Raw genomic sequence first — 57443 nt, 5'->3', positions numbered from 1 at the left:
AGGAGCGCATCGCCCGTTCGGCCTGGCAGGCGCGGGACGAGGTCGAGCAGGCGCTGCGCGACAGCGAGGCGCGGTTCCGGGCGGTCTTCACCGGCGCCGCGATCGGTATCGGCATCGCCGGGGTGGACGGTCGGATCATCGACGTCAACACGGCGTTCGCCGACATGCTCGGTTACTCGGCGCAGGAGCTGTGCCAGATGAACGTGGCGGCGCTGTTCCACGCCGACGACGCCGCCGGCATGTGGGAGCTGTACCAGGAGCTGATCGAGGGCAAGCAGGACTCGGCCCGGGTCCAGAAGCGCTACCACCGCAAGGACGGCAGCGTCGTCTGGACGGATCTGGCCGTCTCCCTGATCCGGTACGACGACGGCCGGCCCCGGTTCACCGTCGCCATGGTCGAGGACATCACCGAGCGGTACGAACTCCAGCAGCGGCTGCGCTTCCAGGCGCTGCACGATCCGTTGACCGGACTACCCAACCGGACGTTGTTCTTCGAGACGTTGGGCCGGGTCCTCGACTCGGCCGGGCCGGGCCAGCGGGTCGGGGTGTGCTTCCTCGACCTGGACGGCTTCAAGGCGATCAACGACGGCCTCGGCCACGACCTCGGCGACCGGCTGTTGGTGACGATCGGCAAGCGCCTCGCCGAGTGCGTGGCCGACCGCGGCCACCTGGTCGCCAGGATGGGCGGCGACGAGTTCGTCATCCTGGTCGACGGCGGTGGCGACGTCGAGGACGCGGTGGTCGTGGCGGAGGCCGCGTTGGCCGCCGTCGCCGCGCCGGTGCACGTCGGCGACCAGCAGTTGGCGGTCTCCGCCAGCGTCGGGATCGTGGACTGCCCGGCCGCGGAGACCACCGCCTCGGATCTGATGAAGGCCGCCGACACGACGCTCTACTGGGCCAAGGCGGCGGGCCGGGGGCGGTGGGCGGTGTACGACCCGGAGCGCAGCGCCCGAGACCTCGCCCGGTCGGCGCTGGTCGCCGGGCTGCCGGCCGCGCTCGACCGGGGTGAGTTCGTGCTGCACTACCAGCCGATCGTGTCGCTGCTGGAGGGCACGATGCTCGCCGTCGAGGCGCTCGTCCGCTGGGAACACCCGGAGCTGGGCCTCATCGGACCGGACCGCTTCATCGGCCTCGCCGAGGAGACCGGTCTGATCGTCCGGCTGGGCGAGTGGGTACTGCGGCAGGCCTGCCGTGACGCCGAACGCTGGTGGCGGGAGTTCCCCGAGGCCCGGCTGGTGGTGAGCGTCAACCTGGCCGCCCGGCAGGCCGACGACCCGGCGATCGTCGCGACGGTGGCCGACGCGTTGGCCACCAGCGGCCTGCCGGCCGAGCTGCTGCAACTGGAACTGACCGAGAGCGCCGTGATGGGCAGCGCGGGCGAGCCGCTACGCAGCCTGCACCGGCTCGCGGCACTGGGCATCCGGCTGGCGGTCGACGACTTCGGCACCGGCTACTCCAACCTCGCCTACCTGCGCCGGCTGCCGATCCACTGTCTGAAGTTGGCCGGCCCGTTCGTCGAGGGCATCCGCGCCGACGGGACCGACGAGGCGGCGGACCACCGCGACGAGCGGATCGTCGACGCGTTGGTCAGGTTGGCGCACGCGTTGGAGTTGTGGGTGACGGCCGAGGCGGTGGAGACCGGGGTGCAGGCGGAGCGACTACGGGCGCTGCGCTGCGACACCGGGCAGGGGCGGTACTTCGGTGCGCCGGCTCCGGCGCAGGACATCACGACTCGCCTCCGGCAGGGTACGACGTGAGGCGCGCGTCCTGGCCGGTGACGGACGGCCGAGGCGTGAGCGGCGGACCGCTCCGGTCCGGGTGGTGCCGACGGAAGGCGACGGCGTGAGCGTGGACGACTCGCAGACGGTGGTGACGGTGGTGGCCGCGCTGGCCATCCTGGCCGGACTGGCCGGTGTGGTGGTGCCCGGCCTGCCGGCGCTGCCGCTGTGCTGGGGTGGCGTACTGGTCTGGGCGATCTTCGGCGGCGCCGGAGCGGGTGGCTGGGCGGTGTTCGCCGCCGCCACGCTCGTCGCGGTCGGCGGCATCGTCGTCAAGTACCTCTGGCCCGGGCGGAACCTCAAGCGCACCGGTGTGCCGACGTCGTCCCTGCTGGCCGGGGGCGTGCTCGGGCTGGTGGGATTCTTCGTGATCCCCGTGGTCGGTCTGCTGCTGGGCTTCGTGTTGGGGGTCTGGGCGGCGGAGCGGCTGCGGCTGGGCAGCAACAAGCTCGCCTGGCCGTCCACCGTGCAGGCACTCAAGGCGGCCGGGCTCTCCATGCTGGTGGAGTTCCTGGCCGGCCTGACCATCGGCGCACTCTGGGTCGGCGGCCTCCTGCTGGCGTGATCCGCGGAGGTGGGTCGCTACGCCACTGCGGCAGGGACCAGAGCGGACCGGCTCGGCGCGGGGCGCCCGGCCAGCAGGCCGAGCACCCCGGTGGGCCCGCAGCTTCTAGTAGTAGTCGTGGGCAATGTACCGACGAGTGGTCGACGACGCCCCGTCCTGCACCCACACGCTCACCTGGACGGTGTCGCTGAGCTTCGGGGTGGGGTAGGCGTGGGCGTCGGCGCTGCACGTGTTGAAGGAGCCGTTGGCGTCCTCGGCCCTGGCGATGACCTGGTTCGTGGTGAGGTTCCGCATCTCCGCCCGCGCTCGGAACCCGTCCTTCGCGTCGTCGCAGACCGACAAGGCCCAGCCGTTGTAGACCTCCAGGTAGGCCGTCGCGGAACTGTTCGTGGTCTCGACGACGATCTCGTACAGGGCGGTGGTCCGATCGGCACTGGTCGTGGCCGCCTGGGCCGCGGTCGCGCCGACGGGCAGCAGCATGAGCGTGGCCAGAGCCATCGTTGAGATCCTTCGCAGCACTGGGGTCCTCCCGGTCGTGTGCCGGCCGGAATCAGGTCGGCCGGATGACTCCACGATGGGGACGAGGGATCAACCGCAGCAACGGTGAACGCTGTTCGGGACGGTGCCGAACGAACCGTTCGGCCCGAACGCGGCGGCGCGGGGCACCGTCGTCGGATACGGCGGGAGGCCGTACGAGAGAGAGGCGGTGCCCCGCGCCACCGTGTGCCGGGCGTTGTGCCGAGCGCCCGGCGGAGCCCGTCGCGATCGGGCCTGGCCACGGGTAACAGCATGCGGTCGTACGACGTGTGGCGGCAACGGGATTAGCGGGACGGTACCCGCGACGTATTGACCGCCCCTGATCATCGGGACGACACTTTGCGCACTCGTTGACCGAACCACCTCAGGGAGGTGCGCAGTGGCCACGACGCCCGTTCCGACCGCGGAGCAACCGATGGACGACGACGCTCGGCGACTCGCCGAACTCGGCTACAAGCAGGAGCTGCGCCGCAAGTGGAGCGGCTTCTCCAACTTCGCCATCTCCTTCTCGATCATCTCGATCCTGGCCGGCTGCTTCACCACGTTCGGCCAGGCGTGGAACAACGGCGGGCCGGTCGCCATCTCCTGGGGTTGGCCGCTGATCTCACTGTTCATCCTGATCATCGGCTTCTGCATGGCCGAGCTGGTCTCGGCGTACCCGACGGCGGGCGGCATCTACTGGTGGGCGGCGACCATGGGTCGCCCGGTGCACGGCTGGTTCACCGGCTGGTTGAACCTGATCGGCCTGGTCGCGGTCACCGCGTCGGTCGACTACGGCTGCGCGACCTTCCTCAACCTCACCCTGTCGGCGCTCTTCGACGGCTGGGCGGGGACGCTGCGGCAGGCGTTCGTGCTCTTCGTGATCATCCTGGCGCTGCACGGCCTCATCAACATCTACGGGCACCGGATCATCGACGTACTCCAGAACGTCTCGGTCTGGTGGCACGTGGCCGGCGCGGCCGTCGTGGTGGCCATCCTGGTGTTCGTCCCGGACAACCACCAGAGCTTCCAGTTCGTGTTCACCGAGCGGTTCAACAACTCCGGGTTCGGCGACGGGGACACCGGCGGGTCGACGTTCTGGTTCTACGTGCTGCCGCTGGGTTTCCTGCTCACCCAGTACACGATCACCGGCTTCGACGCCTGCGCGCACGTCTCCGAGGAGACCCGGGGAGCCTCGCAGGCCGCCGCCCGTGGGCTCTGGCAGTCGATCTTCTACTCGGCCGTCGGTGGCTGGATCCTGCTGCTGGCGTTCCTGTTCGCGGCCACCGACGTCGAGGCGGTCAACGCCGCCGGCGGCTTCTCCGGTGCCATCTTCGAGTCGGCGCTGACGCCGGTCTTCTTCAAGGTCGTCATCATCATCTCCACCATCGGGCAGTTCTTCTGCGGCATGAGCTGCGTGACGTCGATGAGCCGGATGGCGTACGCGTTCAGCCGCGACCGGGCCGTGCCGGGCTGGCGGCTCTGGTCGAAGGTCGACCGCAACGGCACGCCGGTGAACGCGATCATCGGCGCCACGATCGCCGGACTGGTGCTCACGCTGCCAGCGCTCTACGAGAGCTCGGCCGGCATCCCCGTCGCCTTCTACGCGGTGGTCTCGGTGGCGGTGCTCGGGCTCTACCTGTCCTTCCTCATCCCGATCGCCCTGCGGCTGCGTCTCGGTGACCGGTTCAGCCCGGGGCCGTGGACGCTGGGCCGCAAGTACAAACTGCTCGGCTGGATCGCGGTCATCGAGATCGCCGTCATCGCGGTCTACTTCGTGCTGCCGATCGTGCCCGCCGGGGTGCCCGGCAACGACGAGTTCACCTGGTCGGCCGTGAACTACGCGCCGCTCGCCGTCGGCGGGGTGCTACTGGTCGTCGCCGTGTGGTGGTACGCGTCCGCCCGCAGGTGGTTCACCGGACCGGTCCGTACCGTCGAGGAACGTGCGTCGGTGGCCGGCCCGGCGCCCGCCGACGGCCCGGCCTGATCCGCGCCCGGCGGGATGGTCCTCGCGGCCGTCCCGCCGGGTTTGCCGCCTCCACCGCCGGGGGCATTGACGGTGATCCGGTTTGCCAGTAGACCTTGGTGATGGAGGCCCGCTCATGAGGAATGCGCCGCTCACGCTGGAACAACTGCGGGTCGCCGTCGACGACGGTGAGATCGACACGGTGGTGCTGGCCCTCGTCGACATGCAGGGCCGGTTGCAGGGCAAGCGGTTCCACGCGCCCTTCTTCCTCGACCAGGTGGTCGAGGGCGGCAGCGAGGGCTGCAACTACCTGCTGGCGGTGGACGTCGACATGAACACCGTCGACGGGTACGCGATGTCGAGCTGGGAGCGCGGCTACGGCGACTTCGCCATGGTGCCGGACTTCGCCACGCTGCGCCGGGTGCCCTGGCAACCGGGCTCGGCGATGCTGCTGGCCGACCTCGCCTGGCTGGACGGCTCCGGTGACGTGGTCGCCTCACCCCGGCAGATCCTGCGCCGGCAGCTCGACCGGCTGGCCGAGCACGGGCTGACCGCGTACGCCGGCACCGAGCTGGAGTTCGTCCTGTTCCGCGACTCGTACGAGGACGCCTGGCAGCGCGGCTACCGCGACCTCACGCCGGCGAACCAGTACAACGTGGACTACTCCCTGCTCGGTACCGCCCGGGTGGAGCCGCTGCTGCGCCGGATCCGCACCGAGATGGCCGGCGCCGGGCTCACGCCGGAGAGCGCCAAGGGCGAGTGCAACCTCGGCCAGCACGAGATCGCCTTCCGGTACGACGAGGCGGTGGCCTGCGCCGACCACCACGTGATCTACAAGAACGGCGCGAAGGAGATCGCCGCCCAGGAGGGCATGTCGATCACCTTCATGGCCAAGCCGAACGAGCGGGAGGGCAACTCCTGCCACATCCACTTCTCGCTGCGCGACGCGTCGGGCTCGTCGGCGATGCTCGGCGACGGCCCGGCGCACCTGTCGCCGACCGGCCAGCGGGTGCTCGCCGGGCTGCTCGCCACCATGCGGGAGTTCAGCCTGCTCTTCGCCCCGAACATCAACTCCTACAAGCGCTACCAGCCGGGCTCGTTCGCCCCGACGGCGCTGCGCTGGGGTGTGGACAACCGCACCTGCGCGCTGCGGGTGGTCGGGCACGGGCAGGGCATGCGGGTGGAGAACCGGGTGCCCGGAGCCGACGTCAACCCGTACCTGGCGATCGCCGGGCTGGTCGCGGGCGCGCTGCACGGCATCGAGCGGGAGTTGGAGTTGGGCGCGGAGTGCACCGGCAACGCGTACGACGACCCGGACGCCGAGCGCGTCCCCACCACGTTGCGGGACGCCCTAACCCTGTGGGAGGGCTCGACGGTGGCCCGCGAGGGCTTCGGCGAAGAGGTGGTGGCCCACTACGCCAACCAGGCAAGGGTCGAGCTGAAAGCCTTCGACGCGGCGGTAACGGACTGGGAGCTGACCCGTGGCTTCGAACGGCTGTAAGCGCGGGTCGCCCTCCGCCGCGATCTTGCACATTCTGTCGTTGGTCTGGGATGACTCGCGGCTTATGTCGGCACAGAAACTGCAAGATCGCGGGGATTGGGCGAGGGGTGGGGCGCGTGAGCGTGATTGTTGACCCGGCTTCGGGGGAGGGGTTTCGGGAGGTCTCTGGGGCCTCGGAGGCGGACGTCGACGCGGCTATCTCGCGTGCCGCTGCCGCGTTCGAGACGTGGCGTGCGGTCGGGCCGGGGGACCGGGGGCGGTTGCTGCGCCGGTTCGCCGCGGTTGTCGACGCGCATCTGGACGAGCTGGCCCTGCTGGAGGTCCGCAACTCCGGGCACACCATCGGCAACGCCCGCTGGGAGGCCGGCAACGTCCGTGACGTGCTGGACTACTACGCGGGCGCGCCGGAGCGGTTGACCGGCCGGCAGATCCCCGTACCCGGTGGCCTGGACGTCACCTTCCACGAGCCGCTCGGTGTGGTCGGTGTGATCGTGCCGTGGAACTTCCCGATGCCGATCGCCGCCTGGGGGTTCGCCCCGGCGCTCGCCGCCGGCAACACAGTGGTGCTCAAGCCCGCCGAGCTGACCCCGCTCACCGCGCTGCGCCTGGCCGAGCTGGCCCGCGAGGCCGGCCTGCCCGACGGCGTGTTCACCGTGCTGCCGGGTCAGGGCTCGGTGGTGGGAGAGCGGTTCGTCAGCCACCCGGCCGTCCGCAAGATCTGCTTTACCGGCTCCACCGAGGTGGGCACGCGCATCATGGCCGGCTGCGCCGCCCAGGTGAAGCGCCTCACCCTGGAGTTGGGCGGCAAGAGCGCCAACATCGTGTTCGCCGACGCCGACCTGGAAACCGCCGCCGCGACCGCGCCCGGCGCGGTCTTCGACAACGCCGGCCAGGACTGCTGCGCGCGGTCGCGCATCCTGGTCCAACGCCCGGTGTACGACAGGTTCCTGGAACTGCTCGAACCAGCGGTACGTGCGGTGCGGGTCGAGGACCCGTCCCGCGAGACCGCGGAGATGGGCCCGTTGATCTCGGCGGCCCAGCGGGACCGGGTCGCCGGTTACGTGACCGGCGCGACTGTCGCCTTCGCCGGCTCGTGCCCCGACGGCGCCGGTTTCTGGCACGCGCCCACCGTGCTGCTGGCCGATTCGCCCGCCGACCGGCACTGGCGGGAGGAGATCTTCGGACCGGTGGTCTCGGTGCTGCCGTTCGACGACGAGGCCGACGCGGTCCGGCTCGCCAACGACACCGAGTACGGCCTCTCCGGCTCCATCTGGACCCGGGACGTGGGGCGCGCGCTGCGGATGGCCCGGGCGGTCGACTCGGGCAACCTCAGTGTCAACTCGCACTCCTCGGTGCGCTACTGGACCCCGTTCGGCGGGATGAAGCGCTCCGGACTCGGCCGCGAGCTGGGCCCGGACGCGCTGCACTCCTTCACCGACGTCAAGAACGTGTTCATCGCGACGAAGGAGTGAGGCCAGTGCAGGGTCGGTTGCAGGACCGGGTGGCCGTGGTCACCGGCGCGGGCAGCGGCATCGGGTTGGCCACCGTCCGGCGGTTCGCCGCCGAGGGGGCGCGGGTGGTCTGCGTCGACATCGACGCGGCGGCGGGCGAGAAGGCCGCCCAGGAGTGCGGCGGCGAGTTCGTCCGCGCCGACGTCGCCGACGAGGCGGCGGTACGTGACCTTTTCGACGGGGTGGCCGAGCGGCACGGGCGGGTCGACATCGCGTTCAACAACGCCGGCATCTCACCGCCGGACGACGACTCCATCCTGGACACCGGCCTGGACGCGTGGGAGCGGGTGCTGCGGGTCAACACCACGAGCGTCTACCTGTGCTGCAAGTACGCGATCCCGCACATGCGGCGGCAGGGCAAGGGGTCGATCATCAACACGGCCTCGTTCGTCGCGTTGATGGGAGCGGCGACGTCGCAGATCGCGTACACCGCGAGCAAGGGCGGCGTGCTGGCGATGACCCGCGAGTTGGGCGTGCAGTTCGCCCGCGAGGGCATCCGGGTCAACGCGCTCTGTCCCGGCCCGGTGGCCACGCCGCTGCTGCTGGAGTTGTTCGCCGCCGATCCGGAGCGGGCCGCCCGCCGGCTGGTGCACGTGCCGATGGGTCGGTTCGGTGAGCCGGAGGAGATCGCCGCCGCGGTGGCCTTCCTGGCCAGCGACGACGCGTCCTTCATGACCGCCGCGCAGTTCGTGGTCGACGGCGGGATCACCGGCGCGTACGTCACTCCGCTATGAGAAGGCCCCTGATCGGGGTCAGCGCGTACGTCGAGCCCGTCGACTGGGCCGTCTGGCGTGGTGTGCGGGCGGTCCTGGTGCCTGCGGCGTACGTGCGTGCGGTGACCGCCGCCGGAGGCCGGGCGGTGGTGCTGCCCCCGGACGACTGCGACGCCGACGTGCTGGCGGTCCTCGACGGGCTGCTGTTGGCCGGGGGCGCGGACGTGGGCCCGGTTCGGTACGGCCAGCAGCCGCACCCGCGGACCGAGGACCGGCCGGACCGGGACGCCGGCGAGCTGACCCTCCTGACGGCGGCCCTCGCCGCCCACCTGCCCGTGCTGGGCGTCTGCCGGGGAATGCAGTTGCTCGCCGTCGCGTACGGCGGCACCCTCCACCAGCACCTGCCCGACGTGCTGGGCTCCGAGGCGCACCGCCCGGCGCCGGGGGTCTACGGCACGCATCCGGTGCGGTTCGCGCCGGGCAGCCTGGCGGCGCGCACCATGGCCGGGGCGGAGCAGGTCAACTCGTACCACCATCAGGCGGTCGCCACCCCGGGCCGGCTCGCGGTGACCGGCTGGGCGGGCGACGGCGTGATCGAGGCGGTGGAGGACCCGGGTCGTCCGTTCGTGCTCGGGGTGCAGTGGCATCCGGAGAACGAGCCGGACCCGCGCCCGATCACCGCGCTGGTCCGGGCCGCCGGGCCGTCCGGCCCGTCGGTGGGTGACCGCGACGAGGGGGTACGCGCGACCGGGTCGACGGCCGTGTGACGCAGGTCGCCCCCATCGTGTGGTCCGACCGGTGGGAGGATCAGCGCATGGGCAAGGTCTATCCGGAGATCGACGATCGTCTGCGGGAGTTCATCGCGGCCCAGCCGGTCTTCTTCGTCGCCACCGCGCCCTCCGGTCCCGAGGGGCACGTCAATGTCTCACCGAAGGGCATGGCGGGCACGCTCGTGGTCCTCGGCCCGCAGCGGGTGGCCTACCTCGACTACCACGGCAGCGGTGCGGAGACCATCGCCCACCTGCGGGACAACGGCCGCATCACGGTGATGTTCTGCGCGTTCGACGGGCCGCCGAAGATCGTGCGTCTGCACGGCAGGGGCCACAGCGTGGCGGTGACCGAGGCGACCTTCGCCGACCGGCTCGCCGAGTTTCCCGCGCCACCCGACGTGCACGCCGTGCGGGCTGTCATCACCGTCGACGTGCAGCGGGTCAGCGACTCCTGCGGCTACGCGGTGCCCCTGATGGACTACCGTGCGGAACGCGATCTGTTACTCGCCTCACACTCCCGCCGCACGGCCGACGATCTGGTGACCTACCGGGCCACCAAGAACTCCGCGAGCATCGACGGATTGCCGGTCTTCTAAGTGCTCAGGGCCGTTGTGCGCCCCCCTGGATGGACCGCGTCCGCCCCCGTGCTGCCGGGTCGCCGAGCACCGGAGTGCACGTAAACAGCGTCCGACGGTCGTCATGCGTTACGTTGCTGGTCCGCCGGGGTACAAGTCGGGGCACGGCCCTTGAAGATCAACGGCTGCGGGGTACGGCCGAAGCGGGGAGGCTGCATGAGCTCGGCCCAGGGGGGCGCGGACGCGGGGCATTCCTTCGCGGCCGGCCAGCAGGTCCCCGCGCTGCTCTCCGCCGCCTTCGCGAACGGCGGCGAGCTGGGCGAACGGCTCCGCGCCTTCGACTGGTCCACCGCACCACTGGGTGGCCCGTCCCGCTGGCCGGTGGCGCTGGCCAGCGCGGTCGGCATGATGCTCTCCTCCAGCGCGCAGATCGTCATGTTCTGGGGCGAGGACCATCTCGCCTTCTACAACGACGCGTACCGGCCGACCATCGGCAGCAAGCACCCGCAGGTGCTCGGTCAGCCGGCCCGACACAACTGGGCCGAGACGTGGGACGTCCTCGGTCCGCTACTCGAAGATGTCCGCAGCACGGGGCTCTCCTACCGTGGCGCCGACCACCCCTTCCTGTTGGACCGTTCCGGCTTCGTCGAGCAGACCTACTTCGACGTCTCGTACGACCCGATCCGCGGCGCCGACGGCTCGGTCAGCGGCGTGTACTGCATCGTCAACGAGACCACCGGTCGGGTGGTCGGTGAACGCCGACTGCGGGCGTTGTCGGAGTTGGGCGCCGAGCTGGCCGACGTGAACAGCGCGGGGGAGCTGGGCCGGACCGCCGCCGACGTGCTCGGCCGGCACTCCGCCGACGTGCCCTTCGCGCTGACCTACCTGGCCGACGGCACGGGTGAGTTCCGGCTGACCGGGGCCAGTGGCGTCGACCCGGCGGCGGTCGCGGTCACGCCGGACAGGCTCGCCTCCCTGGTCGCCGAGGGCGTTGCCGCCACCATGCAGGTGCGCGACCTCCTCGTGCGGCGACCGACCGATGCGGCCGACGTGGCACTGGTGTTGCCCGTCAAGGCGACCAACGAGACGGTCGGCGCGCTCGTCGTCGGCGTGGCCCGGCTGCTGCCGCTCGGCGACGAGTACCGCGACTTCCTCGACCTGGTGGCCGCGCAGGTCTCCCGGGCGGTCGGCACCCAGCGGGCGTACGAGCAGGAGCGCGCCCGGGCCGCCGAGTTGGCCGCGCTCGACCGCGCGAAGACCAACTTCTTCGCCAACGTCAGCCACGAGTTCCGTACGCCGTTGACCCTGGTGCTCGGCCCGCTTGAGGAACTGCTGGCCGACCCGGAACTGCCCGCCGCGCACAACGAGCGGCTCGTGATGATGCACCGCAACGCGTTGCGGCTGCTCAAGCTGGTCAACACCGTGCTCGACTTCTCCCGGCTGGAATCCGGCCGGCTCACCGCTCGCTACCAGCCGACCGATCTGGCGGGTTACACCGCCCGGCTGGCCAGCACCTTCCGTTCGGCCATCGAGCGCGCCGGCCTGCGCCTGGTCGTGGACTGCCCGCCGCTGCCCGCGCCGGTCTTCGTCGACCGGGACATGTGGGAGAAGATCGTCCTCAACCTGGTGTCGAACGCCGTGAAGTTCACCTTCGACGGCGAGATCCGCGTGCGGGTCCGGGCCGACGACGGCGTGGCCCGCCTGGATGTCGTCGACACCGGCGTCGGGATCGTCCCGGCCGAGCTGCCGCACGTCTTCGAACGTTTCCACCGGGTGCCCGGCGCGCGCTCCCGTACCCACGAGGGCACCGGCATCGGGTTGGCGTTGGTCCGTGAGCTGGTCGAGATGCACGGCGGTGAGGTCGGGCTGACCAGCCAGGTCGACGAGGGCAGCACCTTCACGGTGACCGTTCCGTTGGGGTCGGCGCACCTGCCCGCCGACCGGGTGACCCCGTTCGCCCCCCTGCCGACGGGTGAGCCCGAGCAGGCGCGGCTCTTCGTGGCGGAGACGGCCCTGTGGGCCGACGAGGGCACTCTCGGAGAGGTCGTGCACCAGGCGGCTGCCACCGCCCCCGCCGGCCGCATCCTGGTCGTCGACGACAACGTCGACCTGCGCGAGCACGTCACCCGGTTGCTCTCGCAGACCTGGGCGGTGGTCACCGCGAGTGACGGGCTGGAGGCGCTGACGCTGGCCCGTGCCGGTGGGTTCGACCTGGTGCTCAGCGATGTGATGATGCCCCGGTTGGACGGGTTCGGTCTGGTCGGCGCGCTGCGCGCGGACCCTCGTACCCGCGATGTGCCGATCGTGCTGCTCTCCGCCCGCGCCGGCTCCGCGGAGGCGGTCGCCGGCCTCGCCGCCGGTGCCGACGACTACCTGACCAAGCCGTTCTCCGGACAGGAGCTGATCGCCCGGGTCCGGTCCAACGTCGAGCTGGGCCAGCTGCGCGGGCAGATCATCCGTCGCCTCCGGGCCCTGGCCGACGCGGCGGTGGCGGTCAACACGGCACGCTCGACCGGCGACGTGCTCCAGGTCGCCGCCCGGCACGCGCTCAGCCTCGCCGAGGCGGCCCGGGTCGTGGTGAGCGCGGCGGGCTCCCGGTTCGAGGCCGATGCCGGCGGTGACACCCCCACCGAGCCGACGTTCGTGGCCCCGTTGACCGGGACCGGCCGCGAGCAGCTCGGCGAGCTGCGGGTCTGGCGAGTCGCCGACGACGACGCGCAGGCAGACGATGCCGCGCTCACCCAGCTGGCCCGACTGGTCGGTGTCCGACTGGAGAACACCCAGCTCTACGAGGCCGAACACCGCATCGCCACCACGTTGCAGCACAGTCTGCTGCCGAGGTCGCTGCCGCAACTGCCGGGCGCGGTCGTCGCGAGCCGTTACCTGCCGGGCAGCGCCGACGTCGAGGTCGGTGGGGACTGGTACGACGCGCTCGTGCTCGACGGCGACACCCTGGTGCTGGTCATCGGCGACGTGGTCGGCAAGGGCGTCCAGGCCGCCGCGGCGATGGGGCAGCTGCGTAACGCGCTGCGGGCGTACCTGCTGGAGGGCTTCGACCCGGGCGAGTCGCTGAGCCGCCTCAACCGGCTGGTCGGGTCCACCGAGGAGTCGTCGTTCGCGACGGTGCTCTGCCTGCTGTTCAATCCTCGTTCCGGTCGGCTGCGCTACGCCAGCGCCGGCCACCCGTCCCCCCTGCTGATCCGAGGAGACGACGTGGCGTTCCTGCACGACCGCGCGCTCGGCCCGCCCGTCGGCGCGATCCCCGGCGTCACCTACCGGACCGTGGAGGGGGAGCTGTCCCCGGGGAGCCGGCTGCTGCTCTACACCGACGGGTTGATCGAGGACCGCCAGCTCGGCATCGACGCCGCGCTGGCCCAGCTACGTGTCGACGCGGCCGTTCCTGGCGAGCACGTGGCGGATCTGATCGACGCGGTGGTCGAGCGGGTCGCCGGGCGGCCGCGCCGCGACGACGTGGCGGTGCTCGCCGTGGAGGCGGCGGAGCTGAACCGGTTCGTGTTGCGGCTGCCGGCCGACCCGACGCGGCTGAGCGTGCTCCGCAAGCGTCTGGAGGACTTCCTCGTCGCGCACGACGTCGGCGAGACGGACCTGTTCGACCTGACTGTGGCGGTCTCCGAGGCCGCCGCGAACGCCATCGAGCATCCCGTCCACCCCGCCGAGGCGGTGATCACCGTGAAGGTCGCCATCGAGGACCGGACGGTGATCGCCACCGTGCGCGACACCGGACAGTGGCGGGAGTCCACCGACTCCGGTTTCCGGGGGCGCGGACTGTCGCTGATCAAGGCACTGGGTGACCTGATGGTGCGGCGTACCGACGAGGGCACCGAGGTGACGCTGCGGCGGCAGTTGCAGGGCTGACCCCGCGAGCCCGCAGGTCAGACCGGGTCGAGCCAGGTCTGGTCGCCCAGGCCGGAGATCTCCAGCACGCGGCGTACCTGCCGGGACGGCAGCACGGCGAGCGCGCCGGAGAACTGCTGGGTGAGCCGGACCAGGGCGTGGATGGCTGCCGAGTCGAAGAACGTCACCGCGCGCAGGTCGAGGGTCATCCGGCTGGCGGGCTCGCGCAGGGCGGTCTGCAGCATCGTGTCGGCAGTCGCCATGTCGACCTCACCGGTCACCACCACGTGGAGGTGCTCCCCGTCGATCTCCGCGCGAGCGGAGAAGACGGGTGGTGCTCCCCCTTGATCCACGCAGACACCATGGCACAGCCGACCTGGCAGGGCAACAACCGCTCCCGCCCGGCCGTGGCACGGGTCACCGACCGCTGCGGCGATAGGCTTGCGGCATGACCGTCCGTGCGCCGCTGACCCCAGGAACGCTCTCCCCGACGCGACCGGTGCCCACTCATATTCCCCGCCCGGAGTACGTGGGTAAGAAGGGCCCCCGGCCGTGGCGCGGCTCGCACGTGCAGACGCCGGAGACCATCGAGAAGATGCGGATCGCCAGCCGGCTCGCCGCCCAGGCGACGCAGCTCGCCGGCGAGCACTGCAAGCCCGGCGTCACCACCGACGAGATCGACCGCGTGGTGCACGAGTTCCTCTGCGACCACGACGCGTACCCGTCGACGCTCGGCTACCGGGGCTACCCCAAGTCCTGCTGCACCAGCCTCAACGAGGTCATCTGCCACGGCATCCCGGACTCCACCGTCCTGAGCGACGGCGACATCATCAACGTCGACGTGACCGCGTACATCGGCGGGGTGCACGGTGACACGGACGCCACCTTCTGCGTCGGCGAGGTCAGCGAGGAGGCCCGGCTGCTCGTCGAACGCACCCACGAGGCGATGATGCGTGGCATCCGCGCGGTGGCCCCGGGTCGCCAGATCAACGTGGTCGGTCGCGTCATCGAGTCGTACGCCAAACGGTTCGGCTACGGCGTGGTCCGCGACTTCACCGGCCACGGGATCGGCGAGACCTTCCACAGCGGTCTCTACGTGCCGCACTACGACAGCCCTCGCCCGACGGACATCATGGAACCGGGGATGACCTTCACCATCGAGCCGATGATCACCCTCGGCACCTACCAGTACGACATGTGGGACGACGGCTGGACGGTGGTCACCAAGGACCGCAGGTGGACCGCCCAGTTCGAGCACACCATCGTCGTCACCGACGACGGCCACGAGATCCTGACGCTGCCGTGACCGACACCCCCGCCGCGCTGCGCGAGGCCCACCACGCGGACGTCTCCGGCGGCTGGCTGCGTCCGGCCGTCTTCGGCGCGATGGACGGCCTGGTCACCAACATCGCCCTCATCGCCGGCGTCGGTGGCGGTGGCGTCTCGCCGCACAGCATCGTGCTCACCGGCACCGCGGGCCTGGTGGCCGGTGCGATCTCGATGGGACTCGGCGAGTACACCAGCGTGCGCTCGGCAAACGAGCAGGTCGCCGCCGAGGTCGCCAAGGAGCGACGCGAGCTGGAACGGCACCCCGAGGCCGAGGCGCGCGAGCTGGCCGACGCCTGGGTGGCGCGAGGCCTGCCCCGCGACCTCGCCACGCAGGTCGCCGAGGCGGTACGGCGCGACCCGGAGGAGGCGCTGCGGGTACACGTCCGCGAGGAGTTGGGCGTCGATCCCGACGACCAGCCCAGCCCGTGGGCGGCGGCGATCTCCTCGTTCGTGTTCTTCTCGGTGGGGGCGCTGGTCCCACTGCTGCCGTACCTGCTCGGTGCCACCGAACTCTGGCTGGCGCTCGCCGTCGGCGGGCTCGGGCTGTTCGCCGCCGGTGCGGTGGTGGCCCGGTTCACCAGCCGACCCTGGTGGACCAGCGGCCTACGTCAACTCGTGCTGGGCGCCGCCGCGGCCGCGGCCACCTACCTCGTCGGCTCCCTGATCGGGGTGCAGGGCGGGCTGTGACGCCCGCTCACCCGCCGAGCAGTTCGTCGATCGTGCCGTCGACCGGGCGGCCACGCGCCGCCAGGTCGTCGGCCTGCCGCGCCAGCACCACACCGACCTCGGTCATGTCCGCGCCGGCCAGGCCCGTGCGCCGCGCTGCCCCGGTACCAGGCCTGCCGCGCCGCTGTGCTGAACTCCGCCGGCCGGGCACGGGCGAGTCGGCTCAGGTGCTCGTCCCGCAACGTCCGCAGCCAGCCCGCCGGATCGCCTCGGCGACCCGCTCCGCCACCGACCACCGCCGGTCGTCACCGCCCCGGTCGACATCGGACCGCTCGCTGCTCGCGCTCACGGGTCACACCTCTGTGCGCTCAGGTCACACCTCCCCTTCGGGGTTGGCGTCAGCCTAGCCAGGCGACGACGGGCCGGCCGGGCCGCCGCGCCCGGTCGGGACCAGCCGGAAGATGCGGATCTCGCGGCAGCCGGCCCGCTCGACGTACGTGCGGTACGCCGGCCACTGCGCGACGAGCAGGTCCCACAGGCGATCCCGTTCGGCTCCGGTGGCCGGCTCGGCCCGCACCGGCAGGCGGCGACCCTTGACGTCCACCTCGGCGGCCGGGTCGGCGAGCAGGTTCATGGCCCAACCGGGCTGGTGGGTCTGCCCCCAGTTGGAGCCGATCACCACGTACGCGTCGCCGTCGGGCACGTAGAGCAGGGGGTTGCTGCGCGGCTTGCCGGACCGTCGGCCGGTCGTGGTGATCACCAGCGACGGGAGCAGGCCGAGGGCCACCACCCGTCCTCGGGTGAGCCGGCCGACGATCCGGTCGGCGGGGACCAGCAGGCGGGCGGCGGTGCCGAACCAGCGGTGGTGGCCGAGCCGACGGGTGAGGGTAGCGAGCGCTGACACGCGGATCAGTCTGCCGGCTGACCCGCCCCGACGGCACCCCCGGACGGTCCAGTTCCGGCCCCAGGACCCCACGGCCCGGGGCTGCTCGGTTCAGTCCAGGCGGCGTTCGATCGGCAGCCCCGCCCGCGTGAACAGGCCCGCGCCGAGCATCGCCACCACCGGCACCAGCACCAGGACGCCCAGCGCCGGCCACGGCACCAGGTACGGGTACGGCTCCAGCGCCGGCCAGGCCGTGGCGTACTCCCGGTTCGCCGAGAACAGCACGATCGCGGCGGTGCCGAGACCGGCCACGATGCCGAGCACCGAACCGAGACCCGCGATCACCCCGGCCTGGCAGATCGCCAGCAGTCGTCGTACGGCGGGGGCCGCTCCGACCGCTGCGAGCGTGGAAAGCTCGGCGCGGCCCTCGGCGGCGGCGAGCGCCGTGGCGATCCCGGCCGCGCCCATCGTGATCACCCCGGCCGCGGCGGCGAGCAGCAACAGCAGAGGTGAGTCGTCGCGGGGGGCGGCACCCTCCTCCACCTGGAGGGAGAACGTTCCGAAGGCCCGCAGGTCGGCGGTGAACCGGTCCTGGCGAGGTTGGTTGGGCGGCGTCGAGGTGTCGACCACCCAACCGTTCGAGACCGGCTTCAGGGCGAGTTGTCGGGCCGCCGACGGGGACAGCAGGAGGCGAGGCTGGCCGCTCGGCGGTGCCAGGGCGTACCCGGGCAGGTCCCGTCGCCTGGTGGTCGCCTCGTCCCGGCCGGCCCGTAGCTCGTTCACCTGCACGGTCACCAGGCCGTCGTGCAGGTAGCGCGGATCGGTCACCACCACGCCCCCGGCGTGCAGCACGGCGGTGGCGGCGGTGGTCGCCGCCGGGTCGGCGCCGGTGAGGAGCGGCAGCGCGCTGCCGTCGTCCACGAGCGTCTGCACGTAGCTCCCGAAGTAGTCCGCCGCGCGGTCCCGGCAGCGCGGGTCCGTCAGCGCCTGCCGGCGTTGGCTCGCGGACAGGTTGTCCCCGGGCAGGAAGGGGCAGGCACGATCGGGCGGGAGTTCCGGTACGACGGAGCAGTAGCTGGCCGGGCCGTCGGCCGACGGGCAGGCCGTGGCCTGCACCAGGGCGACGGCACTGGCACCGAGGTGTTCCCGGGCGGCGGCGCTGACCTGCTCCAACGTCGGTTCCGGTCGCAGGGCCGGGTCATTGCGGTTGACCAGGACGTGACCGGTGGGCAGCAGCGGCTGATAGGTACGGGCGTCGCGGACCGCGTCGCTGGCCACGTAGCCGCCGAGGGCGACGCTGCCGGCCACCGCCGCCATCACGGCGCAGATCGCCGGCGCCGCGGCGGCCCGGTTACGGCTCGCGTCGCGCAGCGCGATCCGAGGCGCCGGCGGCAGCACCCGGCCGAGCCGGGCGAGCCCGCCGATCAGGGTGGGTGTGCAACAGACCAGGCCCAGCTCACCGAGGATCAGACCGGCCAGGATCACCGCGGGGGACGTCCGGGTGGCCCCGAATGCCGCGAGCGCCGCCCCGCCGACAACCAGCACCAGTCCGCTGACGAGCGCGCGGGCCCGGGGCGGGGGAGGGGTCCGTCGACCGGCGAGCCCGGCCATGACGTCCTGCCGGGCCGCCGTCCAGGCCGGCGCCAACGCCGCCAGCACCCCGGCCAGCACCGCGACCCCGCCGAGCACGACCAGGGCCAGCGGCCAGCAGCGGTACGCGCCGAAGCGTGCTCCGAACACGTACTGCTCCATGACGGGACGTCCGGCGAACGCCGCTCCGACACCGAGCAGCAGGCCGGCCACGGCGCCCAGCACGCCCAGCACCACCCCGTCGGCGAGTACGACCCGACGCAGGTGGGCCGCGTCCCCACCGGCCACCGCGACCAGCGCCAGGTCCCGGCGTCTACGGCGTACCCCCACCGCGAACGCCGGCCCGACCAGGAGCACCACCTCCAGCAACCCCAGCCCGGCGATCAGCACCATCGTGCTCAGGTCGCTGGTGTCGGCGGGCCCGACGTACCCGATGAAGCTCCGGGAGGACGTCGTCGAAGCCGGCACGTGGCGAGGCGCCACCACGACTCCGCGTTCGTTGAGGCGGGCGACCATCGCCGCGTCGACGGTGCCCGGCACGTCGATCAGCCAGCGACTGTCCGGCTGCGCATCGGCCCGGCCGACGGCCGCCGGGTGCAGCGCGATCACCGGGCCGAGGTCGTCGGGGAACTCGACCACACCGACCACCGTGTACGTCCGGCTCCGGTCGGCGGTCGGCACCGCCTCGCCGAGGCGTCCGTCGAGCCGGCGCAGCGCTGTCGGACTCAGCGCGACCTCTCCGGCTTGCTGCGGCGCCCGCCCCGAGCGGAACCGCACCAGGCCGCGGGCCAGCGGGTCGGTGAGGTCGAGGATCCATACCTGGAGGGTCTCGTCGCCGCGCGGACCCCGCACCGTCACCGGGCTGCCGGCACGTATCTCGGTGACCCGGCTGCCGGGGCCGAGCAACGCGGTCACCTCGTCGGCGGTGGTCGGACGGCCCAGCACCGACCGGCCGTCGTCACGGGGATGCCAGGTGTCCCCCCACTCGTCCTGCACGACCGGGGTGTCGGCGAACCAGCGCAGCTCGGCGTCGGCGACGCCCAGTCGGCGGTCGAGCTGTTCCTGCGGTGTCAGCTCGGCCATGTCGTAGCTCGCCGCCAGGAAGGCCAGCACCAGCACCGGAAGCGCGATCATCGCCAGCACCAGGGCGGTACGCCGCCGCGCCCGCCGCGACTCTCGGCGGGCGATCCGCAGCGCCGCCCGCCACGAGCCGGTCAGCTCGGCGAGCCGTCGCCGTCGTCCGGGTTCGAGCGGTGTCGGCGGGCTGGCCGGCGCGTCGACGCGGCCGCGGGTCACCGGCGTCCGGCGCAGGGTCAACGGTCGCTACCGGAGAGAAGTTGCTCGGCGCTGCCCAGCGGCGCCGTCGTGTCGACCAGCACGCCGTCGCGCAGGAACACCACCCGGTCGGCCCAGCCGGCGTGCCGCGCCTCGTGGGTGACCAGGATGCCGGCGGCGCCCGCGTCGACACGGCGGCGCAGGAGGTGCAGCACCGCCTCACCGGTCTGCGAGTCGAGCGCCCCGGTGGGTTCGTCGGCGAGCACCAGCCGTCGCTCGCCGACGAGCGCGCGGGCGATTGCCACCCGCTGCTGCTGCCCACCGGAGAGCTGGTCGGGGAAGCGGTCCCCCAGCGCCGGCAGACCCACCTCGGTCAGCGCGGCCAGGGCGGCCGTCCTGGCCCGCCGGCCGCCGACGCCGTCGAGCTCCAGTGGAAGCGCCACGTTCTCCAGCGCGCTCAGGCTGCCCAGCAGGTTGAGGTGCTGGAAGATGTAGCCGATGCGGCGTCGGCGTAGCTGGGCCAGCCCACGGCGGTCCAGCGCGCCGAGCGGCTGCCCCTCCACCCGGACGTCCCCGCGGGTCGGGCGGTCGAGGCCGCCGGCGAGGGCCAGCAGCGTCGACTTTCCGGAGCCGGACGGGCCCATCACGGCGACCAGCTCGCCGGGCCGGACGACCAGGCTGACACCGCGCAGCGCGTGTACCGCCGCCGGGCCGACCCCGTGGGTGCGGTGGACGGCGCGTAGCTCGAGCACCGCGTCGTCCGATCCGCTCACCGTCGCGCCTCCTCGTCGGCCCACCGTGCGGCGTCGGACGCCGCACCGGTGGTCGGTCGGGCTGGTTGCGGCGGTTGGCCGCCGGGCTGGTGCCGCACCAGACTGCTCTCGCAATGGTCCAGCCAACGCACCTCGGCCTCGGCCTGGAACACCATCGAGTCCAGGACCAGCCGCCACGGCAGGTCCTCCGGTCGGTTGCTGCCGTACTTCAACCGGGTCAACTCCTGCAACGCGCGCATCGTCGCGCTGCGCTGGCCCTGCACCACCGAGCGGACGTCCACGCCGGGGGTGGTCAACGCCAGGGCCAGTTTGATCGCCAGCTCGTCACGCGGGCGGTCGGTGCGGCTGATCGGCGTGGCGAACCACAGCGCGAGGTCCGCCCGGCCGGCGTCGGTGATCTCGTACGGGCGCTGCCCGGCCTCGCTCTCCGGCAACGGGCGCACCAGACCGTCCCGTTCCAGCCGGGCCAGCGTGGTGTAGACCTGCCCGATGTTCAGCGGCCAGGTCGAGCCGGTCGACTCCTCGAATGCGGCGCGCAGCTGGTAGCCGTACATCTGGCCGCGTTCGAGGAGGGCGAGCAGCCCGTGACGGATGGACATGGCAACGGAGTATGCATACCTGGTATGGGCTCCGCAACCGGGGCGGATCGGTTCAGGTCGGGCGACCGGGAAAAGCGACGGTCGGTGGGGTCACCCCGGCGGTCCTGCGCCACCGGGTGGCCCGCACGGCGTACTCGACGAGCGCCGCCAGCGCCCGGTCACGGTCGGCACCGGTGGTGGACGCCAACGCGGCCCGCCAGTGCGCCGCGGTGCGCTCCTCCACCTCGACCGCCAGCCGTAACGCGCTCGCCCGGTCGGTGACGGGGAACGGCAGCGCGTACCCGGCCCGACCCGGTGGCACGGTGCCCCCCGACGTGCTCAGCTGAACCACCAGCGCGTCGCGCCGGCGTCGATGGGCGGCCTCGGCCTGGAGGGCGGCGTCACGTGCGGCGCCGGTGAGTCGGACGCCGATCCGCCCGTAGGCGTAGATGGCCGCGTACTCGGCGGAGAGGGCGGCGGCGAGAGCCTCCTCGGCGGTGGACTGCCTCACTTCAGTGCCTCCTGGTGGGTGGCCCGCGCCGCGGCGATCGACCCGAGCAGCGCTGCCCGCTCGGCGGGCGCCGCCGCACAGGCGGCGGTGGCGGACTGCTGGGCGGCCTTCTCCCGCGCCCGCAGCGCGGCGAGCGCGGCGGCGGGCGCGCTCGGCGCGGTGGCGCTCGGGTCGACGGCGGGTGCGGATCCGAGGGTGACGCCGACGATCCGGGCGAGCTCGGTGGCGTGCGCGGTGTGCGTGTCGGCGATGGGATTGAGTCGGTCGGCCAGGTCCGGGTGGGCCAGGGCGCTCGCCCGGTACGCCGCGGCGAGGCCCAGCGACTCGTCCACCATCGGCCGCAGCGGGTCCGGCGGCGGCTCCGGCTCGTCCTCACGGTCGAAAAGATCACAGCCTGTCAGCGGCGCTGCCGCGCCGCCGAGCGCCAGGAGCATTCCGGCGCGCAGGATCTTTCGCCGAGAATGTCCGGATACTTGGTCGCCCGATGTCCTTCTGCCGATCCCCACCGGGCAAGTCAACACCATCGGGGCCGGTGTGGGGGCCACGGGCGTCGGTGCGCCGCCCGGTCCACCGCCCGGCAGGCGCGTTACGCTCTGCGCAGCCACCGGCGCGTCCGCTCCGGTGGCGTGCCGGCATGGCGGGACAACCGTCCCTCATCGACCAGGGAAAGGGTGCGCAGATGACGCAGCGTGGCCGTGCCACCAGGTCGACGGGTCGACCCCGCGACGAGGCTGGCCCCCGCGGTCCACGTGGCGGCGGTGATCTCGCGGCCCGGCGTACCCGGTTGCGGGCCGTGATCGAGCCGGTGGTCAACGGCGTGGGCTACGACCTGGAGGACCTGTCGGTCTCCCGGGCGGGTCGCCGACACGTGGTGCGGGTGCTCGTGGACGCGGACGGTGGGATCGACCTGGACGCCGTCGCGGACGTCTCCCGCGCGGTCTCCAAGGCGCTGGACGCGGCCGAGGAGGCCGACGGCGACATCGTGGCCGGGGAATACCAGCTCGAGGTCAGCTCGCCCGGCGTGGACCGGCCGCTCACCCTGCCCCGGCACTGGCGGCGCAACGTGGGCCGACTGGTCAAGGTCACCGTCCGGGGCGCGGCCGCGCTGCGCGGCCAGCGCGGCGAGCAGCCCTCCGGGGACCGCCAGCTGACCGGCCGGGTGGTCGGGGCCGACGACGAGGGCGTGCGGCTGGAGACCGACGGCGGCGAGGCCCGGTGGGCGTACGACCAGCTGGGCCCGGGACGGGTACAGGTCGAGTTCACCCGCCTCGCCGAGCTGGGCGAGCCGGACGAGCTCGACGACGCGGACGAGACCGACGAGTACGACGATGCAGACGATATCGACGACGATGATGATGTGGAGGACGAGGAGAGGTGAACATCGACCTCGCGGCGCTGCGCGCACTCGAGCGCGAGCGGGAGATCCCGTTCGACACGATCCTCGCGGCGATCGAGACCGCGTTGCTGACCGCCTACCGGCACACCGACGGCGCAGAGCCGCACGCCCGGGTGGAGATCGACCGTAAGTCCGGCGCGGCCCTTGTGTACGCGCAGGAGATGGACGACGACGGCTCGCTGGTGCGGGAGTGGGACGACACCCCGCACGACTTCGGTCGGATCGCCGCCATGACCGCCAAGCAGGTGATCCTCCAGCGCCTGCGGGAGGCCACCGACGAGGTGCACTTCGGCGAGTACGTGGGCCGCGAGGGTGACCTGGTCACCGGCGTGGTGCAGGCGCACGAGACCCGTATCGAGAAGGGCATCGTCAGCGTCGACCTGGGCAAGCTCGAGGGTGTGCTGCCGCAGTCCGAGCAGGTGCCCGGCGAGCGGTACGCGCACGGCGAGCGGGTCCGCTGCGTCGTGGTGCACGTGGCCAAGGGCATGCGCGGGCCGCAGATCACCCTGTCCCGGTCGCACCCGGCGCTGGTCAAGAAGCTGTTCGCGCTGGAGGTCCCGGAGATCGCCGACGGCACCGTCGAGATCGGCGCGATCGCCCGTGAGGCAGGTCACCGTACGAAGATCGCCGTCCGTTCCACCACGCCCGGTGTGAACGCCAAGGGCGCCTGTATCGGCCCGATGGGTCAGCGGGTGCGTGCCGTGATGAGCGAGCTACACGGTGAGAAGATCGACATCATCGACTGGTCGGACGACCCCGCCACCTTCGTCGGGAACGCGTTGTCCCCGGCCAGGGCGCTGCGGGTCGAGGTCGTGGACCTGGCCGGACGGGCTGCCCGGGTGACCGTTCCGGACTTCCAGCTTTCGCTCGCCATCGGCCGTGAGGGGCAGAATGCCCGCCTTGCTGCCCGCTTGACCGGTTGGCGGATCGATATTCGGTCCGATGCGGAGCAGACAGCTCCGGCCGCGCGCGGGGCCGTGGATCAGGTACGGGAGCCGGGCGGCGCGATCTCGGGCAGCTAGGGGTAGACTTCTTCCAGTGGTACGACGCACTCAGCCGGAGCGCACCTGTGTGGGTTGTCGGCAACGTGCGCCGGCCAGCGAATTGCTGCGGGTCGTCGCGATCGGAAACGAGGCTGGTCACAGCCTCCGGCCTGATCCGCGCCGCAGGCTGCCGGGTCGGGGAGCGAACATGCACCCGGATCCGGCCTGCTTCGCGCTGGCGGTGCGGCGCCGCGCCTTCGGGCGAGCGCTGCGCATCACCGAGGTCCTCGACCACGGTGTGCTGGCAGAGCACGTCGATGCGCCAACCACTACGTCCGGTCAGCCCGACCGGGCGAGGGTCGCTAGCAGGGTAGGACGACCGACATGAGCACACGATGAAGTCCCTGAAATGACCAGGCTTCAAGTGCACGAGTGAGGTCGCTGCGGGTGCTGCCCGCACGACCTCGGAGTGAGGAGTGCAGTGGCAGGCAAGGCCCGCGTACACGAGCTTGCAAAAGAGCTCGGGGTCGAGAGTAAGACCGTTCTCGCCAAGCTCAAGGAGATGGGCGAGTTCGTCAAGTCCGCGTCCAGCACGGTCGAGGCGCCCGTCGCCCGACGGCTGAGGAACGCATTCGTCGCGTCCGCCGGTGCTTCGGCGCCGGCAGCCCCGTCGGCGCCCGCGCCGACGCCGGCTTCGACGCCGACCCCGACGCCGTCTCCGACCCCGGGCGCGCCCCGGGTCTCGGCCAAGCCGATGCCGCCTCGGCGGCCGGCCGCGCCGGTACCCGGTCCGAAGCCCAAGGGTCCGGTGCCCGGTGCGCCGCAGTCGGCGGCCCCGGTCGCCAAGCCGGCGAGTGCCCACGACATCGAGGTGGCGGCCGCGGAGGCGCGTGCCGCCGCGCTGAAGGCTGAGCAGGAGGCCGCGGTCAAGGCCGCGCAGGCCGCCCGCCAGCAGCAGCGTGACAACCCCGTCCGCCGGGAGCCTCCGGCCGACGGCAACCGGCCCGGTCCTCGGCCGGGTCCCGCGGCGATGCCGCCCCGTCCCGGTTCACCGGCAGCTCGTCCGAACACGCCGGCTCCCGGTCCGGGTGCCCGCCCCGGCGGTCGTCCGCCGGCGCGCGGTGCCGGCAACAACCCGTTCGGCATCCAGGGCGGCCAGCAGCAGCAGCGGCCGCCGGCCGCCGGTGCGGGTGGCCCCCGGCCGAACAGCCCGGCGGGTATGCCGCCGCGGCCGAGCCCGAACTCCATGCCGCCGCGGCCCAGCCCGGCGTCCATGCCGAGTCAGCGTCCGGCCGCCGGTCGTCCCGGCCCCGGTGGCGCGGGTCGCCCCGGTGGCGGCGCGGGCCGTCCCGGTGGCGGTGGCGGCGGGTTCCGTGGCGGTCCCGGCGGTGGCGGTGGCGGCGGCGGTGGTTACCGCGGCGGCCCCGGTGGCGGCGCGGGTGCCGGCGGTGGCGGTGGCTACCGTGGCGGTCCCGGCGGCGGTGGCGGTGCTCCCGGTGGCGGTTTCCGTCCGGGTGGTCCGGCCGGTGGCGGCGGTCGTCCGGGTGCGGGCGGTCGTGGCCGTGGCGGCGGCGCCGCGGGTGCCTTCGGGCGTCCGGGTGGTCGTCCGACGCGCGGTCGCAAGTCCAAGAAGCAGCGCAGACAGGAGTTCGACAACCTGTCGGCTCCGACCATGAGCTCGGGTGCTCCCCGGGGTCAGGGTCAGGTCGTCCGGCTCTCCCGTGGCGCCTCGCTGTCGGACTTCGCCGACAAGATCAACGCCAACCCGGGTTCGCTGGTCCAGGAGATGTTCAACCTGGGCGAGATGGTCACCGCGACCCAGTCCTGTTCTGACGACACCCTGCACCTGCTGGGTGAGCACCTGGGCTTCGACATCCAGATCGTCAGCCCGGAGGACGAGGACCGCGAGCTGCTCGCGCAGTTCAACATCGACCTCGACGCGGAGGTGGCCGAGGAGCGTCTGGTCAGCCGTGCGCCGGTGGTGACCGTCATGGGTCACGTCGACCACGGTAAGACCAAGCTGCTCGACGCCATCCGCAAGGCGAACGTCGTGGCCGGCGAGGCGGGTGGCATCACCCAGCACATCGGTGCCTACCAGGTCCACGTCCCGCACGAGGGCGAGGACCGGGCGGTCACGTTCATCGACACCCCGGGTCACGAGGCGTTCACCGCCATGCGTGCCCGTGGTGCCCAGGTCACGGACATCGTGATCCTGGTCGTCGCGGCCGACGACGGCGTGATGCCGCAGACCATCGAGGCGTTGAACCACGCCAAGGCGGCCGACGTGCCGATCGTGGTCGCGGTCAACAAGGTCGACAAGCCGGACGCCAACCCGGACAAGGTCCGCCAGCAGCTGACCGAGTACGGACTGGTCGCCGAGGAGTACGGCGGCGACACCATGTTCGTCAACGTGGCCGCCAAGCCGGGCATCGGCATCGAGGAACTGCTCGAGGCCGTCCTGCTGACCGCCGACGCGTCGCTGGAGCTGACCGCTCCGATCGACGGGCCGGCGCAGGGTGTGGCCATCGAGGCGCACCTGGACAAGGGCCGCGGTGCGGTGGCGACGGTGCTGGTGCAGAAGGGCACCCTGCGGGCGGGCGACTCGATCGTCGCCGGTGGGGCGCACGGCCGGGTCCGGGCCATGCTCGACGAGAACGGCAACCAGCTCTCCGAGGCTGGTCCGGCGCGTCCGGTCATGGTTCTGGGTCTGACCGCGCCGCCCGGTGCGGGTGACACGTTCCTCGCCGCGGCGGACGACCGTACGGTGCGGCAGATCGCCGAGCAGCGGCAGGCACGGCGGCGGGCGGCGTCCTTCGCCAACTCCCGTGGCCGGGCCACTCTTGAGACGCTCATGGAGCAGCTCAAGGAGGGCGAGAAGACCTCGCTCAACCTCATCCTCAAGGGCGATGTCTCCGGTTCGGTGGAGGCCCTCGAGGACGCGCTGTTCAACCTCGACATCCCCGAGGAGGTCCAGCTCAAGGTCCTCGACCGGGGCGTCGGTGCGATCACGGAGAGCAACGTCATGCTCGCCAGTGCGTCGTCCGAGCCGGTCACGATCATCGGCTTCAACGTGCGGGCCTCGAACAAGGTCCGCGAGATGGCCGACCGCGAGGGCGTGGAGATCCGGTACTACACGGTCATCTACCAGGCCATCGAGGAGATCGAGGCAGCGCTCAAGGGCCTGCTCAAGCCGGAGTACGAGGAGGCCGAGCTGGGCTCCGCGGAGATCCGCGACGTGTTCCGCTCGTCCAAGATCGGCAACATCTCCGGTTGCATCGTCCGGTCGGGCATCATCCGACGCAACGCGAAGGCTCGACTGCTTCGGGACGGGACGGTCGTGGCGGACAACCTCACGATCACCTCGCTCAAGCGGTTCAAGGACGACGCCACCGAGGTCCGCGAGGGCTTCGAGTGCGGTCTGACCCTGGGTGGTTACAACAACGTCCAGGTCGGCGACGTCATCGAGACCTTCGAGATGCGGGAGAAGGTTCGCGCCTGATCCGGCAGTGACACGCTGATCAAGGGGTTTACGCCGTCCGGCGTAAACCCCTTGATCATGCGGGGCGGGTTGGCGGTATCGTCCCAGGCGATGTTCACCGGAACCGCGGTCTTCGACCTGCTGCTGCCGGGCGACTCCCGGTCGCTCAAAGCCAAGAGATCATATGTACGGCCGATCGTGGCGGCGCTGCGCCGCTTCGAGGTCTCGGCCGCCGAGGTGGGTGCGCTCGACCTGCACGGTCGAGCGGAGATAGCGGTGGCCGTGGTCGCCGCAGAGGCGGCGCACGTCCGCGAGGTGCTCGACTCGTGTGAGCACCTGGTGGCCGCGCGCCCCGAGGTCGAGTTGCTGTCGGTTCGACGCCGGTTGTACGGCGTGGACGACGACTGACCCACGGGCCGGCGGTGCCCGGCGACCGGTGCCGCCACGAAGGTAGTGTTCGAGATGTTGGCCGGTCGGCCGGCGGCCCGCGGGTCGCCGGGCCGGCCGGGAGCGGGACGCCGTGGAGGTGGCGAGATGTCTGATCCGGCCAAGGTACGCCGGCACGCGGAACGGGTGCGTGAGCTGGTCGCTTCGGTGGTGCGGAGCCAGATCAAGGACCCGCGCCTGGGCATGATCACCATTACCGACGCCCGGATCACCGCTGACCTGCGCGACGCGACGGTCTTCTACACGGTGCTGGGTGACGCGGTGGCCCAGGCGGACACCGCAGCCGCCCTGGAGAGCGCCAAGGGGCTGCTGCGCAGCACGGTCGGTAAGGCGCTCGGGCTGCGGCACTCGCCGACGCTGACGTTCGTCCTCGACGACGTGCAGGACCAGGTCAAGCACATTGACGACCTGCTCGCCGCCGCCCGCAACGCCGACGCGGAGGTGCAGCGGCTCGCCGCCCGGGCGGAGTACGCGGGCGAGGCGCAGCCGTACCGGGTCGACGACGAGACCGACGAGACGGATGAGGCCGACGGTGCCGCCGACGTCACGGACACCCCCCGGGGTGGGGCAGCGCGGTGACGGGTGCCGCCGGTGCCCAACTCGCCGCGACGGTCGACGTCGGCCCGGCCGAGGCGGACTGGGCGGCGGCCGAGGCGCTGATCCGCGCCCTTCCGTCGGCCGGCCGGGTGTTGTTGATCTGTCACGTCAACCCGGACGGTGACGCGCTGGGCAGCATGCTCGGCTTCGGTCTGGGTCTGCGTCAGCTCGGCGTGCACCGGTTGCAGGCGACCTTTCCCGGGCCGCCGGAGGTCCCCGAACCGTTCCGAGGTCTGCCCGGGTCGGAGCTGCTGATCCCGGCTGCCGCCGCCGATCCGGCACCGGATCTGGTGATCTGCTTCGACGCGGCGAGCGAGTCGCGCCTCGGCGAGCTGGCCGACCGCCTGTCGACGGCCGGTGCCGCCTTGGTGCTCGACCACCACGCCTCGAATTCGGGCTTCGGCACGGTCAACCTGGTCGACCCGAAGGCCGCGGCCACGTCGGTGGTCGCCGATCGGCTGTTGGCGCGGCTGGGCGTGACTGTGGATCGGGCCATCGCCGAGTGCCTGTACGTGGCGCTGACCACGGACACCGGCTCGTTCCGATTCGAGGCGACCACTCCGGCCGTACACCAGTTGGCGGCCCGGCTGCTCGCCACCGGCATCTCGCCCGGTGACATCTCCCGGCGGGTCTTCGACACCAGGCCCTTCGGCGCGGTCCGCCTCTTCGGAGAGGTGCTCGGCCGCGCCCGTCTGGAGCCGGCCGCCGCGGCCGGTCGAGGGCTGGTCTGGACCTTCGCCACTCTCGACGACCTGGCCCGCCACGACCAGCGGCCGTACGTGTTGGAGGCGCTCATCGACTCGGTGCGGTGCACCGCCGAGGCGGACGTGAGCTGCGTGTTGAAGCAGACCGCACCCGATGAGTGGGCGGTGTCGATGCGCAGCAAGGGCGCGGTGAACGTCAGCCGTGTGGCGGTCGCGTTGGGTGGCGGTGGCCACACGTTCGCGGCCGGGTTCACCGGCCGGGGGAGCGCCGAGCAGGTCGTGGACGCGATCCGCGGCGAGCTGGGCGCGGCGCTGATCGCTGGCGTCGCCTGACCGTGCGCGGCCCGTCCCGCTCGGGTGGCGGTGTCGATCGGGGCTGCCCGTGGGGCGGCAAGTTCAGGGTCAGCTCCGGGGAGTGTTGGTCTTCCCACGCTGCGTGAGACCGGGAAGAATTGCGGGATGGAGCAGCCGCACGACCTCACCGTGGAGGCCCCCCGAGCCTGGGACCGGCCCGCCGTCTCCGTTCCGGTTCTCCTCTGCCTGTCCCTCGTCGGCGGTCGGTTCGCGTCGTTCTCCACCGAGGCGAATCTCTACACGCTCGGCACCGGCGGGGTGTTGATCTGGCTCGGTCTGAGCAACCGGGTGCCCCGGCGTCCGGCGCCGCCCCGGCTGGGCGCTCAGGCGGCCTGGTGGGCTCTCCCGGTGGTGATCTTCGGGGTCTTCGAGGGCGCGACGTTCGTGCTGGCGGTGGGCGACGACTTTCCTACCTTCTCGCGGCTCGCCGACCCTCTGTTGGAAGATCATCTGACCCGCTCGGCGGCCTGGTTCGCCTGGTTGGCCGCATTCTGGGGGTTGGTGCGGCGATGATGCGGGCCCTTGCGATCGGCGGTTTCCTGACCGCGCTGGCCCTCTTCGTCCTGGTCGAGTGGCTGGCCCGGCGGGAGGACTCCCGGGTTCCCACGCTGGGCGACGTGTGCGCGTACGTCATGCGCTACGAGGTCGGGCCGGTACCGGTGGGCAGGATCGGTCTGTTCGGTTTCTGGTGGTGGCTGGGCTGGCACTTCCTGGCCCGTTGAAGCGGGCTGCGAAGCGTCCACATGGCGGGAACCGTGGGCAGCATATGGACCTGAACGATAACTTGGGAGACGGCCCGCACCGCGTTGTGGTGCAGGTCGTGGGCGGTGGTGCCACACCTCGCGCTGCCTCCCTCCAGGGTCGGACCGACCCGGGCTCCAGCTGCCCGATCGGCTGCTCCGGTAACCCCGGACCGTCGTGGGGCGCTCAGCACGACCGCCCGTGAGGGCCGCCGCGCGCCGGTGGCTCGCACCCTGGAAGGAGCGCCACCATGCCGAACAAGCCCAAGCCCGAGACCACCGACGACGCCCGCGAGCAGGCCCGCCGCGCACTGCAGACGTCAATGGACACCCGCCAGTAACCGCCCCCTCTCTCCCCCTCCCCCCGGCCCAAGCAAACCAAAACACCCCACACCCCACCCGGTCTGCCGATCTTGCACTTGCTGTGGTGCCAAAGCCAGCGCAAAGTCGCATTTCGCCAACAGAAAGTGCAAGATCGACGAGATTGGGCGCTGCTGCTGGTTCGGCGCTTGGGGGTAAGCGTTCCGCAGGGTTGCGGTCCTTACTGCGCTCGTGCCACGATCGGCGGCGATGAGCCAGACCCCCACCGTCGACCGATCCGCCTCACCACGCCGGATCGCGAGTCTCGCCCTCCCGGCGCTCGTGGTGCTCGCCGCCGAGCCGCTCTACGTGCTCGTCGACACCGCCGTCGTCGGGCACCTCGGTCGGGTGCCCCTCGCCGCGCTCGCCGTCGGCGGCACGGTGATGACGCTCACCGCCTGGCTCGGGACAGTCGTCGCGTACGGCACCACGGGGCGCTCGGCCCGTCGCTTCGGCGCTGGCGACCGGGCGGCGGCGGTGGCCGAGGGAGTGCAGTCGTCCTGGCTGGCGCTCGGCGTCGGGCTGCTGGTCGCGATCGGCATGCAGCTCGGCGGGGGCGCGTTGGCGCGTACCCTCGCCGGAGGTGGTGGCGACGTGGCCGGCGCCGCCGCTCAGTGGCTGCGCATCGCGGCGCTCGGCGCTCCCGGCCTGCTGCTCGCCGCGGCCGGTAACGGCTGGCTGCGCGGCGTGCAGGACACCCGCCGCCCGTTGTACTTCGTGCTCGGCCCCAACCTGGTCTCCGCGCTGCTCTGCCCGCTGCTGGTCTATCCCGCCGGCCTCGGCCTGATCGGCTCGGCGGTCGCCAACGCGGTCGCGCAGACCCTCTCCGGAGTGCTCTTCGCCGGGGCGCTCGTCGCCGAGCGGGTGTCGCTGCGACCCCGGCCGCGCCTGATCGGCGACCAGCTCGTGCTCAGCCGGGACCTGCTGATCCGGGGCCTGGCGTTCCAGGCCAGCTTCCTCTCCGCGACGGCGGTCGCCGCCCGTTTCGGCGCTGCCGCCGTCGGCGCCCACCAGATCGCCCTGCAACTGTGGTTCTTCACCGCGCTGGTGCTCGACGCCCTCGCCATCGCCGCGCAGTCCCTGGTCGGCGCCGCGCTCGGGTCCGGTGACGCGGCGGGCGCGCGGGCGCTGGCCCGGCGGATCGGACTGCTCGGGGGCGTCTGCGGCATCTCCTTCGCCGTGGTTATCGCCGCCGGCGCGGGCGTCGTGCCGTCCTGGTTCAGTTCCGACACACAGGTACGCGAGCAGGCCGTGATCGCCTGGCCGTGGTTCGTCGCCATGCTGCCGCTGGCCGGGGTGGTGTTCGCGCTCGACGGCGTGTTGATCGGGGCCGGCGACGTCCGCTACCTGCGCAACCTCACCATCGTGGCGGCGCTCGGCGGTTTCCTGCCCGCCATCTGGCTGGCGTACGTGCTCGACCTGGGGCTCGGGGGTATCTGGGCGGGGCTCACCCTGTTCGTGGTGGTTCGACTTGTCGCACTGCTGCTGCGGGTGCGCAGCGGCGGCTGGGCGGTGGTCGGGGCCGTCCGATGACCGACGCCCGCGTCTGGCAGGCTTGGGCGACGTGAGCACCGATGGTCTGATCGTCGTCGACAAGCCCGGCGGCATGACGTCGCACGACGTGGTGGCGCGAATCCGCCGACTGGCCAGGACCCGGCGCGTCGGGCACGGCGGCACCCTCGACCCGATGGCCACCGGCGTGCTGGTGATCGGCGTCGGCCGCGCGACCCGCCTGCTGACCTACGTGATCGGCGCGGGCAAGAGCTACACCGGCACCATCCGGCTCGGCCAGGCCACCGTCACCGACGACGCCGAGGGCGACGTGATCGCCACGACCCCGGCCGGTCACGTCACCGACGAGGCCATCCGCGCCGCGCTGACCGCCCTGAGCGGCGAGGTCGACCAGGTGCCGAGCGCGGTCAGCGCCATCAAGATCGACGGGCAGCGGGCGTACAAGCGGGTACGCGACGGCGAGAGCGTCGAGCTGCCGGCCCGGCGGGTCACCATCTCCCGGCTGGAGGTGCTGGCGATCCGCCGCAGCGAGCCCGACGTGGTCGACGTGGACGTCGACGTGACCTGCTCCTCGGGCACGTACATCCGGGCCATCGCGCGGGACGCGGGCCTGGCCCTCGGTGTCGGCGGCCATCTCACCGCGCTACGCCGGACCGCGGTCGGTGGGTTCGCCCTCGCCGAGGCGGCCACCCTCGACGACCTGGAACAGCGCGCCCCGGAGGTGGTCAACCTGCCGCTGGACGCGGCGGCCGACCGGTTCTTCCCCCGCCGCGACGCGACCCCCGACGAGGCGAAGGTGCTCGGCCACGGGGGCCCGTTGGACCCGGCCGGCATCGCCGGGCCGTACGCCGTCTTCGGGCCGACCGGTGGCCTCATCGCTATCGTCAGCGAGCGGGACGGCCGGGCTCGCGCGGAGATCGTGCTCGCCCCGGCCTGACGGCGGGACGCAGGTCCGCCGGCCCCCCGGTCGGCGCAGTCGACCCGCCGACGCGCGGGACAGCAGGAGAGGATTGGCATGCAGCGGTGGCGGGGGTACGACGCGGCGCCCGGAGGATGGGGGCGCTCGGTCGTCACCATCGGCGTCTTCGACGGCGTGCACAAGGGGCACCAGGCGACCATCGGCCATGCCGTGTCCCGGGCCCGGGAGCTGGGCGTGCAGTCGGTGGTGGTCACCTTCGACCCGCACCCGGCCGAGGTGGTCCGCCCGGGCTCGCACCCGGCGATCCTCACCGAGCCGGCCCGCAAGGCCGAGTTGATCGAGGCGCTCGGCGTGGACGTGCTCTGCGTGGTGCCGTTCACTCCCGAGTTCTCCCGGCTGCCCCCCGAGCAGTTCGCGCACGACATCCTGGTCGAGAACCTGCACGCGGCGCTGGTGGTGGTCGGCAACAACTTCCGCTTCGGGCACCGCGCGGCCGGCGACGTGGCGTTGCTGGAACGGCTGGGTCAGACCTTCGGCTTCGGGGTGGAGGGCAGCCCGCTGATCGCCGAGGACGGAACGGTCTTCTCCTCCACGTACATCCGCTCCTGCGTCGACGCGGGCGACGTGGGGACGGCGGCGGGAGCGCTGGGTCGGGCGCACCGGGTCGAGGGCGTGGTGGTCCGTGGTGACCAGCGCGGCCGGGTGCTGGGCTTCCCCACCGCGAACCTGCTCTGCCACCGGTACGCGGCGGTGCCCGCCGACGGGGTGTACGCGGCCCGCATGATCCGCCGCGGCCAGCCCGAGCCGCTGATGGCCGCGGTGTCGGTCGGCACCAACCCGACCTTCTCCGGGCGGGAGCGGCGGGTGGAGGCGTACGCGCTGGACTTCTCCGGTGATCTCTACGGCGAGCGGTTGGCGCTGGACTTCGTGACGCACCTGCGTGGGCAGGTCCGATACGACTCGATCGAGCCCCTGATCGCCCAGATCGAAGAGGACGTCGAGCGCACCCGGCGCGCGTTGAGCTGATCATCGACGGGGCCGCGCGGGCCCTTGGCCGGGTGTTACCCGTGGGTGCTGGTAGTCTTGCGGGGACGTCGGGTGACCGGCGTGGGGCCTCGCGTGCCTGCTCGACGCCGCGGGTGCGAGGTACCGGTCCGTTCCCGGTCTCATCGGGACGACGGACACCTACTTGATCAACCCATCGAAACAGGGAGAACATGGCGCTCGACCAGGAAGCCAAGGCCAGCATCCGTGCGGAGTACGCGACCGCCGAGGGCGACACCGGTTCGCCGGAGGTCCAGGTCGCGGTCCTCACCAAGCGGATCGCCGAGCTGACCGAGCACCTGAAGGTGCACAAGCACGACCACCACAGCCGCCGTGGGCTGCTGCTGCTGGTCGGCCGTCGCCGTCGGCTGCTCAACTACGTCCAGAAGAAGGACATTGCCCGCTACCGGACGCTCATCGAGCGGCTCGGCCTGCGCCGGTGACGTGACGGGGGAGTGGCCGACCGGCCGCTCCCCCGATCGGCGTCCCACCTGAAAAGAAACACGGGCCGCGCGACCACCCGAGAGGGAGCCGGTCAGCGTACCGGTCTCCGGTAGTGGCCCCCGGGAACCCGGCAGTAAGCCGGCCACCCGGGCGCTTCGATCGAAGACCGGCCGGCTGAGCAGCTCCCCGACGTCGCGGGCCCACGACGCGAAGGAGCACGACAGCACATGACCGAGACCAAACTCGGCACCGAATCCCGCACCGCCGTGATCGACAACGGGTCCTTCGGCACCCGTGAGATCACCTTCTCCACCGGCCGGCTGGCTCGCCAGGCCGCCGGTTCCGTCATCGCCCAGCTGGGCGAGACGGTGGTCCTCTCCGCCACCACCGCCGGTAAGCACCCGAAGGAGCAGTTCGACTTCTTCCCGCTGACCGTCGACGTCGAGGAGCGGATGTACGCCGCGGGCCGCATTCCCGGCTCGTTCTTCCGCCGTGAGGGTCGGCCCAGCGAGGACGCGATCCTCACCTGCCGGCTCATCGACCGGCCGCTGCGCCCGTCGTTCGTCAAGGGCCTGCGCAACGAGGTCCAGGTCGTCGAGACCATCCTCGCGCTCGACCCGCAGCACCCGTACGACGTCGTGGCCATCAACGCCGCCTCGATGTCGACCAAGCTGTCCGGCCTGCCGTTCTCCGGCCCGATCGGTGCGACCCGCGTCGCCCACATCGACGGACAGTGGGTCGCCTTCCCGACCCTGGAGGAGCTGGCCCGCGCCACCTTCGACATGGTCGTGGCCGGCCGCACGCTCGAGGACGGCGACGTCGCGATCATGATGGTCGAGGCCGAGGCCACGCCGAACGCCGTCGCGCTGATCTCGGCCGGTGCCACCGCCCCGACCGAGGAGGTCGTCGCCAGCGGCCTCGAGGCCGCCAAGCCGGCCATCCGCGAGCTGTGCCGCGCGCAGGCCGAGCTGGCCGAGGTCGCCGCCAAGCCGGTCACCGAGTTCCCGGTCTTCCTGGACTACCAGGACGACGTGTACGACGCCGTCGCCGACCTGGCCCGTGGCGAGGTCGCCGAGGCCATCACCATCGCCGGCAAGGCCGACCGCGAGGAGGCCCTGGACCGCGTCAAGGCCCGGGTCGCCGAGGAGTTGGGCGCTCGGTTCGAGGGCCGGGAGAAGGAGCTGTCCGCTGCCTTCCGGTCGCTGACCAAGTCCGAGGTGCGCAACCGCGTGCTGCGTGAGCAGGTCCGCATGGACGGCCGGGGCCCGCGTGACATCCGCGCGCTGACCGCCGAGGTCGGCGTGCTGCCCCGGGTGCACGGTTCGGCGCTGTTCGAGCGCGGTGAGACCCAGATTCTGGGCGTCACCACGCTGAACATGCTCCGCATGGAGCAGATGGTGGACACGCTGTCCCCGGAGAACCGCAAGCGCTACATGCACAACTACAACTTCCCGCCGTACTCGACCGGTGAGACCGGCCGGGTCGGCTCGCCGAAGCGGCGCGAGATCGGCCACGGTGCGCTCGCCGAGCGTGCGCTGATCCCGGTGCTGCCGTCGCGCGAGGAGTTCCCGTACGCCATCCGGCAGGTCTCCGAGGCGCTGGGCTCGAACGGCTCCACCTCGATGGGTTCGGTCTGCGCCTCGACGCTGGGCCTGCTCTCGGCCGGTGTGCCGCTGAAGGCGCCGGTCGCCGGCATCGCCATGGGGCTCATCTCCGACGAGGTGGACGGCAAGACCCAGTACGTGACGCTGACCGACATCCTCGGTGCCGAGGACGCGTTCGGTGACATGGACTTCAAGGTCGCCGGTACGCCGGAGTTCGTCACCGCGCTGCAGCTCGACACCAAGCTCAACGGCATCCCGTCGGACGTGCTGGCCGCCGCGTTGCAGCAGGCCAACGAGGCCCGGCAGGTCATCCTCGGCGTCATGAAGGCGGCCATCGAGGCTCCGGCCGAGATGTCCGACTACGCGCCGCGGGTCACCACCGTCAAGATCCCGGTGGACAAGATCGGCATGGTGATCGGCCCGAAGGGTCAGACCATCAACGCGATCCAGGACGAGACCGGCGCCGAGATCTCCATCGAGGACGACGGCACGATCTACGTCGGCGCCACCAACGGGCCGTCGGCCCAGGCGGCCGTCGACCGGATCAACGGGATCGCCAACCCGACGCTGCCGAAGCAGGGCGAGCGGTTCCTCGGCACGGTGGTCAAGACCGCCGCGTTCGGTGCGTTCATCTCGCTGCTGCCGGGTCGTGACGGCCTGCTGCACATCTCCAAGGTGGGCGACGGCAAGCGGGTCGAGCGCGTCGAGGACTTCCTCAACGTGGGCGACCGGGTCGAGGTCGAGATCGCGGACATCGACGCCCGCGGCAAGATCTACCTGGACAAGGTCCGTCCGGAGGGCGCCGAGGCGCCGGCCGCCGGTGAGGCCGCCGGTGGCGACCGTCCGTCCGGCCGGGACCGGGGCGACCGGGGTCCGCGTGACCGGGGTGACCGCGAGCGTGGCGGTGACCGCGGCGGGCGTGGCCCGGAGCGCGGCGGCGAGGGCGGCAACGGCGGCGGCGAGGGTGGTGGCGAGGGCGGCGAGCGCCCGCGTCGCCGGACCCGGCACAGCTGACCACCAGCACCTGTAACACCCACCCCTCGTCGAACCGGGAGCACCACGTGAGTCGGGCCTTCAGTGCGCCGTTTCCACCGGATCGACGGGGGGTGGCACCGTCTCGGGACACCGCGGCGGTCCGCTCCGGCGGCACCGCCCGCGCGGTCACCCGGACGCTGAGCGACGACCCGCTGGGCGGCACGGTACGACGTACCGTGCTGCCCAGCGGCCTACGCGTGCTCACCGAGGCGATCCCGACGATGCGCAGCGTCTCCTTCGGCATCTGGGTGGCGGTGGGCTCGCGGGACGAGACCCGTCCGCAGGCCGGCGCCGCGCACTTCCTGGAGCACCTGCTCTTCAAGGGCACCCACAAGCGGACCGCGCTGGAGATCTCCTCGCAGATCGAGGCGGTCGGTGGCGAGACGAACGCCTTCACCACGAAGGAATACACCTGCTACTACGCCCGGGTGCTGGACGAGGACCTGCCGCTGGCGATCGACGTGATGTGCGACCTGGTCGCCGACTCCCTGTTGGAGCCGGCCGACGTGGAGACCGAGCGTGGCGTGATCCTGGAGGAGATCGCCATGCACGACGACGAGCCCGGTGACGAGGTACACGACCTCTTCGCCCGCGCGGTATACGGCGACCACCCGCTGGGCCGACTGATCTCCGGCACCGAGGAGACCGTCACGCCGATGACCCGCCGGCAGATCCAGGCCTTCTACCGGGGTCGCTACACGGCGCCGCAGATCGTCATCGCCGCCGCCGGCAACCTCGACCACGCTGCGGTGATCAAGCTGGTCCGCCAGGCCGTGCGCGGCACGCCGTTGGACAGCGACCCGGCCGCGCCGGCCGCACACCGCGCGTCCACCCCGGCGGTACGCACCAAGCCGGCCACCACCCTGGTGGAGCCGAAGGAGACCGAGCAGGCGCACGTCCTGCTGGGCTGCCCCGGCATCGACCGCACCGACGACCGGCGCTTCGCCCTCGGTGTGCTCAACAACGTGCTCGGCGGCGGCATGTCGAGCCGCCTCTTCCAGGAGATCCGCGAGCAGCGCGGCCTGGCGTACTCGGTCTACTCCTACGCCAGCCAGTACGCCGACAGCGGCCTGTTCGCCGTCTACGCCGGCTGCGCCCCGGGCAAGGTGGACGAGGTGCTGGCCCTGACCCGCGCCGAGCTGGCCCGGGTGGCCGCCGACGGGTTGACCGAGGCCGAGGTGGCCCGGGGCAAGGGCATGAGCAAGGGCTCGTTCGTGCTCGGCCTCGAGGACACCGGTTCACGGATGAGCCGACTGGCCAAGGGGGAGCTGCTCTACGGCGACCTGATGCCGGTGGACGAGCTGCTCCGCCGGGTCGACGAGGTCAGCGTCGCGGACGTGAACAGCCTCGCCGCCGAGCTGCTGAGCCGGCCGATGTCGCTGGCCGTGGTCGGCCCGTTCGGCGAGGGCGACTTCTCCGGCTGACCCGTCGGGATCTGTACCGGCCGGAAGGGCACGTCTCGATTGGGATAGGTTGTGCCCCGTGACTGACGAGCAGGGGAAGACCCGGGTCGGCGTTTTCGGTGCCCGTGGTCGGATGGGCGTCGAGGTCTGCAAGGCCGTCGACGCGGCTGACGATCTCGAACTGGCCGCCGCGGTCGACCAGGGCGACGGCCTCGACGCCGCGTCCGCCGCTCAGGTGGTCGTCGACTTCACCACGCCGGACGTGGTCATGGACAACCTCGAGTGGGCCATCGGCCAGGGCATCAACGCGGTCGTGGGCACCACCGGCTTCACCGAGCAGCGGCTGGAGCAGGTGCGCGGCTGGCTGGCCGACAAGCCGGAGGTGGGCGTGGTCATCGCCCCGAACTTCGGCATCGGCGCGGTGCTGATGATGCAGTTCGCCGCGCGGGCGGCCCGGCACTTCGAGTCCGTCGAGATCATCGAGCAGCACCACCCACGCAAGCTGGACGCCCCGAGCGGCACCGCCACGCACACCGCCCGGCAGATCGCCCAGGCTCGCGCCGAGGCCGGCCTCGGCCCGGTGCCGGACGCGACGAAGGACGAGGTGCCGGGCGCGCGGGGCGCCGACATCGACGGGGTACGCGTCCACGCCGTACGCGCCACCGGCCTCGTCGCCCACCAGGAGGTGCTCTTCGGCAGCACCGGTGAGACGTTGACGATCCGGCACGACTCGTACGACCGGGCGTCCTTCATGCCCGGAGTGCTGCTGGCCGTCCGCGCGGTGCTCAACCGCCCCGGCCTGACCATCGGCCTGGACCCCCTCCTCCCCTAACCCCCACCCCACCCCCCGACCCGCCGATCTTGCACTTTCGGTGGGGACATAAGCATGCGTCCCGTGCATATCGACAGCAGAAAGTGCAAGATCGGCGGGGGCGGGGGCGGGGGCGAGGGTGGGGTTATCTCGGGAGGGGGGTTTTGGGGTTGCGTTGGGTGGGGACGGTTGGGGTTAGAGGGGTGGGGAGGCCCTTCACCTGGGCGTTTCCGGTTTGGTTGACGGTGACACTCACCGGTGTGCCGGCTACCCGGAGGTTGTCCACGTGCAGCGCGCCGAGTTCGGGGCCGGCCAGCGGGGTCAGCCGGACCGTGCCGCCCGGCACGTCCGGGTAGAGGCCCGTCGCGGCCTGAAGGAGCAGGACCGCACTGGCCGCGGCCCATGCCTGCGGACGGCAGGCCGCCGGATATGGCACCGGGCGGCGTAGCAGGGTCCGGTCGTCGCCGCCGTACAGCTCCGGCATCCGGTAGTCGAACGCCTCCGCCGCCGAGAGCAGTCCCTCGGCCAGGCCGAGGGCGGCCTCGGAGTGCCCGGCGCGGGCCAGGCCGGCGAGCACGATCGCGGTGTCGTGGGTCCAGATCGAACCGCAGTGGTACGACAGCGGGCTGAAGCCGGTGTCGTCGGTGGACATCGTCCGTAGTCCGAAACCGCCGGCCAGCGTGTCCGTGGTGAGCAGGCGGGCGATCTGTCCCTCCTCGTCGGCGTCGAGCAGGCCGGTGCCGAGCAGGTGCCCGATGTTGCTGGTCAACGAGTCGACGGGGCGCTTGTCCCGGTCGAGGGCCAGCGCGGGCTGCGGGCCGTACGGGCCGTCGACCCAGAAGCTGTCCCGGAACCGGCGGGCCAGGCCGGCTGCGTGTTCGCGCCAGCGGTCCCCGTCCGGGCGACCGAAGGCGTCCAGGAGTGCGGCGCCGTTCACCGCCGCCTCGTGCGCGTACCCCTGCACCTCGGCCAGCACGATCGGGGCGGTGGCCAGCGAACCGTCGTGGAAGCGTACGGCGTCGCCGGAGTCCTTCCAGCCCTGGTTGGACAGTCCGTGGCCGGTGGTGTCGACGTACTCGACCAGGCCGTCGCCGTCCGGGTCGGCGTGCTCGCCGAGCCAGCGCAGCGCGGCCTGAAGGTGCGGCAGCAGCGGCTCGACCTGCTCGGCCGGCAGGCCCCAACGCCACGCGTCGTGCAGCAGGTTGACCCAGAGCATGGTGGCGTCGACGGTGCCGTAGTAGGCCGGCGGCAGCCGCAGCCCGTCGTCGGGCAGCGCGAACTCGTGCCGCCGCAGCTCGTGCAGGATCTTGCCGGGGGCCTGCCCGGTGGTCGGGTCGACGTGGGTGCCCTGGCGGCGGGCGAGTACGCGCAGGGTGCCGGCGGCCAAATCGGTGCCGAGCGGCAGCATCATCCGGGCGGCCCAGAGGCTGTCCCGGCCGAACAGGGTGAGGAACCAGGGCACGCCGGCGCCGAGGAAGACGTCCCCGGGTGCGCCGGTCTCGGCCAGGCGTAGGCCACGCAGGTCGTCCAGGCTGCGGTCGAGGAGTCGGACCAGCCGCCGGTCGTCGGCGGTCACCTCCGGCCGGGACCACTCCGGTTCGCCGGCCGGGCCGACCACCACGGCGCGCGGGTCCGCGACGGTCAACTGCCAGCGCAGCACCGTCTCGCCTCGTGGAGGCAGCTCGATCGGCCAGGTCAGTCGGGGTGCGGTGGCCCGCTCGCCGGTGGCGAGGACGTCGGCGTCCGGGGCGCTGACGGTGACGGTGGTCCCCTCGGCAGTCCAGGTGAGCACGCCTGGTTGGCCGGTCTTCGCCTCCAGTGGCGCGGCGACGCCGCCGGACTTGACCACCTCGATGGGTGCCAGGTCGCAGGCGAGGTCGACGCTGACGGTGGCCCGTACGCCGACCGTGGCGGTGGAGACGATCCGCAGCTCCTCGGTGAGGCCGTTGCGGGTGGCCCGGCGGGAACGGTCGACGCGCACGGTGGGGTCGGGCGTGGGGTCGCCGAGCCAGCGGGCCAGGCCCACGAAGCGGGTGCCGTGCGGGCCGTCCTCGCCGTGGGTCAACCCCTCCAGTTCCTGGTCGTCCACGCGCAGCTCGGCCCGGGAGAGCACGCGCGCGTCGGCGTGGAAGACGCCCTGGACACCGGTCGGGCGGATCTGCCCGGTCGCGTCCCCCAGCGCGCTGGTGGGGGCGAGCACCACCCCCACCAACTCGTGCAGAAGGGGTTGCAGCTGGCGTTCGATCACGGTGCGGCTCCAGATCCTCAGGGTGCGGGGCGGACGTCTTGACAACGCGCCCCCGGCGGTGCAAAGTGCGAAACATTCCAGAAACTTGAACGATCTAATCCTGCACTATCCGAATTGGATCGTTCAAGACGGCGAGAGGGATAAAGTGCCCGAGAAGGTAACCATCGCGACGGTGGCCCGGCACGCCCGAGTGAGCCGCCAAACGGTCTCCAACGTGCTCAACTCTCCCCACATCGTGCGGCAGGAGACCCGCCAGCGGGTCGAGGACGCCATCACCGCGCTCGGCTACCGGGCCAATCAGGCCGCCCGGCAGATGCGCACCGGCCGGTCCCGACTCATCGCCGCCCGGATCGAACCGACCCGCGACGGCATCAACGGCTCGGTGCTCGACCGCTTCCTGCACGGCCTCACCGAGACCGCCGACGCCGCCGGCTACCGGGTGCTGCTCTACACCGCCACCGGCGACGAGCGGGAGATCGCCACCTACGACGACCTGCTCGGCACGTACGAGCTGGACGCGTTCGTGCTGGTCGGCACCAAGTACGGCGACCCACGTACCGCCTGGTTGGCCGAGCGGGAGGTGCCCTTCGTGACGTTCGGTCGTCCGTGGGACGCGCTCGACGCCCACCCCTGGGTCGACGTGGACGGTGCGGCCGGCACCGCCGCGGCCACCCGCCACCTGCTGGACGCCGGGCACCGGCGGATCGCGTTCATCGGCTGGCCGGCCGGCTCCGGTGTCGGCGACGACCGGCGCGCCGGCTGGCACGACACGTTGCATGCCGCCGGTGTCGACCCGGCGGGGCTGCACCGGGAGACCGAGGACAGCGTCAGCGAGGGGGAACGTCTCATGCGTGACCTGCTCGCCGCCGAGGCGCCGACCGCCGTGGTGTGCGCCAGCGACTCGCTCGCCCTCGGCGCGCTCCAGGCGATCCGCGACCTCGACCCGCCGGTCTCGGTGATCGGCTTCGACGACACGCCGGTGGCCGCCGCGATCGGCCTGGCCAGCGTCAGCCAACCACTCGGCGAGGCCGCCGCCCGCTGCGTGGACCTGCTCACCGGTGTCCTCGACGGCAACCAGACGCCCACCCCCGTGCTGCTCGCGCCCTCACTGGCACTGCGGCACACCGCGTAACCCCATCCCCTCACCAGGAGAAACCCATGGCACCCAGAACTCTCACCCGGGCAGCGGTCGCCGGCCTCGCCGCCGTCGCACTGCTCGGCTCCGCGGCCTGCGGCAGCGGCTTCGACGACTCCTCCGGCGACGCCGCCCAGTCCAGCGGCCCGGCGAGCCTCCAGATCCTCATCGGCTCCTCGGGCGACGCCGAGACCAAGGCCGTGCAGGACGCCGCCGCCACATGGGCCAGCAGCTCCGGCAACACCGCGACGGTAACCCCGGCGCAGGACCTCACCCAGCAGCTCGGCCAGGCCCTCGCCGGCGGCACCCCGCCGGACGTCTTCTACGTCGACGCGGCCCGCTTCGCCGACTACGCGAGCGTCGGCGCGCTGGAGCCGTACGGCGACAAGATCTCGGACAAGGGCGACTTCTACGAGAGCCTGCGGATGACGTTCAGCTACGACGGCAAGCTCTACTGCGCGCCCAAGGACTTCTCCACCCTGGCCCTGCAGATCAACACCGACCTGTGGGCGAAGGCCGGGCTGACCGACGCCGACGTACCGACCACCTGGGAACAGCTCACGGCGACCGCCCAGAAGATCAAGGCGAAGGGGCAGGTCGCCCTGGCCCTTGGCGACACCCGGGACCGGATCGGCGCCTTCCTGGTGCAGAACGGTGGCTGGCTGATGAGCGAGGACGGCAAGCAGCCGACCGCCGACAGCGCGAAGAACCTGGCGGCCCTGGAGTACGTCAAGACCCTGCTCACCTCCGGTCTGGCGAAGTACCCGAAGCAGCTCGACTCGGGCTGGTCGGGTGAGGCGTTCGGCAAGGGCAAGGCCGTGATGACGATCGAGGGCAACTGGATCAAGGGCGCCATGCAGAACGACTTCCCGAACGTGAAGTACAAGGTGGTGCCGCTGCCAGCCGGCCCGAGTGGTCAGGGCACCCTCTCGTTCACCCAGTGCTGGGGCATCGCGGCGAAGAGCAAGTACAAGGACCAGGCGATCAAGTTCGTCGAGGCGATGACCGCCGGTGAGCAGCAGTTGACGTTCGCCAAGGCGGTCGGTGTCATGCCGTCGCGGCAGTCGGTGCGCGACCAGTACATCGCCGCCTCCCCGGGCGACAAGGTCTTCATCGACGGTGCCGCGTACGCCCAGGGCCCGGTCAACGCTCCGAAGATGGACAGCGTCCTCAAGGACCTGGACACCGGTCTGCAGGGCCTCGCCAACGGTGACCCGAAGGCCGTTCTGCAGAACTTCGACAAGAACGCCAAGGCGGCGCTCGGCGGCAGCTGAGGTGACGGTGGGGGCCCCGACGACGAGCGGGGCCCCTCGCACCGTCGGCCCGAGGAAAGGAAGGGAGGGAAGATGGCAACCGAGACACTCACCGCCGCGGCCACCGCGCCCGGTGCGGCCCGCCGCCGCCGTGGTGGCATCCGCGGCAACGAGAACGTCGCCGGCTGGCTGTTCGTCGCACCGGTGATCGTCATCCTGGGGCTGTTCCTGCTGCTGCCGATCCTGATGGCGCTCTGGGTCAGCCTCACCGACTGGAACGGCCAGGGCAGCCCGTTCACCGGCGACGTCCCGTTCGTCGGCGGCCGCAACTACACCCAGTTGTTCACCGAGGACGGGTTGGCTCGCCGTGACTTCATGACGAGCATCCGCAACACCATCTACTACGTCGCGATCGTCGTGCCGGCGCAGACCGTGCTCGCGCTGGGGCTGGCGCTTGTCGTCAACAACCGGATGCTCAGGGGCAAGAGCTTCTTCCGCAGCGCCTTCTACTTCCCCTCGGTCACCAGCTCGGTCGCGATCAGCGTGGTGTTCCTGTTCCTGTTCGCCAACTCGGGTGCGGTGAACGCGCTGCTCGGCGTCGTCGGGGTCGACGGACCCGAGTGGTTCGCCGACTCGCGGGGCGTACTGCACCTGCTGTTCGGCGCGGTCGGCGTCGACACGCCCCCGACGGCGCTCACCGACGGCGGCCCGTTCGGGCTGAGCTGGTGGGACTGGCTGGCCGGCCCGAGTGTGGCGATGACCTCGATCATCACGCTGGTCGTCTGGACGACCTCCGGCACGTTCATGCTGATGTTCCTGGCCGGGCTCCAGAACGTCCCGGTGACGCTGGATGAGGCGAGCACCCTCGACGGCGCGTCCCGCTGGCAGCGGTTCCGCTACGTCACCCTGCCGATGATCAGGCCCACCACCTTCCTGGTGCTCACCCTCGGCCTGATCGGCTCCTGGCAGGTCTTCGACCAGGTGTACGTCATGAGTCAGGGTGACCCGGCCAAGACCACCCTCACTCCGGCGTACCTGTCGTACCGGACCGCCTTCCGGGACTTCGACTACGGCTCCGGGGCGGCGATCTCCTTCGTGCTGTTCCTGATCATCATCGTGCTCACGCTGGTCCAGCGCCGCGCGCTGGCCGAGCGGGACACCGACCGGCCGCGCCGCGGCTGGCGGCGTCGGCGCGTACCGGAGAGGTCCTGAGATGGCCGTGCTCACCGACCGCCCGGCGGGGCCCGCGCGCGGCGACCGGCGCGGCGCCCGCACGCTGGCCACCCGCCTTCTGGGGTACGCGACGCTGGTGTTCTTCGGGTTGGTGTTCCTCTACCCGTTCGTCATCCAGATCGCCAGCTCGCTCAAGACCGAGCCCGACGCGGCGGCCAACCCGCTCTCGCCGTTCCCGGACCCGCTCACCCTCGCCGGCTTCGAGCGGATCTTCGCGGGCACCAACTTCCCGCTCTGGCTGGGCAACTCGCTGCTGGTGACCGTGCTGGTCACCGCCGGGCGGGTGTTCTTCGACTCGCTCGCCGGGTACGCCCTGGCCCGGCTGCGGTTCCGCGGGCGCGGCGGCCTGTTCGCGGCGGTCATCGCGGTGATGGCCGTCCCCGGCGTGGTCCTGCTCATCCCGAAGTTCCTGGTGCTCAACCAGCTCGGCATCTACAACAGCTACGCCGGCCTCGTGGTGCCGCTGCTGGCCGACGCGGCGGGCGTGTTCATCATGAAGCAGTTCTTCGAGTCGATCCCGGTGAGCGTCGAGGAGGCCGCCCGCATCGACGGGGCGAGCATCTTCCGCACCTTCTGGTCGGTGGTGCTGCCGATGGCGAAACCGGCGCTGATCACCCTGACCATCCTGTCGTTCCAGGGCTCCTGGAACGAGTTCCCGCACAGCCTCGTGTCGGTGCAGGACCCGGACCTGTTCACCCTGCCGCGCGGCCTCGCCGACCTGGTCAGCGGCTCACTGGGCAGCGGCACGCAGTACCCGCTGAAGCTGGGCGCGGCGCTGCTCGCCACCATCCCGGTGGCGATCATCTTCGTGGTGTTCCAGCGCTACTTCGTCCGCGACGCCAACGACGGTTCGGACAAGGGCTGACCGTGCCGGTGCGGCGGCTCAGGGCCGCCGCACCGGTTCACTCGCTCTTCTCGGCCGGTACGGCCACGTGCAGGCGCACCTGAGGCACCAGCATGTCGTCGACGTCCAGCGCCCGAGCCGCGCGGTCGGGCTCCCAACCGGTGCTGGTGAGGAACTTCCGGGTCGCCTCGTCGCCGTCGAACGCCCAGGCCACCGCCCGACTCATCCCGTCCTCGCGCCACAGGTCGACGGTCGCGGCGAGCAGCCGGCTGCCGTGCCCGCGCCGACCCCAGCGCGGCTCGACCAGCAGGTCGGTCACCGCCGCCACGTCCGGGCCGAGCGCGTCGGCCGGCTCACCCGGCGCGAGCGCCTCGCCGTCGGCCGGACCGGAGGCGGCGAACCCCACCAGATACGATTGCTCGGCCTGTTCGACGGCGACCAGCACCCGGTGCGCGCCCGAGGGCGGCTCCAGCACCGCGGCGCTCCACCGCCGGGCGAGGAACGCCTCGTCCAGGTTGTCGAGCACATGCCGAGGCAGGATCCGGCGGTACGCGACCCGCCAGGTCGCGAGCTGGATGCGTGCGATCTCGCCGGCGTCCTCGGGACGCGCCGGGCGGACGTACCCGAGAGCCATGGGACGGAAGCCTACGCAAGGGCCAGGGAGGCGACGGTGGCGCAGGGTGCCAGCAGGACGACCGCGCAGGTCGTCGGGGTGATGGTGCTCGCCGCGGCGGTCGCCGCGTTCCTCGCCGTCGCCGCCGTACGGCACGGCTTCTTCGACCTGAAGGTCTACTACGGCGCGTTGACGTGGTGGGTGCACGACGGCGGCGAGATCTACGACTACCTCAAGCCCGGCACCCAGTACGGCTTCACCTACCCGCCGTTCGCCGCGCTGGTCATGCTCCCGATGGCGTACCTGCCGTGGACGGCCGCGATCGTGGTGAGCGTGCTCGCCAGCGTGGCCACCACCACGGTGCTGATCTGGTGGTTCGTCGACCCGATCGCCCGGCGGGCCGGGTGGACCCGCTGGTTCGCTCTCGCCGTCGCCCTCTGCCTCGCCGCCGCGTTCGAGCCGATGCGCGAGACGATCAACTTCGGTCAGGTCAACACCCTGCTGCTCTTCCTGGTCGCGGTGGACCTGCTGTGGCTGCTGCCGGCCGGCAACCGCTGGGCCGGCGTGGGCATCGGCCTGGCCACCGCGATCAAGCTGACCCCGGGCATCTTCATCGTCTACCTGCTCGTCACCGGGCGGTGGCGGGCGGCGCTCACCGCCAGCGGCGCGGCCGCCGGAGTGTCCGTGCTGGCCGGTGCGCTCTTCCCGGACGCCTCCCGGGAGTTCTGGACCGAGGCGCTGTGGAACACCGGGCGGGTCGGTGAGCTGGCGTTCGTCTCCAACCAGTCGCTGCGCGGGGTGGTCGCCCGCCTCGACCCGCAGCACCCGAGCACCCTGCTCTGGCTGCTGCTGGTGCTCGGCACCCTGGCGCTCTGGGCCTGGCGGTCCCGCTCGGCCGTGGCGGCCGGCGACGAGGCCACCGGCCTGGCCCTGACCGGCGCGGTGATGTGCCTGGTCAGCCCGGTCACCTGGGTGCACCACCTGGTCTGGCTGCTGCCCGCGCTGATCCTGCTGGTCGACAACGCGATGGCCGCGCCGGCCGGCCGCCGTCGGCGCGTCCTGCTGACCGCCGCGATCATCGGGTACGTCCTGCTGATCAGCCGGACCGTCTGGTTCTGGGAGAAGGACTTCACCGGCGTCGACGGCTTCCTGGGCAGCAACGCGTACGTCTGGATCAGCCTGGCCCTGTTGGCCTTCCTGCCGGTCCGCCGGTGGCTGACGCCGGGCGGGTCACTCGTCGAGGCGTCCGGCGTACCGCAGCTCGACGAGCCCGACCGGCCCGCGCCCGCCGGCGAGCGGCACCTGGTAGGTCGACCGCTCACCGTCCGGTGACAGGCCGGCCCGTTCGTAGAACCGGCGGGCCCGCCCGTTGTCGGCCAGCACCCACAGCCGGTAGCCGGTCCAGCCCCGCTCACTGAGCCCGGCGCGGGCGGCCGCGAGCAGCGCGGTGGCCGTCCCGTCGCCCCAGAACGCCGGCTCGACGTAGAGCGCCAGCAGCTCGCCCACGCTCGGGTCCAGGTCGTCCCGGTCCTGGTTGCGGCGGTACGGCCCGAACGTCGTGAAGCCGACGGCGAGCCCGTCCACCTCGCCGAGCAGGGTCGTGAACGGGTGCTCCGGGTCGGCGGTGCCCACAGCGCGGCGGCGCTGCGCCCAGGCCGACACGTTGAGCCGCCTCAGCACCTCGTCCGGCATCACACCGGCGTAACCCGACTGCCAGCCGTGCACGTGCACCCGGGCGATCGCCTCGGCGTCGTCCGGCTCCTCCCGGCGGATGGTCAGCATTGCACCGTTCTATGCCCCGATGACGGTCGGAGTCCAGCTTCCCGCACCGGCGTCGTACCGATGATTTATCGTCGCCGACGATGGCCGCACCGGAATCACTCTCGCTCGCCCAGGCCCGGCGGGTGGCGCTCGCCGCCCAGGGCTTCGCCGACCCGCCGCCGACCGGCGTGCCCACCCGCCGGCACCTGCGCCGTGTCCTCGACCGGGTCGCCCTGATCCAGATGGACTCGGTAAACGTGCTGCAACGGGCGCACTACCTGCCGCTCTACAGCCGACTCGGCCCGTACCCGACGACCCTGCTCGACCAGGCCGCCTACCGCCGCCCGCGCGACCTGTTCGAGTACTGGGGCCACGAGGCGTCCCTCGTGCCGGTCGGGTTGCATCCGCTGCTGCGTTGGCGGATGGCCCGGGCACACAGCGAGGCCTGGGGTGGCATGCGGCGCATCGCCCAGGAGCAGCCGGACCTGGTGGCCTGGGTACGCGACGAGGTGGCCGCCCGGGGCCCGTTGACCGCCGCCGAGATCGAGCACGACGCGCCCCGGCAGACCGGCAACTGGGGGTGGAACTGGTCGGCGGTCAAGCAGGCGCTGGAGTACCTGTTCTGGGCCGGCGAGGTGACCGCCGCCGAGCGGAGCACCTCCTTCGCCCGCCGGTACGACCTGCCCGAGCGGGTGCTCCCGGCGTCCGTGCTGGCCGCCCCCACACCGACCGACGCCGAGGCGTACCGCGGTCTCGTGGCCCTGGCGGCGCGGTCGCTCGGGGTGGCCGCCGAACCGGAGCTTCGCGACTACTTCCGGCTGCCGGTCGCGGGCGCTCGCCAGGCGGTCGCCGAGCTGGCCGAGGCCGGCGAGCTGGTGCCGGTCACCGTCGCGGGCTGGCGGCAGCCGGCGTGGCTGCACGCGTCCGCCCGGCTGCCCCGATGGGTTCGGGGCGCCACACTGGTCAGCCCGTTCGACCCGCTGATCTGGGAACGTGCCCGCACCGAGCGGCTGTTCGACTTCAGCTACCGGATCGAGATCTACGTACCGGCCCCGCAGCGGGTGTACGGCTACTACGTGTTGCCGTTCCTCCAGGGCGACCGGTTCACCGCCCGGGTCGACCTGAAGGCCGACCGCAAGGCCGGGGTGCTGCTGGTGCCGGCCGCCTGGCTCGAGCCCGGCGCCGACGCGGGGGAGACCGCCGTGGCGCTCGCCGCCGAGTTGTACCGGCTCGCCGGCTGGCTCGGGCTGGACGCGGTCGCGCCACCCGCCGCCGGCGACCTGGCTGGTCCGCTCACGGCCACCCTGGCGAGCGTGTCGGGTGTACCGTGAACGCGTGACGAGCGCTCCCGGACCGGTCGACCAGTCACCGCCCGCCGCCGGTGCCGTCCAGACGGTGCCCACCGCCGGCGCCGCCCAGACCGGCTGGCCGGCAAGCCCGCCCGGTGGTTACCACTATCCGGCGCCCGAGCCTGATCGTCTGACCCGTCTCGTCCTGCGGATCCACGAGCGTTCGCCGCGCTGGGCCGTCCCACTGGCCGCGGTCGGCTGCGTCGGGCTCGGCATGGCCTACGCGCTGCTGAGCAACCCGACCCACGCCGACCCGGACGCCGCGCCCACCTGCATCCTCAAGCTGACCACGGGGTTCGACTGTCCGGGCTGCGGCGGCACCCGAGCGCTCTGGTACGTGCTGCACGCCGATCTGCCGGCCGCCGCCCGACACCACTTCCTGTTCGTCTTCTCGCTGCCCTTCCTGGCGTACCTCTTCGTGGCGTGGGCAGGCAACCAGGCGTTCGGCTGGCGGCTGCCCGAGCTGCGGATCAGCCCCAAGGTGATCGGCGGCTTCATGGGCGCGTGGCTGGCGTTCACGGTGATACGTAACCTGCCCTGGGCGCCCTTCACCTCGCTCTACGTCTGACCGCGCCGCTTCGTCCGACGGAGACCCACGGATCGGCGGAGCTCCGGCACGGCTGTCGAGATCTTGAACACCAACGGCCCCCGGTGATTCGGGAAGGGGCCGCCGGCCACTACAGTCCCAGGAATGCCGGAGATGGTGCAGCCCCAGGTCAAGTTGATCGCGTGGACCCAGTTCGCGGCCCCGGACGACGTGCCGTGGTCGACCGACGCCGAGGGCGGCCAGGCGCTCGCCGAGTTCGCCGGTCGGGCCTGCTACCAGTCGTGGAAGAAGCCGAACCCCGCGACGGCCACCAACGCCGGCTACCTCGCGCACATCCTCGACGTGGGTCACCTGAGCGTGCTGGAGCACGGCTCGGTCACCTTCTACTTCACCGGGGTGTCCCGCTCCTTCACCCACGAGCTGATCCGACACCGGCACTTCTCGTACTCCCAGCTCTCCCAGCGGTACGTCCCGGAGCGGGACGCGGCAATGGTCGAGCCGGCGGTCATCGCCGACGACCCGGAGCTGCACAAGAAGTTCGTCGAGGCCGCCGAGGCGAGCGTGCGGGCGTACACCGAGTTGCTGGAGGGTCTGGAACAGCGCTTCTCCGACGAGCCGAACCCGACGCTGCGCCGCAAGCAGGCCCGGCAGGCCGCGCGCGCGGTGCTGCCGAACGCCACCGAGACCCGGATCGTGGTCTCCGGTAACTACCGGGCCTGGCGGCACTTCGTCGCGATGCGGGCCACCGAGCACGCCGACGTGGAGATCCGCGAGCTGGCCGTGGAGTGTCTGCGTCAGCTCCAGGGAGTCGCCCCGAACGTGTTCGCCGACTTCGTGATCTCCACGCTTGCGGACGGCACCGAGGTCGCCGCCAGCCCGCACGAGGCGTCCTGAGCCCTTCCCCGGCGGGCTCCGGCTGGTCGTCCGCTAGGTTGGAGGGTATGACGCAGGACCACCCCGACGCCGCAGCCCGGCCGGCATCCCGCCCCTTCGGGCGGGTGCTCACGGCCATGGTGAGCCCGTTCACCGCCGACGGCTCACTCGACTTCGACGGCGCCGCCCGACTGGCGAGCTACCTGGTCGACGAACAGGGCAACGACGCGCTGGTGGTCAACGGCACCACCGGTGAGTCGCCGACCACCACCGACGCGGAGAAGGAACGCCTGGTCCGGACGGTGGTCGAGGCTGTCGGTGACCGGGCCCGGGTCGTGGCCGGTGTCGGCACCAACGACACCCGACACACCATCGAGCTGGCCGCCGCCGCCGAGAAGGCCGGCGCGCACGGCCTGCTGGTGGTCACGCCGTACTACAACAAGCCGCCGCAGAGCGGTCTGCTGCGGCACTTCACCGCCGTGGCCGACGCCAGCGGACTGCCGGTGATGCTGTACGACATTCCGCACCGCTCCGGCGTGCCGATCGACACCGAGACCCTGGTCCGGCTCGCCGACCACGGCCGCATCGTCGCGGTCAAGGACGCCAAGGGCGACCTGATCGCCACCAGCTGGGTGACCAGCCGGACCGGCCTCGCCTACTACAGCGGCGAGGACGCGCTCACCCTGCCGGCGTTGGCCGTCGGATGCGTGGGCGTGGTCGGCACCTCCACGCACTTCACCGGGGCGCTGACCGCACAGATGATCGAGGCGTACGACACGGGGGACATGCCCACCGCGCTGGCCCTGCACCGGCGGCTGCTGCCGCTGTTCACCGGCATCTTCCGTACTCAGGGCACCATCCTGGTGAAGGCCGGCCTGGCGTCGCTGGGCCTGCCGGCCGGCCCGGTGCGACCCCCGCTCGTGGATGCCACCGACGACGAGATCGCCCAGCTGCGCGCGGACTTCGCCGCAGCGGGCCTGGAGCTACCCAAATGATCGAACGACACGACGGGCGCCGGGTGACGGCGTCCCAGATTGAGGTGGACGCGTGACCGAGGCGCACATCGAGGCGGAACTACCCCCGCCGCTGCCGGAAGGTGGCCTGCGGATCATCCCGCTCGGCGGGCTCGGCGCCATCGGCCGGAACATGACCGTCTTCGAGTACGACGGCAAGTTGCTGATCGTCGACTGCGGGGTGCTCTTCCCCGACGTCGAGCAGCCGGGCGTGGACCTGATCCTGCCCGACTTCGGGCCGATCCTGGACCGGCTGGCCGACGTACAGGCGATCGTGCTCACCCACGGCCACGAGGACCACATCGGCGCGGTGCCGTACCTGCTGGCCCACAAGCCCGACATCCCGCTGGTCGGTTCCCAGTTCACCCTCGCCCTGGTCGAGGCGAAGCTGGCCGAGCGGCGCATCCAGCCGTACACGCTTACCGTGCGCGAGGGTGGCCGGGAGCGGCTCGGGCCGTTCGAGTGCGAGTTCTTCGCGGTCAACCACTCGATCCCGGACGCCCTCGCGGTGGCCATCCGTACCCCGGCCGGCCTGGTCCTGCACACCGGCGATTTCAAGATGGACCAACTTCCGCTGGACGGTCGGATCACCGACCTGGCCGGTTTCGCGCGGCTCGGCGCGGAGGGTGTCGACCTGCTGCTGTCCGACTCGACCAACGCGGAGATCCCCGGCTTCGTCACACCGGAGCGGGAAATCGGGCCGGTACTCGACTCGATCTTCGCGAAGGCCAAGGGCCGGATCATCGTGGCCTCGTTCGCCTCGCACGTCCACCGGGTGCAGCAGGTCTTCGACTCCGCCGCCGAGCACGGCCGCAAGGTCGCCCTCATCGGCCGGTCCATGGTCCGCAACATGGGCATCGCCCGTGACCTGGGCCTGCTCAACATCCCGGCCGGGCTGGTCATCGGCATCGAGGAGGCGACCACGCTTCCGCCGGAGCAGATCGTGCTGATGTCCACCGGATCGCAGGGCGAGCCGATGAGCGCGTTGGGCCGGATGGCCAGCGGCGACCACCGGCACATCACCATCGCCCCCGGCGACACCGTCGTGCTGGCGTCGTCGCTGGTGCCGGGCAACGAGACCTCGGTCTACCGGGTGATCAACCGGCTCGCCCGCGCCGGCGCGGTGGTCGTGCACAAGGACGTGGCCAAGGTGCACGTCTCCGGGCACGCCCCCGCCGGGGAGCTCCTCTACCTGCTCAACGTGGTCCGGCCCAGCAACCTGATGCCCGTACACGGCGAGTGGCGTCACCTGCGCGCCCACGCCCGGCTCGGCATCGAGTCCGGGGTCGCCGCCGACCGGGTGGTGATCTGCGAGGACGGCGACGTGGTCGACCTGGTCGAGGGCCGCGCCAGCCTCGTCGGGCACGTGAAGAGCCGGTACGTCTACGTCGACGGCCTCGCCGTCGGCGACGTCAGCGAGTCGCTGCTCACCGAGCGGCGCATCCTCGGTGACGGCGGGTTCATCGCCACCACCGTTGTCGTCGACTCGGTCACCGGCAAGGTGGTCGCCGGTCCCACGCTGTCCGCGAAGGGCTTCTCCGAGGACCCGGAGGCGTTCAACCCGGTGATCCCCCTGGTCACCGAGGCGCTCAACCGGGCCGCCTCGGACGGCATCACCGACCCGCACCAGCTCCAGCAGATCGTCCGCCGGACCGTGGGGCGGTGGGTCAACGACGCGTACCGGCGGCGGCCCATGATCGTGCCCACCGTCGTCGAGGTCTGAGCCCGTCACGCTGACGCCGGTCCACCCAGCGGGGTGGGCCGGCGATCAGGGCAGCGCGGCGACCGCTTCGGCGTAGGCGACGCCGGTGGCGATGGCGGCGTCGACAAGCACCGTGACCTGCTCAGGGGCGACCCCGTACGCCAGGTCGGTGGCCACGTCACCGGCCAGCACCAGCTCCGCGCCGAGGTCGTGCGCGTACGCCTTGGGCAGCAGCCGGTCGTGGTTCCAGGCGTTGCAGAAGGCGTACACCTCGGCGCGACGGGTGGCCGGGAGCCGGCGCGCGGCCATGGCGCGGGCGTGCAGCACCTCGCCGCGTTCGCCGGTCCGCCGGAACTGGATCACCACCTCGCCCCACCGGCCGACCACTGTGGCGCCCTCGTCGACGACGTACCGGTCCCCGCGTCGGTCCAACGCGGCGGTGATCATGTCGATGGTCAGCGTCGCCAGTTCGTGCCCGTCGGTGTCGTCGGCGGCAGGGTCGTCGTCGGTGGGCTCGTCGTCCGTGGGCAGGGGCACCGGAGCCGCCGTGGGGCGTTCGGCCAGCCAGGCGGCCACCCGGCCCAGGTGGTGTCCGGAGCCGTTCCGGGCGTCGAAGCTGCCGGCCAACTCGTTGGCGATCGCGAGCAGGAGGGCGCCGAGGGCGGCGACGTCCAGGTCGGTGGCCGGTCGTCCGCCGTACGCCGGTCGGGGCACCCTGCGTACGCCGAGACCGGCCTCGACGGCCAGCGCACAGACCAGCGCGCCTGCGGCGGCGAACTCCATCGCGGCGAGGTCGTCGGTGGGCTGGTCCAGTCGGGGCAGCTGCTCGGCCAGGATGGCCAGTCCGCGGTCCAGGTGGCCGCCCAGGGCGCAGAACCGCAGGTGCGCGGCGAGGTACGGGAACGCCGCCCGTTCGTGCCGGTGCCGCCGGTACGCGCGGACGTGCGCCGCAGCAGCCCGTTCCGGTTCGCCGAGGCGCAGCTCGGGCAGCAGCCCGGCCACGAGGGCCCGCTCGGGCTGGTCCGTGCAGTCCGCCGCGTCGTCGGCGGCCTCGGCCAGCTCGGCCAGCGCGGCCCGCCACTCACCCCAGCCGGCGAGCAGCTCCGCACGGCGGGCCGGGGCGCAGCCCGGACACCCACCGGACGGCCCGCCGGTCGTGCCGGCCCACCGCTGGTACCAGTGCCGGGCGGTGGGTTCGTCGCCCAGGTGGTCGGCCACCCGGCACCGTAGTTCGGCGACGGTCGGCGCGTCGGGACCGTCCGCCCCGACCCGGTGGGCCAGGTCGTCCAGGAGGGACCGGGTCTGGTCCAGGCCCACCCGGGGAGTGCCGAGCAGCGCCTCGACGGCGTACCGCTGAAGGCGCAGCAGGAGCTGGCCCTCCTCGTCGGTGAGCAGCTCGGGCCGGTAGTCGGCAGCGGCGCGGCACCGGCGTACCGGTTCGACCAGACGCCACCGATCGCCGTGCAGCAGGTACGCCTCGATGAGCGCGAACCGGGCGTCCAGAGCGGACCGGAGGTCCCCGGCGGCGTCGGCCCGCTCGGCGAGGCGTTCGAGGACGAGCAGCCGGTCCGGCCCGTCGGGTAGGTCCCGTGCGTCGGCGAGCGCGTTCGACAGCGCCGGATCGCGGTGCACGGTCATGCCGGCACCGCGCCGGGCAGCCGACCGACGGCGACGGCGAGCTGGCAGCCGGTCGTGATGCCACAGTCGAGCAGGTGGTCGAGCTGGTGTGGCGTCACGCCGCGTTCCAGGTCGGTGATCACCTCGCCGTGGACACGGGCCCGACCGGCGTCGTCGACGTGCACGAACGCCTTGGGCCAGAGCCGGTCGTGGTTCCACGCGTTGCAGAAGGCGTACAGGGCGGGCACCTGCTCGATCCCGAAGGTGGGCGTGACCATCGTCCGGACCTGGAGCATCTCGCCGGACGCGCCGAGGCGCAGGAACCAGATCAGGTTGTCGTCGAAGCGGCCCACGAGGTCACCATCGGGTGCGCGGCCGACCGGCCGGCCGCGCGCGGCGAGCACCGCCGCGACCAGTTCGCCGGTCAGCGGGCGTAACGCACCCGGGGGCCCGGCCAGCGGATCGTCCTCGAGTCCCGGCGACGCCATCGGGCATCCCTTCTGAGGCGGATATCACGACCGGCGGCGGGGTCCGTGCTGCGACGCGCGGACACGACCCGGAAAAGCGGCGATCTGCCCGGCCCCACCGTTACCGTGACTCTATGGCGGGCCGTACCTCTCAGGCGAGCCGGCGACGCGGCGCGTCGCCGCGCGGTGGCACCAACAGCCGTGCCCGTCAACCGGCGAAGAAGACCCGGGCACCGGTACGGCGTCGCACCACGCCCGCCCGTCCGGGCCCCGCCGTCTACGTTGGCCGCGCTGTCGGTGCACTGTGGATGGGGGTGGCCCACGGTATGGGCTGGGCGGTGCGGGCCGCCGGCCGGCAGGCCGCCTCCGCCCGTGACCTGGACCCGGAGCACCGCCGCGACGGGGCCGGGCTGCTGCTGTTCGGGTTGGCCCTGCTCAGCGCCGTCGCCCTGTGGTTCTCCGGCGCGGGTCCGGTGGGCGCACGCCTGGCCGACACGGTCCGGCTGTTCCTCGGGGCGATCTCCGTCGTGGTGCCGGTACTGCTGATGATCGGGGCGTGGCGGCTCATGCGCCAGCCGGCCGACCCGGAGCACCGGGGCCGCGGGTTGATCGGATGGGGTTCGCTGCTGGTGTCGACCGCCGCGCTGCTCCAGATCGGTCAGGACCCGGTCGACACCGTGGAGCGTGACTTCGCCGGCGGTCTGGTCGGCGCCGGTGTGGGCGGGTTACTGGAACGGGCGGTCACCGCCTGGGTGGCCGTACCCCTGCTGGTCCTGCTCCTGCTCTTCGGCCTGCTGGTGGTCACCGCGACGCCGATCAACAAGATCCCGGAGCGGCTCGGCCTGCTCGCCGGCGGCCTTGTCGCAGCTCCGGAGGCGGCCGAGGAGGCCGACGAGCCGGCGGCGCGGCCCGCGCGCAAGCGGCCGGCGAAGCGGATGCCGCCACCGATCGACCCGGACGACTTCGACGACCTGGAGGGCGCCGACCTCCAGGAGACCATGGTCCTGCCGCGCAAGGCGCCGGCGAAGGTCCCGGCCAGCCGCAAGCCGGCCGAGCCGCCCGAGCACTCGCCGGCACCCACCCGCGCCGAGCAGCTCGCGTTGACCGGGCTGGCCGGCGACTACACCCTCCCGCCCGCCAACATGCTCAGCGCCGGTGCCGCCGCGAAGACCCGCAGCAAGGCCAACGACGAGGTGATCGCCGCGCTGACCGGCGTGTTCGACCAGTTCGACGTGGACGCCGCCGTCACCGGCTTCACCCGTGGCCCGACGGTCACCCGCTACGAGGTGGAGCTGGGTCACGGCGTCAAGGTCGAGCGGATCACCCAGCTCTCCCGCAACATCGCGTACGCGGTGAAGTCGCCGGACGTACGGATCCTCAGCCCGATCCCGGGCAAGAGCGCGGTCGGCGTGGAGATCCCGAACACCGACCCGGAGAACGTGGCCCTCGGCGACGTGCTCCGCTCGCGGGCGGCGACGAGCGACCACCACCCGATGGTGGTGGCGCTGGGCAAGGACATCGAGGGCGGCTACGTGGTGGCCAACCTCGCCAAGATGCCGCACATTCTCATTGCCGGGGCCACTGGCGCGGGCAAGTCGAGCT

Annotated in this window: 52 protein-coding genes (2 of these 52 cut by a window edge); 38 read left to right on the top strand and 14 right to left on the bottom strand. The window is 72.1% G+C overall.

Annotation, left to right across the window (positions count from 1 at the left end; all coding sequences use genetic code 11):
• Together ACGFH9_RS14875 and ACGFH9_RS14870 are read left to right on the top strand one after the other, a co-directional pair.
• A protein-coding gene (locus ACGFH9_RS14875; protein ID WP_393218908.1) for a putative bifunctional diguanylate cyclase/phosphodiesterase crosses the window boundary here: on the top strand, positions 1 to 1757 show its 3' portion. It extends 406 nt beyond the left edge of the window; the window shows 1757 of its 2163 coding nt (coding positions 407-2163); its start codon lies beyond the left edge, outside the window; it ends in the stop codon at positions 1755 to 1757.
• An 85-nt stretch (positions 1758 to 1842) separates the two neighbouring features.
• A complete protein-coding gene (locus ACGFH9_RS14870) occupies positions 1843 to 2343 on the top strand; it encodes a DUF456 domain-containing protein (protein ID WP_393218906.1) in 501 nt (166 codons plus the stop codon).
• Positions 2344 to 2448: 105 nt separating this feature from the next.
• Here ACGFH9_RS14870 and ACGFH9_RS14865 read toward each other — a convergent pair whose 3' ends face one another.
• Positions 2449 to 2841, bottom strand: a complete 393-nt coding sequence (locus ACGFH9_RS14865) for a hypothetical protein (protein WP_393218903.1) — start codon at positions 2839 to 2841, stop codon at positions 2449 to 2451.
• 454 nt (positions 2842 to 3295) lie between these two features.
• Between ACGFH9_RS14865 and ACGFH9_RS14860 the strand changes: the two genes are divergently transcribed.
• The 7 genes from ACGFH9_RS14860 (at position 3296) to ACGFH9_RS14830 (ending at position 13771) form a co-directional block, all read left to right on the top strand.
• A complete protein-coding gene (locus ACGFH9_RS14860) occupies positions 3296 to 4846 on the top strand; it encodes an amino acid permease (RefSeq protein WP_393218901.1) in 1551 nt (516 codons plus the stop codon).
• A 115-nt stretch (positions 4847 to 4961) separates the two neighbouring features.
• Positions 4962 to 6326 (top strand): glutamine synthetase family protein, encoded by a 1365-nt coding sequence (locus tag ACGFH9_RS14855; protein WP_393218898.1) that lies wholly within the window; start codon positions 4962 to 4964, stop codon positions 6324 to 6326.
• A gap of 116 nt (positions 6327 to 6442) precedes the next feature.
• Positions 6443 to 7798, top strand: coding sequence for an aldehyde dehydrogenase family protein (locus tag ACGFH9_RS14850; protein ID WP_393218895.1), 1356 nt, complete (start codon positions 6443 to 6445; stop codon positions 7796 to 7798).
• 5 nt (positions 7799 to 7803) lie between these two features.
• Positions 7804 to 8571 carry a 3-oxoacyl-ACP reductase gene (locus ACGFH9_RS14845; RefSeq protein WP_393218893.1) on the top strand — a complete coding sequence of 256 codons (768 nt, stop codon included), beginning with the start codon at positions 7804 to 7806 and terminating at the stop codon, positions 8569 to 8571.
• Entirely contained in the window at positions 8568 to 9317 is a 750-nt protein-coding gene (locus ACGFH9_RS14840; protein WP_393218891.1) for a gamma-glutamyl-gamma-aminobutyrate hydrolase family protein, read from the top strand. The genes ACGFH9_RS14845 and ACGFH9_RS14840 overlap by 4 nt, the downstream gene beginning before the upstream one ends.
• Positions 9318 to 9364: 47 nt before the next feature.
• The gene (locus ACGFH9_RS14835; protein ID WP_393218889.1) at positions 9365 to 9916 is read left to right on the top strand and encodes a pyridoxamine 5'-phosphate oxidase family protein; all 552 of its coding nucleotides are present in this window, start codon (positions 9365 to 9367) and stop codon (positions 9914 to 9916) included.
• A gap of 195 nt (positions 9917 to 10111) precedes the next feature.
• Positions 10112 to 13771, top strand: coding sequence for a SpoIIE family protein phosphatase (locus ACGFH9_RS14830; RefSeq protein ID WP_393218887.1), 3660 nt, complete (start codon positions 10112 to 10114; stop codon positions 13769 to 13771).
• Between the two features lie 17 nt (positions 13772 to 13788).
• Here the strand turns inward: ACGFH9_RS14830 and ACGFH9_RS14825 are convergent, their stop codons facing one another.
• Positions 13789 to 14103, bottom strand: coding sequence for an STAS domain-containing protein (locus ACGFH9_RS14825; protein WP_393218885.1), 315 nt, complete (start codon positions 14101 to 14103; stop codon positions 13789 to 13791).
• 95 nt (positions 14104 to 14198) lie between these two features.
• Here ACGFH9_RS14825 and map point away from each other — a divergent pair, with 95 nt between their 5' ends.
• Both map and ACGFH9_RS14815 read left to right on the top strand, forming a co-directional pair.
• Positions 14199 to 15056 carry a type I methionyl aminopeptidase gene (gene map / locus ACGFH9_RS14820; RefSeq protein ID WP_393218883.1) on the top strand — a complete coding sequence of 286 codons (858 nt, stop codon included), beginning with the start codon at positions 14199 to 14201 and terminating at the stop codon, positions 15054 to 15056.
• Positions 15053 to 15766, top strand: coding sequence for a VIT1/CCC1 transporter family protein (locus ACGFH9_RS14815; protein ID WP_393218880.1), 714 nt, complete (start codon positions 15053 to 15055; stop codon positions 15764 to 15766). The genes map and ACGFH9_RS14815 overlap by 4 nt, the downstream gene beginning before the upstream one ends.
• A 202-nt stretch (positions 15767 to 15968) precedes the next feature.
• Here ACGFH9_RS14815 and ACGFH9_RS14810 read toward each other — a convergent pair whose 3' ends face one another.
• The 7 genes from ACGFH9_RS14810 to ACGFH9_RS14780 form a co-directional block, all read right to left on the bottom strand.
• Positions 15969 to 16094, bottom strand: a complete 126-nt coding sequence (locus tag ACGFH9_RS14810) for a hypothetical protein (RefSeq protein WP_393218877.1) — start codon at positions 16092 to 16094, stop codon at positions 15969 to 15971.
• 54 nt (positions 16095 to 16148) lie between these two features.
• Positions 16149 to 16649: a nitroreductase/quinone reductase family protein gene (locus tag ACGFH9_RS14805; RefSeq protein WP_393218875.1), complete on the bottom strand. Its 501-nt coding sequence runs from the start codon at positions 16647 to 16649 to the stop codon at positions 16149 to 16151.
• Positions 16650 to 16739: 90 nt separating this feature from the next.
• A complete protein-coding gene (locus ACGFH9_RS14800) occupies positions 16740 to 19514 on the bottom strand; it encodes an FtsX-like permease family protein (RefSeq protein WP_393218873.1) in 2775 nt (924 codons plus the stop codon).
• 17 nt (positions 19515 to 19531) lie between these two features.
• Positions 19532 to 20266 (bottom strand): ABC transporter ATP-binding protein, encoded by a 735-nt coding sequence (locus tag ACGFH9_RS14795; protein ID WP_393218870.1) that lies wholly within the window; start codon positions 20264 to 20266, stop codon positions 19532 to 19534.
• On the bottom strand, positions 20263 to 20865 hold the full coding sequence (locus ACGFH9_RS14790; protein WP_393218867.1) for a PadR family transcriptional regulator: 603 nt from the start codon (positions 20863 to 20865) through the stop codon (positions 20263 to 20265). The genes ACGFH9_RS14795 and ACGFH9_RS14790 overlap by 4 nt, the downstream gene beginning before the upstream one ends.
• Before the next feature lie 52 nt (positions 20866 to 20917).
• Positions 20918 to 21355, bottom strand: coding sequence for a ferritin-like domain-containing protein (locus tag ACGFH9_RS14785; RefSeq protein ID WP_393218865.1), 438 nt, complete (start codon positions 21353 to 21355; stop codon positions 20918 to 20920).
• Positions 21352 to 21804: a hypothetical protein gene (locus ACGFH9_RS14780; RefSeq protein WP_393219046.1), complete on the bottom strand. Its 453-nt coding sequence runs from the start codon at positions 21802 to 21804 to the stop codon at positions 21352 to 21354. Before ACGFH9_RS14780 ends, ACGFH9_RS14785 begins: the two co-directional genes overlap by 4 nt.
• Before the next feature lie 230 nt (positions 21805 to 22034).
• Between ACGFH9_RS14780 and rimP the strand changes: the two genes are divergently transcribed.
• The 16 genes from rimP to dapB all read left to right on the top strand — a co-directional run bounded on the left by rimP (position 22035) and on the right by dapB (position 39207).
• Entirely contained in the window at positions 22035 to 22733 is a 699-nt protein-coding gene (gene rimP / locus ACGFH9_RS14775) for a ribosome maturation factor RimP (protein WP_393218863.1), read from the top strand.
• On the top strand, positions 22730 to 23773 hold the full coding sequence (gene nusA / locus ACGFH9_RS14770) for a transcription termination factor NusA (RefSeq protein ID WP_393218860.1): 1044 nt from the start codon (positions 22730 to 22732) through the stop codon (positions 23771 to 23773). Before rimP ends, nusA begins: the two co-directional genes overlap by 4 nt.
• A 16-nt stretch (positions 23774 to 23789) precedes the next feature.
• Entirely contained in the window at positions 23790 to 24122 is a 333-nt protein-coding gene (locus ACGFH9_RS14765; protein WP_355245884.1) for a YlxR family protein, read from the top strand.
• A 93-nt stretch (positions 24123 to 24215) separates the two neighbouring features.
• On the top strand, positions 24216 to 27233 hold the full coding sequence (gene infB, locus ACGFH9_RS14760; RefSeq protein ID WP_393218857.1) for a translation initiation factor IF-2: 3018 nt from the start codon (positions 24216 to 24218) through the stop codon (positions 27231 to 27233).
• Between the two features lie 90 nt (positions 27234 to 27323).
• Positions 27324 to 27620: a DUF503 domain-containing protein gene (locus ACGFH9_RS14755; RefSeq protein WP_039905658.1), complete on the top strand. Its 297-nt coding sequence runs from the start codon at positions 27324 to 27326 to the stop codon at positions 27618 to 27620.
• A gap of 126 nt (positions 27621 to 27746) precedes the next feature.
• Positions 27747 to 28238: a 30S ribosome-binding factor RbfA gene (rbfA, locus tag ACGFH9_RS14750; RefSeq protein ID WP_393218854.1), complete on the top strand. Its 492-nt coding sequence runs from the start codon at positions 27747 to 27749 to the stop codon at positions 28236 to 28238.
• A complete protein-coding gene (locus ACGFH9_RS14745) occupies positions 28235 to 29293 on the top strand; it encodes a bifunctional oligoribonuclease/PAP phosphatase NrnA (RefSeq protein WP_393218851.1) in 1059 nt (352 codons plus the stop codon). The genes rbfA and ACGFH9_RS14745 overlap by 4 nt, the downstream gene beginning before the upstream one ends.
• Positions 29294 to 29419: 126 nt before the next feature.
• Positions 29420 to 29827: a hypothetical protein gene (locus ACGFH9_RS14740; RefSeq protein WP_355245897.1), complete on the top strand. Its 408-nt coding sequence runs from the start codon at positions 29420 to 29422 to the stop codon at positions 29825 to 29827.
• Positions 29827 to 30036, top strand: coding sequence for a DUF6186 family protein (locus ACGFH9_RS14735; RefSeq protein WP_393219044.1), 210 nt, complete (start codon positions 29827 to 29829; stop codon positions 30034 to 30036). The genes ACGFH9_RS14740 and ACGFH9_RS14735 overlap by 1 nt, the downstream gene beginning before the upstream one ends.
• A gap of 588 nt (positions 30037 to 30624) precedes the next feature.
• Positions 30625 to 31947, top strand: a complete 1323-nt coding sequence (locus ACGFH9_RS14730) for an MATE family efflux transporter (protein WP_393218848.1) — start codon at positions 30625 to 30627, stop codon at positions 31945 to 31947.
• Between the two features lie 31 nt (positions 31948 to 31978).
• Positions 31979 to 32863 (top strand): tRNA pseudouridine(55) synthase TruB, encoded by an 885-nt coding sequence (gene truB, locus ACGFH9_RS14725; RefSeq protein ID WP_393218845.1) that lies wholly within the window; start codon positions 31979 to 31981, stop codon positions 32861 to 32863.
• A 78-nt stretch (positions 32864 to 32941) separates the two neighbouring features.
• Entirely contained in the window at positions 32942 to 33871 is a 930-nt protein-coding gene (locus tag ACGFH9_RS14720) for a bifunctional riboflavin kinase/FAD synthetase (RefSeq protein ID WP_355245905.1), read from the top strand.
• A 191-nt stretch (positions 33872 to 34062) separates the two neighbouring features.
• The gene (gene rpsO / locus ACGFH9_RS14715; protein WP_007456699.1) at positions 34063 to 34332 is read left to right on the top strand and encodes a 30S ribosomal protein S15; all 270 of its coding nucleotides are present in this window, start codon (positions 34063 to 34065) and stop codon (positions 34330 to 34332) included.
• 228 nt (positions 34333 to 34560) lie between these two features.
• The gene (locus ACGFH9_RS14710; RefSeq protein WP_393218843.1) at positions 34561 to 36951 is read left to right on the top strand and encodes a polyribonucleotide nucleotidyltransferase; all 2391 of its coding nucleotides are present in this window, start codon (positions 34561 to 34563) and stop codon (positions 36949 to 36951) included.
• A gap of 47 nt (positions 36952 to 36998) precedes the next feature.
• Positions 36999 to 38396, top strand: coding sequence for a M16 family metallopeptidase (locus ACGFH9_RS14705; RefSeq protein ID WP_393218841.1), 1398 nt, complete (start codon positions 36999 to 37001; stop codon positions 38394 to 38396).
• A gap of 58 nt (positions 38397 to 38454) precedes the next feature.
• Positions 38455 to 39207, top strand: coding sequence for a 4-hydroxy-tetrahydrodipicolinate reductase (gene dapB / locus ACGFH9_RS14700; protein WP_393218839.1), 753 nt, complete (start codon positions 38455 to 38457; stop codon positions 39205 to 39207).
• 124 nt (positions 39208 to 39331) lie between these two features.
• Here the strand turns inward: dapB and ACGFH9_RS14695 are convergent, their stop codons facing one another.
• Entirely contained in the window at positions 39332 to 41434 is a 2103-nt protein-coding gene (locus ACGFH9_RS14695; RefSeq protein ID WP_393218837.1) for a glycogen debranching N-terminal domain-containing protein, read from the bottom strand.
• A gap of 145 nt (positions 41435 to 41579) precedes the next feature.
• Between ACGFH9_RS14695 and ACGFH9_RS14690 the strand changes: the two genes are divergently transcribed.
• The 4 genes from ACGFH9_RS14690 (at position 41580) to ACGFH9_RS14675 (ending at position 45920) form a co-directional block, all read left to right on the top strand.
• Entirely contained in the window at positions 41580 to 42566 is a 987-nt protein-coding gene (locus ACGFH9_RS14690; RefSeq protein WP_393218834.1) for a LacI family DNA-binding transcriptional regulator, read from the top strand.
• Between the two features lie 26 nt (positions 42567 to 42592).
• Positions 42593 to 43843 (top strand): extracellular solute-binding protein, encoded by a 1251-nt coding sequence (locus ACGFH9_RS14685; RefSeq protein ID WP_393218832.1) that lies wholly within the window; start codon positions 42593 to 42595, stop codon positions 43841 to 43843.
• A 72-nt stretch (positions 43844 to 43915) separates the two neighbouring features.
• Complete coding sequence (locus tag ACGFH9_RS14680) at positions 43916 to 45034, top strand: carbohydrate ABC transporter permease (protein WP_393218829.1); 1119 nt, start codon at positions 43916 to 43918, stop codon at positions 45032 to 45034.
• Position 45035: 1 nt separating this feature from the next.
• Complete coding sequence (locus ACGFH9_RS14675) at positions 45036 to 45920, top strand: carbohydrate ABC transporter permease (RefSeq protein WP_393218827.1); 885 nt, start codon at positions 45036 to 45038, stop codon at positions 45918 to 45920.
• Positions 45921 to 45957: 37 nt separating this feature from the next.
• Here ACGFH9_RS14675 and ACGFH9_RS14670 read toward each other — a convergent pair whose 3' ends face one another.
• Positions 45958 to 46533: a GNAT family N-acetyltransferase gene (locus tag ACGFH9_RS14670; protein WP_393218823.1), complete on the bottom strand. Its 576-nt coding sequence runs from the start codon at positions 46531 to 46533 to the stop codon at positions 45958 to 45960.
• 36 nt (positions 46534 to 46569) lie between these two features.
• On the opposite strand from ACGFH9_RS14670, the gene ACGFH9_RS14665 reads away from it, so the two are divergent.
• A complete protein-coding gene (locus ACGFH9_RS14665) occupies positions 46570 to 47844 on the top strand; it encodes a glycosyltransferase 87 family protein (protein WP_393218820.1) in 1275 nt (424 codons plus the stop codon).
• Here ACGFH9_RS14665 and ACGFH9_RS14660 read toward each other — a convergent pair.
• A complete protein-coding gene (locus ACGFH9_RS14660) occupies positions 47743 to 48294 on the bottom strand; it encodes a GNAT family N-acetyltransferase (RefSeq protein ID WP_393218817.1) in 552 nt (183 codons plus the stop codon). The two genes, ACGFH9_RS14665 and ACGFH9_RS14660, sit on opposite strands and share 102 nt — an antisense overlap.
• Before the next feature lie 80 nt (positions 48295 to 48374).
• On the opposite strand from ACGFH9_RS14660, the gene ACGFH9_RS14655 reads away from it, so the two are divergent.
• From ACGFH9_RS14655 to ACGFH9_RS14635, 5 genes are all read left to right on the top strand, one after another.
• The gene (locus ACGFH9_RS14655; protein WP_393218814.1) at positions 48375 to 49604 is read left to right on the top strand and encodes a winged helix-turn-helix domain-containing protein; all 1230 of its coding nucleotides are present in this window, start codon (positions 48375 to 48377) and stop codon (positions 49602 to 49604) included.
• A gap of 64 nt (positions 49605 to 49668) precedes the next feature.
• Complete coding sequence (locus tag ACGFH9_RS14650; protein WP_393219041.1) at positions 49669 to 50190, top strand: DUF2752 domain-containing protein; 522 nt, start codon at positions 49669 to 49671, stop codon at positions 50188 to 50190.
• A 132-nt stretch (positions 50191 to 50322) separates the two neighbouring features.
• Positions 50323 to 51063, top strand: coding sequence for an FAD-dependent thymidylate synthase (thyX, locus tag ACGFH9_RS14645; protein WP_393219038.1), 741 nt, complete (start codon positions 50323 to 50325; stop codon positions 51061 to 51063).
• A 47-nt stretch (positions 51064 to 51110) separates the two neighbouring features.
• Entirely contained in the window at positions 51111 to 52037 is a 927-nt protein-coding gene (gene dapA, locus ACGFH9_RS14640; protein ID WP_393218812.1) for a 4-hydroxy-tetrahydrodipicolinate synthase, read from the top strand.
• Between the two features lie 52 nt (positions 52038 to 52089).
• Positions 52090 to 53778: a ribonuclease J gene (locus tag ACGFH9_RS14635; protein WP_393218809.1), complete on the top strand. Its 1689-nt coding sequence runs from the start codon at positions 52090 to 52092 to the stop codon at positions 53776 to 53778.
• 45 nt (positions 53779 to 53823) lie between these two features.
• Here ACGFH9_RS14635 and ACGFH9_RS14630 read toward each other — a convergent pair whose 3' ends face one another.
• Positions 53824 to 55395 (bottom strand): YbjN domain-containing protein, encoded by a 1572-nt coding sequence (locus ACGFH9_RS14630; protein ID WP_393218806.1) that lies wholly within the window; start codon positions 55393 to 55395, stop codon positions 53824 to 53826.
• Positions 55392 to 55862, bottom strand: coding sequence for a YbjN domain-containing protein (locus tag ACGFH9_RS14625; RefSeq protein WP_393218803.1), 471 nt, complete (start codon positions 55860 to 55862; stop codon positions 55392 to 55394). Before ACGFH9_RS14625 ends, ACGFH9_RS14630 begins: the two co-directional genes overlap by 4 nt.
• Positions 55863 to 55975: 113 nt before the next feature.
• Between ACGFH9_RS14625 and ACGFH9_RS14620 the strand changes: the two genes are divergently transcribed.
• On the top strand, positions 55976 to 57443 hold the 5' portion of the coding sequence (locus tag ACGFH9_RS14620; RefSeq protein WP_393218801.1) for a DNA translocase FtsK 4TM domain-containing protein. Its footprint extends 986 nt past the window's final position; 1468 of the gene's 2454 nt are visible here — the first part of the coding sequence; it begins with the start codon at positions 55976 to 55978; its stop codon lies beyond the right edge, outside the window.

This window comes from Micromonospora sp. NPDC049102 (assembly GCF_043197485.1).
Classification (GTDB): domain Bacteria; phylum Actinomycetota; class Actinomycetes; order Mycobacteriales; family Micromonosporaceae; genus Micromonospora.
This window is presented reverse-complemented; position numbering and strand designations above follow the sequence as displayed.

What these genes read in the sequence shown, in the direction of transcription:
- ACGFH9_RS14855 (WP_393218898.1), top strand. Translation starts at nt 4,962, where the DNA reads ATGAGGAATGCGCCGCTCACGCTGGAACAACTGCGGGTCGCCGTCGAC.
- ACGFH9_RS14730 (WP_393218848.1), top strand. Translation starts at nt 30,625, where the DNA reads ATGAGCCAGACCCCCACCGTCGACCGATCCGCCTCACCACGCCGGATC.
- ACGFH9_RS14790 (WP_393218867.1), bottom strand. Translation starts at nt 20,865, where the DNA reads ATGTCCATCCGTCACGGGCTGCTCGCCCTCCTCGAACGCGGCCAGATG.
- ACGFH9_RS14670 (WP_393218823.1), bottom strand. Translation starts at nt 46,533, where the DNA reads ATGGCTCTCGGGTACGTCCGCCCGGCGCGTCCCGAGGACGCCGGCGAG.
- ACGFH9_RS14830 (WP_393218887.1), top strand. Translation starts at nt 10,112, where the DNA reads ATGAGCTCGGCCCAGGGGGGCGCGGACGCGGGGCATTCCTTCGCGGCC.
- map (WP_393218883.1), top strand. Translation starts at nt 14,199, where the DNA reads ATGACCGTCCGTGCGCCGCTGACCCCAGGAACGCTCTCCCCGACGCGA.
- ACGFH9_RS14835 (WP_393218889.1), top strand. Translation starts at nt 9,365, where the DNA reads ATGGGCAAGGTCTATCCGGAGATCGACGATCGTCTGCGGGAGTTCATC.
- ACGFH9_RS14675 (WP_393218827.1), top strand. Translation starts at nt 45,036, where the DNA reads ATGGCCGTGCTCACCGACCGCCCGGCGGGGCCCGCGCGCGGCGACCGG.
- ACGFH9_RS14755 (WP_039905658.1), top strand. Translation starts at nt 27,324, where the DNA reads ATGTTCACCGGAACCGCGGTCTTCGACCTGCTGCTGCCGGGCGACTCC.
- rimP (WP_393218863.1), top strand. Translation starts at nt 22,035, where the DNA reads ATGACGCAGCGTGGCCGTGCCACCAGGTCGACGGGTCGACCCCGCGAC.
- ACGFH9_RS14710 (WP_393218843.1), top strand. Translation starts at nt 34,561, where the DNA reads ATGACCGAGACCAAACTCGGCACCGAATCCCGCACCGCCGTGATCGAC.
- ACGFH9_RS14660 (WP_393218817.1), bottom strand. Translation starts at nt 48,294, where the DNA reads ATGCTGACCATCCGCCGGGAGGAGCCGGACGACGCCGAGGCGATCGCC.
- ACGFH9_RS14685 (WP_393218832.1), top strand. Translation starts at nt 42,593, where the DNA reads ATGGCACCCAGAACTCTCACCCGGGCAGCGGTCGCCGGCCTCGCCGCC.
- ACGFH9_RS14680 (WP_393218829.1), top strand. Translation starts at nt 43,916, where the DNA reads ATGGCAACCGAGACACTCACCGCCGCGGCCACCGCGCCCGGTGCGGCC.
- ACGFH9_RS14865 (WP_393218903.1), bottom strand. Translation starts at nt 2,841, where the DNA reads ATGGCTCTGGCCACGCTCATGCTGCTGCCCGTCGGCGCGACCGCGGCC.
- ACGFH9_RS14860 (WP_393218901.1), top strand. Translation starts at nt 3,296, where the DNA reads ATGGACGACGACGCTCGGCGACTCGCCGAACTCGGCTACAAGCAGGAG.
- ACGFH9_RS14720 (WP_355245905.1), top strand. Translation starts at nt 32,942, where the DNA reads ATGCAGCGGTGGCGGGGGTACGACGCGGCGCCCGGAGGATGGGGGCGC.
- dapA (WP_393218812.1), top strand. Translation starts at nt 51,111, where the DNA reads ATGACGCAGGACCACCCCGACGCCGCAGCCCGGCCGGCATCCCGCCCC.
- ACGFH9_RS14630 (WP_393218806.1), bottom strand. Translation starts at nt 55,395, where the DNA reads ATGACCGTGCACCGCGATCCGGCGCTGTCGAACGCGCTCGCCGACGCA.
- rpsO (WP_007456699.1), top strand. Translation starts at nt 34,063, where the DNA reads ATGGCGCTCGACCAGGAAGCCAAGGCCAGCATCCGTGCGGAGTACGCG.
- ACGFH9_RS14735 (WP_393219044.1), top strand. Translation starts at nt 29,827, where the DNA reads ATGCGGGCCCTTGCGATCGGCGGTTTCCTGACCGCGCTGGCCCTCTTC.
- thyX (WP_393219038.1), top strand. Translation starts at nt 50,323, where the DNA reads ATGGTGCAGCCCCAGGTCAAGTTGATCGCGTGGACCCAGTTCGCGGCC.
- ACGFH9_RS14840 (WP_393218891.1), top strand. Translation starts at nt 8,568, where the DNA reads ATGAGAAGGCCCCTGATCGGGGTCAGCGCGTACGTCGAGCCCGTCGAC.
- ACGFH9_RS14740 (WP_355245897.1), top strand. Translation starts at nt 29,420, where the DNA reads ATGGAGCAGCCGCACGACCTCACCGTGGAGGCCCCCCGAGCCTGGGAC.
- rbfA (WP_393218854.1), top strand. Translation starts at nt 27,747, where the DNA reads ATGTCTGATCCGGCCAAGGTACGCCGGCACGCGGAACGGGTGCGTGAG.
- ACGFH9_RS14625 (WP_393218803.1), bottom strand. Translation starts at nt 55,862, where the DNA reads ATGGCGTCGCCGGGACTCGAGGACGATCCGCTGGCCGGGCCCCCGGGT.
- ACGFH9_RS14655 (WP_393218814.1), top strand. Translation starts at nt 48,375, where the DNA reads ATGGCCGCACCGGAATCACTCTCGCTCGCCCAGGCCCGGCGGGTGGCG.